This is a genomic window from Glycomyces arizonensis DSM 44726, from assembly GCF_000482705.1.
GTDB lineage: Bacteria > Actinomycetota > Actinomycetes > Mycobacteriales > Micromonosporaceae > Glycomyces > Glycomyces arizonensis.
The window spans coordinates 1-57,671 of sequence record NZ_AXWO01000026.1 but is presented as its reverse complement, the minus strand read 5'-3'; the positions used below and the strand labels follow the sequence as shown (position 1 = coordinate 57,671).

The window sequence follows — 57,671 nt, the reverse complement described above, 5'->3', positions numbered from 1 at the left end:
GCCGCCACGACTTCCACGTCGCCATCGAGAACTGGCGGCATGACTTCAACATCGGCACCGTCGTCCGCAACGCCAACGCCTTCGCGGCCAGGGCGGTCCACATCATCGGCAAGCGCCGCTGGAACCGCCGCGGCGCGATGGTCACCGACCGCTACCAGCACGTCGAACATCACTCCACTGTAGAAGAATTCGTCGAGTGGGCCGCCGACGCGGACCTGGCCGTGGTCGGGATCGACAACCTCCCCGGCTCGGTCCCCATCGAGACGGCCTCACTGCCGCGCCGGGCGGTCCTGGTGTTCGGCCAGGAGGGGCCCGGCCTGTCCGAGCCCGTCCGGCGGGTGTGCTCGACGATCTGCTCGATCACCCAGTTCGGGTCCACGCGCTCGATCAACGCGGGCGTGGCCAGCGGCATCGCCATGCACGCCTGGATCCGCGAGCACGTGTTCGAACAACGCACGCCAGATTGATCTTGGAGCGAGGTCTCCAGCCTGGACCGGGCCGCCAGTGTCGGATACCTGACGCTTTCTTGGCGACCGCCCGCCTATGTGCCTACATTGAGCCAATGGAAGGTGACTTGAGGTAGTCTCGCCGGTGGAATAAGCGAATATGTTGCTCCGCAGCCAGACCGCGGAGTGCTGCGGAAGCGGGGCGAAAACGCTACGCTGATGCGCGAGGCCGCCTCGTCCGGTTCGCACCGAACCGGCCGGTGGAAGCAAAAGGCCGAGACATGTTCGTACGATAAACTGGACGAGCCTGCGCGGGACAAACGTTTGGCCAGGTCCCTTGATGGGAGGGTGAGAATGTTGAAGAAGATTCTAACCTGGGGCGGACTGGCGTTCCTGGTGTTCTTTATAGCCTACAGGCCGGACGAGGCCGGCGGCGTCGTCAGCTCGATCGCCAGTGCGATCGGCGATGTGGGCAACGGCTTCGCGTCATTCATCACCGGTCTGGTGACCTGAGGATGACACAGCGATGACCGAGACCGGTGCAGGCGGCTCGGGGGACAAAAAGGACACCGAGCCGCTCGAACCGCCCACCCCGCGCGCCCCAGCAGACAGTCCCGCCCCCGGCGCAGACGACCCCACCCGCGAATTCGCCGCAGCGGGCGCCCCCGCGGCCGCCACGAGCGACATCGACGGCGTCCGATTCGACGACAGCCCCGCCGGCGGCCTCCTGGCCGGAGTGCGGGCCCCGTCCGTGCCCGACGCCCCCTCGCCGATGGCGGCCCGATACCTCTTCCCCACCGAGAAGTACCGCGGCGAGTGGCGGCGCCACTGGATGCACCTCCTGCCCTGGTACATCGTGGGCACCCTCGCGACGTTCATCATGGGCTTCGTCTCCGGCCTGCTCATGAGGTGGGAGTCCGGCTCCAGCGAGACCGGCCTGACGATCACCGTCATCGTCTGGCTGGCGATCCTCCTCCTCGTCGGCTGGAAGATCATCGACTGGTACATGGACCGGTTCATCCTCACCAACAAGCGGATCATGCTCATCCAGGGCGTCGTCACCCGCTCGGTCGCGATGATGCCGCTCGGCCGCGTCACCGACATGAAGTACGCCCAGACCCCGATGGGCCGCATGCTCAACTACGGCGAGTTCATCATCGAGTCCGCCGGCCAGGACCAGGCGCTGCGGAACGTCCCCCACCTGCCCAACCCCAACTACCTCTACCTCCGGATGTGCGAGGAGATGTACGAGCCCGAGGCCGTCGACGAGCGCGAGGCCGAGGAGGAGGAGGACCTCCCCCTGGAGAACGCCTACGACAAGGACACCCGCCTCGGCGGCGACGCCTGAGCGGACGCCCCACCGGCCGGAGAACGACTACTGGGTATACTCCTGCGAAGTCCCCTCGGTTGCCCCGGGCACCCGTTGTTTGGCAGAATCCCGCACTGCGAAGCAACCTTCCGCCGGGGGTGAGTCGTCTGTTGTTCGATCCCCCCAGGGAGACGCGTGAGCGAGGCCAAATCGTCTCAGGACGAGGAGTTCCGCGAGTACGTGGCGGCGCGCTCGGCCGCGCTGCACCGTGCGGCGTACCTCCTCACGGGGAACTGGGCGACAGCGGAGGACCTGGTGCAGACGACATTGACGAAGACTTACCTGGCATGGGGCAGGATCCGTGCCACCGACTCGGTGGACGCCTACGCCAGGCGCATCCTCTACAACACCAACGCCTCCTGGTGGCGCAAGCGCTCCAACCGCGAGAAGCCCGCCGACCTGTTCGACGACCGCCCCGACACCTCCCGCGACTTCGCCGAGCAGGGCGCCGTGCGCGACGCCATGTGGCGCCACGTCACCGCCCTGCCGAAGCGCCAGCGGGCGGTCCTCGTCCTCCGCTACTACGAGCACCGCACCGACGCCCAGATCGCCGAGATCCTCGGCATCTCGACCGGCACCGTCAAGAGCCAGGCCTCGCGCGCCCTCGCCGGGCTCCGCAAGCGCCTGGGCACCCCCGCCTCCGCACTCGGCCTGAGCCGACATCCCGAGGAGGCGGCGTGAGCGAGGACCTCGAGCACCTCCTGCGCACCGAACTCGCCGGGCGCGCCGAGTCCGCGCCCCCGCTCCACGGCGAGGGCCTGGCCGACGCCGCCATCGCCGGAGCCGGGCGCATCAGGCGCCGCCGCCGCCTCGGCGCCGCCGCGGGCGGCCTAGGCCTGGTCGTCTTCGGCGCCGCCGTCGCCATATGGCTGCCGGGCGCCGGCGGCCTGGAGCAGGCGCCGCCGGTGGCCACCACCGTCGAGGAGGCCCAGAGCGAGCTCGACATCGAGTTCGTCGTCGAACGCGAGGGCGCCTACGGCGTGGTCAACGCCGACGACGAGTACATCCCGCTGCACGCCGAGCAGGCGCCGCAGCGCGCCGAACGGCTCCAGGACACCTACGTGGTGAGCTCGCCCATGTGGGTCGAGGTGACCGACCTCGACGGCGCCGAATCGGTCGGCTACGAGGTCCCCTCCGACGACTTCCACACGGTGGTGCGCAGCGACGCCGAGTCCTTCGCGGTCAACTACCCCGCGGGCGATTCCGGACGCCAGCTGTACCAGCTGTTCCCCGCCGACGCCTCGCCCTCGACCGACCCGCTCTCGCTGGACCTGACCACCGAGATCACCCTCCAGGACTGGAGCGACAGCCTGCTGGTCTTCTCCGGCGACCTCACCGGCGTCACCGGTGGCGCGTCCGGCACCTACTACTTCAACGACCAGTACGACTGGGGCCTGGACACGGTCGCCGCGGCCGGGTACGAGTCCGCGGTCATCACCGACTACAACAACCCCGACTACGTCTGCGTCGCCGACCTCCAACCGGGCGGCTCGGCCGCCGAGTCCGAGGAGTGCGGCTACCTCAGCGAGTACGCCACCGAGACCATGATCGCCGACGCCAGCGCCGACAGCGCCGCGCCCGGACTCGTCACACATGTGAGCACCACCTACTACAGCGAGGGCCTGGAGACCGAGATCGAGGGCGACGATTCGCTCCAGCAGCAGCTGTTCGACTCCGAGCACCAGTTCGTCGACCCGCTGGGACGCTGGCAGATCGCCTTCAGCTCCGAGGACGAGACGTGGGCGCTGCTCGACATGGAGTCCGAGCCCGCCGCCGTCTCCGAACTGCCGCCACCGGAAGGGGCGCTCATGCCGGTGGTGAGCTACAACTAACACCGGCGTGCGAAACCCGCGCTGTGACGCAGTGCGCCTTGGCATACTCGCAGCGTGGGTGAACTCGAGTACGTGCTGACGGTCGGGGTGACGCTGTTCGTCATCATGGACCCGCCGGGGATCGTGCCGATCTACCTCGCCTTGACCGGGGCGATGGATCAGCGCGAACGCAACCGCGCAGCGCTGCAGGCGACCATGCTGTCCCTCGGCGTCATCACCCTGTTCGGGCTGCTCGGGCAGCAGATCATCAACTACCTCCACATCGATCTCGCCGCCCTCCAGGGCGCCGGGGGCCTGTTGCTGCTGCTGGTGAGCCTCCAGCTCCTCACCGGCCAGGCCGACGACCCTTCGAGCCAGGCCACCGCGAACATCGCGCTGGTGCCGCTGGGCACGCCGCTGCTCGCCGGGCCCGGCGCGATCGTCGCCGTCATCCTCTACGTGCAGCAGGCGCCCAGCCCCGTCGACTACCTGTGGGTGGCGATCGCGATCGTCCTCATCCACATCGTGATCTACCTGGTGATGCGCTATTCGGGGGTGCTGGTGCGGATCCTCAGGCGCGGCGGCATCGAGGTCCTCACGCGCATCGCGGGCGTGATGCTGGCCGCGATCGCGGTGCAGCTCATCGCCGACGCGGTCATGGGCTACGTCGAGGTCTTCCAGCAGACGTGAGCCGGGCACCCATCGGTGGTTACTATAAGGTTCAATTAAGTCTTATGACCACGATTCTGGATCTGCCCGTACACCCCTTGGCCGTGCACGCCCCCGTCGTGTTCGTGCCGCTGCTGGTCCTGTTCGGACTGGCGTACCTGTTCGTGCCGCCGCTGCGCAGGCGCGTCGGCTGGGCCTGCGCGGCGCTGACGCTCATCGCGCCCGCCGCCGCCTTCGGCGCCATCTGGAGCGGGCAGCAGCTCGCCGACCACCTCTACCCCGGCGGCTGGCCCGAGGCCGTCCAGGAGCACCACGATCTCGGCTACCGCCTGCTGTGGATCCTCGTCGGACTCGCCCCGGTCTGGTGGCTGTTCGCCGCGCTCGACCGCGGCCGCAGGGCCGCCGCCGCCCGAGACGGCGACGCCCCGGCAGGCGCCGACGAGGACGGATCGGCCCCCGTCTCGACCGACGCGGCGGCCTCGGGCCGCAAGGTCGTCATGCTCATCCTCGGCATCGTCGCGCTGGCGCTGCTCGCCCTGGCCGCCTGGACGGTCTTCCAGTCCGGCGACACGGGCGCGTCGATGGTGTGGGGGGACACCGCCGGCTCCTGAGGGGGCGGAGCCGGACAGCCGTGAGGCGGCGGTCGCCCGAGTGGGCGACCGGCGCCGTCAGCCTTGCAGGACGCCGATGATGACCACGGTGAACATCAGGGCCACCGCCAGCAGCGCGGTCCAGTGGGTGACCAGCTTGGCCCGCTGCTCGGCGACGTCGATCGCGCCGTGGTCCTGCCGCGGCATCCGCCTCGGCTCACTCGGGACGGCGACCGACTCGACCCGCCACCCCGGGGGCGGCGGAACGCTCGCCGGCGGGCCGTCGTAGTGAGCCGTGGATCCGTCCGGCGTCTCGCTCATACCGGCGAGCTTAGTCGCCGAAAGCGGCCTCGGAGCCGCCGGAGCGGCGACGCCGACGGCGCCTGCGGGCCGGCGCGTCCGCGCCGCCCTCGGCCTTCGCCTGCGGGGCCCGCTCGGTCTCCGGCTTCGGCGCGCGCTCGGCCTCGCCCGCCCGGTCCGAAGGCCGGTCCGAGCCGCCGCGGGTGCGCCGGCGCCTGCGACCGGAGCCTTCGCTCTCGCGCTTGGGGCCGCTCTCGGACGGACGGCGCTGTCCGCCGCCGTTGCCGCCCCGACGCCGGCCGCGGCCGCCGCCCTTCGAGCGGCGCCCGCCCTCGACGTCGTCCTCGCGCTCGGCGCTCAGCCCGTCCCGCTTGCGCTGCTCGCTCGGCAGGGCCGGCGGGGCGCCCTCGGGGATGTCGAGGTCGGTGTAGAGGTGGTCGGAGGTGTGGTACGTCTCGACCGGGTCGCCCAGGTCGAGGCCGTTGGCCTTGACGATGATCTTCCAGCGCGGCAGGTCCTCCCACGTCAGGAAGGTGACCGCGGTGCCGGTGGCCCCGGCGCGGCCGGTGCGGCCGATCCGGTGGACGTACGTCTCGGCCTCTTCGGGCGAGTCGTAGTTGACGACGTGCGTGATGTCGGGGACGTCGATGCCGCGCGCGGCGACGTCGGTGGCGACCAGCACGTCGATCTTGCCCGAGCGGAAGGCCCGCAGGGCCCGCTCGCGGGCGTTCTGCCCCAGGTCGCCGTGGACGGAGCCGACCGCGAAGCCGCGGAAGTCGAGCTCGTCGGCGAGCTTCTGGGCGGCCCGCTTGGTGCGGCAGAACATGATCGTCAGACCCCGGCCCTCGGCCTGGAGGATCCGGGCGGCGACCTCGACCTTGTTCATCGAGTGCGTCAGGTACACCAGCTGCCGGGTGTTGGACACGGCCTCGTCGTCGGGGCCGGTGACGTCCGCGTGGACCGTGACGGGCCGGTACATGTGCCGCCGCGACAGCGCCATGATCGTGTCCGGCATGGTGGCGCTGAACAGCATCGTCTGGCGCTGCTCGGGCAGGAGCTTGAGGATCCGCTCGACGTCCTCGGAGAAGCCGAGGTCGAGCATCCTGTCGGCCTCGTCCAGGACGCAGTGGGCGATCTGGTCGAGCTTGAGGTGCTTGGACTTGTACAGGTCGAGCAGGCGGCCGGGGGTGCCGACGATGATGTCGACGCCCGAGCGCAGCGACTCGATCTGGGGCTCGTAGGCGCGGCCGCCGTAGATCGGCAGGACCCGGATCGAGCGGGTCTTCCCGGCGTCCTCGAGGTCCCGCGCGACCTGGAGGCCCAGCTCGCGGGTGGGGACGAGGATCAGCGCCTGGGGGCGGCCGTCGGCGCCCTCGTCGACGGACGCGATCTTGTCGATGATGGGCAGTCCGAACCCGAAGGTCTTGCCGGTCCCGGTGGGGGCGCGCCCGATGATGTCGGAGCCGCGCAGGCCGATCGGGATCGCGTATTCCTGGATGGCGAAGGCCCGTTCGATGCCGAGCGCCGCGAGCGCTTCTACGGACTCTTCGCGAACTCCCAGTTCGGAGAAGGTCGGCCCGTTGTTCTCGAGCCGTTCGATGTTCACTTCGTTCACTCTGTTCACCTCGTGGCGGAGGACTGCTCAGGAGATCCGGGGAACTCGGCGCCACATGCTTTCTTGTCTACACAGCGGCGACGGCCGCCGGATCCGGTTAGGTCGCCGCTTCACAAACGCGCCGCGACGATCGCGTCGTCGGCGCTTCGAGGACTGCGCTGTCAGGGAAAAGCCGCTTGAGGGCCGCAGTCGCTCCTCACCATCCTACGCGGCTTCGGCCCGTCCGTCTTGGCGTGCCGTTCGCGCGCCTCGCCCGGAGTGGGCCGATTCACCGCGAATGCGGCGATCCGCTCCGCGCGAAGGCGAACGGTGCTCGCTTTCGGCCGGATTCGCCCACGGCGCGCCGGTGCGTCTGGTGGTAACCTGCCGTCGTGTCCGAACCAACTGTTCCCGCGGCCGAGGCGGCCGAGCACGGCGGCGACTGGCGCCCCAGCCGCGAGGCGGTCATCGATCTCCTTGGGCTTCTTGCGCTCGGCGAGCTGCTGGCGTTCGAGCGGATGGCCGTCGACGCCCGATTGACCCCCGACCTGGCACGACGCGCCAGGATGTCCGAGGCGGCCGTGGGTGAGATTCGCAACTACCGGCTGCTGGCCGACCGCCTGGAGGCCCTGGGCGCCGACCCGGCCGAGGCGATGGCCCCGTTTATGGACGCCTTCGGGGCCTACGACTCCTCGACCGCGCCGCGGGACTTCCTGGAGGCGCTCGTGAAGGTCTACGTCGGCGACGCGGTCGCCGACGACTTCTTCCGCGCCGTGGCCGCCAAGCTCACCGGCGACGACCGCACGCTGATCGAGCGGGTCCTGGAGACCGGCTCGGCCGCCGAGTTCGCGGCCGAGGAGATCCGCGCCGCCGTCGGGGCCGACCCCTCGGCCGCCGGGCGGCTGTCGCTGTGGGGGCGGCGACTGGTCGGCGAGGCCATCAACCGCGCCCAAGGCGTGGCCGCCGCGCACGAGCGGCTCACCGACCTCATCGGCGCGGGCGGCGACGGCTCGGTCGACGAACTCCTGCGCGGGCTCACGCGAGCCCACCAGGAGCGGATGAAGGCGGTCGGCCTCAACAACTGAGCCCCAACGACTGAGCCCTCAACGACTGAGCGCCGCCTCCCGGGTCACCGGAGGCGCCGCTCGATCGTTAGGCCCGGCGTGAGACTCGTCGAGGCCCTGTGCGAACTGTTCCTGCCCGCCGCGTGCGCCTCCTGCCGGGAAGTGCCCGCCTCGGGCGGCGGCCTGTGCGCCGCGTGCGCCGCGGGCCTGCCTGCGGCGGCCGCTCTGGCCGTCCCCAGGGCGCCGGGGACGCCGCCGGTCGTCGTCGCGGGCGCCTACGAGGGTCCCCTGGCCGAGGCCCTCAACGAGTACAAGGAGCGCGGGCGCCGCGAGCTCGCCGCCGTGCTCGGGGGCCTGCTCGGCCGGGCGGTCGCCGTCGTCGCCGCGGAGGTGCCCGACGCGGCCCTGGTGCCGATCCCGCCGACGCGTGCGGCCAGGCGCGAGCGCGGCTTCGACCACGTCGCGGCGCTGTGCGCGCCGATCGGCCGCCCGCACCGGTGCCTGCGCGCCGGTCCGCGTGCCGACTCGGTGGGGCTGACGGCGGCCCAGCGGCGGCACGCGGCCGACGCGAGCCTGGCGGTGGTCCCGGGGCGGGCCGCCGCGCTGGCGGCGTCGGGGCGGCCGGTGATCCTCCTCGACGACATCGTGACCACTGGGGCGACGCTGAGCGCCGCCGCGGCGGCGCTGCGCCGGGCCGGTGTGAAAGTGGCTGCGGCGGCCGCGGTGGCCGCCGTCGAATAGCACTGCCGAGGAGTGCTGCCGAGGAGCACCGCCCTGACCCCCCATTGCGGCCCCCGGCCGCGCGTGTGACAGGTGTGGCTGCCATCGAAAGTCACGGGGACGATTGCGCTCGGTTCGCACACTATTGCGAATAGTTATGGGCAGTCCTCTGAAATTCATGCGCGGAGCCCCTCGTAGACGGGAGAATTCCCATATGCAGGGGGTCGACTTTCGCTGTTTCAGGGGATAGTCTCAAAATCTCAGATCGGTAACGAGACGACCGGGAACAGGTGGATTTCCACTTGACGAAAGGTGAACGCCCGCAACACGAGAGCGTCACCGGCCCGTGCCGTCCCCCCGTGAGAGGAGGTCCCTCCATCCGCCGTACCGGGCAGCCGGCTCCGGACCCAGCATGAGCAACTTCGTCCGCACTCCCGCGAAGAGGCGGGGTGCACCTGGGAGGTTCCGAGGTGGAAATCGTCGTCAAGGGCCGTAACGTGGAGGTCCCCGACCACTACCGCGAGCTCGTCGAGGAGAAGATCGAGTCCAAGATCGCCAAGTACCTGGCCAGGTACGACGGCGACGCGATCGACATCGACGTCGAGCTGTACCACGAGCCCAATCCCCGTCAGAACGATCACGCCCAGCGCGTCGAGATCACGTGCCGCCCCAAGGGGGCGGTCATGAGAGCCGAGGCCTGCGCCGGCGACTTCCGCTCGGCGTTCGAGCTGGCGGTCGCGAAGCTCGACCGCCAGCTGCGGAAGAGCTCGGAGCGCAAGCGGGTGCACCGCAACGGGAAGTTGCGCCCGATGTCGGTCGCCGAGGCCACGGCGGTGCGGGAGGAAGGAGCCAGACTGCCCGAGTCGCTGGTCGAGGCGCCGGGTGAGGCCCACGGCCTCGCGCACTTCGTCTCGGAGGACGTCGACCACTTCGACGGCCTCGTCGAGGACCACCTGCCGGGCCGGATCGTCCGCGAGAAGCTCCACCCGGGCGAGCCGATGACCGTCGACGACGCCCTCCAGAACATGGAGCTCGTCGGGCACGACTTCTACCTGTTCCACGACAAGGAGACCGGCAAGCCCTCGGTCGTGTACCGCCGCAGGGCGTACGACTACGGCCTGCTCCGCCTCGACATGTAGTCGCGGCGAATACCAAGGGGGAACCGGCCGCCCGCGAGAAGGGCGGCACCCAGACGCACCGGCGGCCCCGAGCGAACGCTCGGGGCCGCCGTCATGCTCTCGCGAGTCTATAACTTATACCCTATAAACTCCGCAGGCGTACCTGAATCTTATATTTTATAAGCTATAGGGAGACATTGTCTTATAGTCTATAAGATTATATTCTCATATAGCCTATAAGCTCTGCTGGCAATGGTCAGAGGGCCGAGCCCTCCTTCCACTCGTCGAACGACAGGATCCAGTAGCCCCAGCCGTTGTCCCACGGCATCTCGCGCGGGGAGCCGACCACTTCGACCGGGTCGCCGCGCTGGGCGATCTCGTAGAACCACTTGGCGTTCTCCTCACTGGCGTTGAGGCAGCCGTGGGAGACGTTCGCGTGGCCCTGCGAGCCCACCGACCACGGCGCGCCGTGGACGAACTCGCCGGAGGAGTTGATGCGGGTGGCCCAGTTGACCGGGGTCTCGTAATAGCCTTCGTCGCCCTCCTCCTTGCCCGGGGAGACCATCACCTTGGTCTCGAACTTCTCCATCACCAGGTGGACGCCCGTGGCCGTGTAGTACTCCCACTCCGCGCCCGAACCGCCGCTGATCGGGATCTCCTTGGCGACCTCGCCGTCGATCTCGACGGTCATGTAATGGGTGTCCAGGTCGGCATAGGAGATGTTGGCGGCCCCGATCTCCATCTGGGCGGTGTAGTCCTCCTCGCCCCACACGTCGCCGCCGAGATAGACGCCGTCGAAGGCGGCCGTGAACGTCACCGTCTGGTGGGCCTCCCAGTACTCCTTCGTCCGGTAGATGACCTGCGTGTCGCTCACCCAGCGCCACGCGCCCTCGCTGGGCTTCTCGGACTCGACCTTGAGGTTCTGCTCCACCGTCTTCCGGTCGGGCGCCGGCTCGCTGAAGGTGACGATGAGCGGCGCTCCCACGCCGACGGTCTCGCCCTCGACCACCGGCGTCACGTCGATGACGGTGAAGCCCGAGCCCTCCCGGCCCTCGGTGGTGAACTGGCTCTCGAACTCGGTGACCGTCCCGTCGGAGCTGACGGCCATGGCCGTGACGGTGTGGGTCGAGCCCGCGTCCATCACGCCCTCGGAAGTCCAGGTGGTGAGGTCCTCGCTGAAGGTGCCTTCGACGGTCTTGGCGCGGTCGGAGGTGACGGTGACCGCTTCGAGGATGCCGTCGACCGCCGTGACGGTGAACGGCTCGGTGGGGTCCTGGGCCTCGGCCACATCGAGCGAGATCTCCGGGACGATCGGGGCGGGGGTGAACGCTCCCTGCTGGGGAGCGCCACAGGCGCCCGCGAGCAGCAGCGACGCCACCGCGAGCACACGGACGGGCAAGAACTTCAAGGGGGGATCCTCCACGTTGCAAAGCGACTGGTTCACTATATATTCGACGCTCAGCAAGGACGCGAAGGTTGCACTCCTAATCACAGGAAAGTCTGGCCCACAGCAGCGTGTCGCGCCTGGTGCCGTCCACCGACGGCAGACCGCCCCGCTCGATCCCCTCCAGCCGGAACCCGGCCCGCCGCAGCACCGCCTGCGAAGCGGCGTTGTGCACGTCGGTCCCCGCCCACACCCGGTCGACGCCGACCTCGTCGAACGCCCACCGGCACACCAGGACGACCGCGCGGGTCGCGTAGCCCTTGCCGCGCGCGTCGGCGCTCAGGTCGTAGCCGACCATCGCCGTCCCCACCAGCCGGGACACGTCGTAGAGGCCGATCGTGCCGCGGTAGCCGCTGCCATCGTCGATGACCATGAACGCCGAGCGGCCCCGCAGCCAGTCGACCGCGGCCCGCCACTCGCACACCTCGGCCACCTCGCCGACGCTCGGCGGCAGTTGCAGAGCGGCGCCCTGGTAGACGTCGGGGGCGGTGCGGTGGCGCAGGTGCGCCTCGGCGTCGTCCGGGCGCAGCGGCCGCAGCGAGACCGTCCCGTCGGTGAGCTCCCCGCCCGGCAGGTCCGGCAGCGCCCGCGGGGCCGGGCCGTGCCCGTCGCCGGGCAGCAGCCCCAGCGAGAGCGCGTCGGTCCCGTCCGGCGAGCCCGACCGCAGGACGCCGTCGGGCCGGAACCCCGCCCGCATCGCCGCGCGGATCGAGGCCAGGTCCCGCACCGGCGGCCGCGCCTCCAGTCGCCTCGCGCCGGAGGCGAACATCGGTTCGGCGACGGCCCTGAGCATCGCCGAGGCGAGCTTGCGGCCGCGGCGCTCGGGCGCCACCCAGTACCGGATCGACACGACGCCGTCGGCCTCGCTCCAGCCGATCGCGCCCCACACGTCGTCCACGTCCGGCCCGACCGCGACCATGTCGGGGTCGAAGCCGCACTCGAGCTTCAGGTCCTCGGGCGCCGCGCGCAGCGCGAACGCCGCGGTGGTGACAGGCTCGATGAGATACACGCCATCAGCCAAGCAGGGACCCCGTCCATGAGTCAAGCCTTTCGCCCGGACCATGAAGAAACTGGCGTTTTGTGCCCTCTACGACGAAGCCGACCTTCTCGGCCACCCGCCGCGACGCCTCGTTGCCGACCACCGCGCGCCAGTCGACGCGCTCCAGCGCCAGCTCCTCGAAGCCCAGGCGGCACAGGCGCCGCGCCGCGGCGGTCGTCCAGCCGCGGCCCCGCGCCCACGGCGCGCAGAAGTAGCCCAGTTCGGCCTCGCCGGGCACGCCGAGCGTGAGCTCGACCGAGCCGCAGTACCGGTCGTCGTCATCGGCCAGGGCGTACAGGACCGTCTCGCCGCGGTCCCACGTGCCCCTCGTGCGCTTCACCCAGGCGGCGGCGTGCTCGCGCGTGTACGGGCTCGGCAGGCTCACCCACCGCTGCGTCTCGGCATCGGCGCAGGTCGCGGCCAGGTCGTCGACGTCGCCCTCCCGCAGCGGCCGCAGGCGCAGTCCCGCCACGTCGGTCCCCAGGACCGGCTGCTCGGCCAGGAAGAACCCCGCCTGGCGCTTGAGGATCGCATAGTCCGGCGGCGGGTCGTCGGCCTCGCGCACCTCCCCGGGCAGGATCGCGCCCACCCAGCAGTCGCGGGAGACGCCCCGCTGGTTGACGCCGTTGCGGGCGACCCCCTCGACGGTGAAGCCGGTGCGGATCGCGGCCAGCCGCGAGGCGTGGTTGCCGACGATCGCGTCCCAGGCGATCCGCCGCATCGCCATCTCGTCGAACGCGAACCGCACCGCCGCGCGGATCGACCGCTGCGCCACGCCGCCGCCCCGCGCCCACGGCGCGGTCAGGTAGGTGATCGCGACCTCCCTGGAGAACGAGTGCGTCAGCGCCATCGACCCCTGGAGGGCCCCGGCGGCGTCGACCACCGCCCAGCGCGGGTTGTCGGCCCGCCAGTGCCGCTCGCACAGGTCCAGGAAACGCTCCCGGTACTGGCGCGACCACGGCAGCGGCATCACCATGAACCGCTCGATGAGCGGGTCGTCGTAGATGCGCTGGAGATCGGGCAGGTGGTCCTCTTCCCAGGGGACCAGCCGCAGGCCTTCGGCTTCGAGGGTGACGGGTTCCATAAGTTCCGATTGTGCCGCAGCCGCCGCCGGAAGGGGGACCAGGTTGCGACGCGTACTATTGGACGCGATATCCACCCGTGTATCCGTGGCCGACCTTGCTGGGAGCTGACTTTCCGTGTCGCTGTTCGAGAGGGTGCTGCGCGCCGGCGAGGGCCGCGCACTCAAGCGCCTCAACGCCATCGCCGACGCCGTCGACTCGCTGGAGGACGAGTACGAGTCGATGACCGACGCCGAGCTGCGCGCCCTGACCGACGAGTACAAGAAGCGCCTCGCCGACGACGAGACCCTCGACGACCTGCTGCCCGAGGCGTTCGCCACGGTCCGCGAGGCGGCCAAGCGGGTCCGCGGCATGCGGCACTACCACGTGCAGATCATGGGCGGCGCCGCGCTCCACCAGGGCAACATCGCCGAGATGAAGACCGGCGAGGGCAAGACGCTCGTCTCCACGCTCCCGGTCTACCTCAACGCCCTCGAAGGCAAGGGCGTCCACCAGGTCACCGTCAACGACTACCTGGCCAGGCGCGACGCGGAGTGGATGGGGGAGATCCACCGCTTCCTCGGCCTGACCGTCGGCACGGTCCTGCCCGGCGAGGGCTCCGAGAAGCACCGCGAGGCCTACGCCGCCGACGTCACCTACGCCACGAACAACGAGCTCGCGTTCGACTACCTGCGCGACAACATGACCGCCTCGATCGACAACCTCGTCCAGCGCGGCCACCACTTCGCGCTCGTCGACGAGGTCGACTCGATCCTCGTCGACGAGGCCCGCACGCCGATCATCATCTCCGGCCCCGCCGAGCACCAGAAGCGCTGGTACACCGAGTTCGCCAAGATCGTGAACTCCATGCGGCGCGACGAGCACTACGAGGTCGACGAGGGCAAGCGCACCATCGCCATCACGGAGGCCGGCGTCGCCCGCGTCGAGGACCGGCTCGGCATCGAGAACCTCTACGACTCGGTCAACACGCCGCTGGTCGGCTACCTCAACAACGCGATCAAGGCCCGCGAGCTGTTCGAGCGCAACCGCGAGTACATCGTCTCGGAGGCCGGCGAGGTCCTCATCGTCGATGAGTTCACCGGCCGCGTCCTGGCCGGCCGCCGCTTCAACGAGGGCATCCACCAGGCCATCGAGGCGAAGGAGGGGGTGGAGATCAAGCAGGAGAACCAGACGTTCGCCACCACCACCCTCCAGAACTACTTCCGCATGTACGACAAGCTCTCCGGCATCACCGGCACCGCCCAGACCGAGGCCGCCGAGTTCAACCGCGTCTACGACGTCGGCGTCATCCCGGTGCCCACGAACAAGCCGATGATCCGCAACGACCGATCCGACGTCATCTACAAGACCGAAGAGGCCAAGTTCGACGCCGTCGTCGACGACATCGTCGAGCGCCACGAGACCGGCCAGCCGGTCCTGGTCGGCACCGTCTCGGTCGAGAAGTCCGAGTTCTTGTCCCAGGCGTTGAAGAAGCGCGGCGTCAAGCACAACGTCCTCAACGCGAAGAACCACGCCAAGGAGGCCGACGTCATCGCCCAGGCCGGGCAGAAGGGCGCGGTCACCGTCGCCACCAACATGGCCGGGCGCGGCACCGACATCATGCTCGGCGGCAACCCCGAGTACCTGGCCGCCGCCGAGCTGCGCTCCCGCGGCGTCGACGAGGCCGACGAGGAGACCTACGCGGCCGAGTGGGAGACGACCCTCAAGAAGTTCGAGGAGATGTGCGCCGCCGAGGCCGAGGAGGTCAAGGACGCGGGCGGGCTCTACGTCCTGGGCACCGAGCGGCACGAGTCGCGGCGCATCGACAACCAGCTGCGCGGCCGCTCCGGACGCCAGGGCGACCCCGGCGAGTCCCGCTTCTACCTCTCGCTCTCCGACGACCTGATGAAGCGGTTCAACGCCGACGCCGTGCGCGCCATGATGAACCGCCTGCGCGTGCCCGACGACGTCCCGATCGAGTCGAAGCTCGTCACCCGCCAGATCGAGTCCGCGCAGTCCCAGATCGAGGGCCACAACGCCGAGATCCGCAAGAACGTCCTCAAGTACGACGAGGTCATGAACCGCCAGCGGACCGTCATCTACGACGAGCGGCGCGCGGTCCTGCGCGGCGAGGACGTCCACGACCAGATCGAGCACATGATCGACGACGTCGTCGAGGCCTACGTCGCCGGCGCCACCGCCGACGGCTACGCCGAGGACTGGGACCTCGACGAGCTGTGGAGCGCCTTCAAGCAGCTCTACCCGATCCAGCTCACCCAGAAGGAGCTGCTCGAGCGCGTCGGCGGCGTCGACGAGCTCGAACCGGACAACCTGCTCGAGGCCGTCCGCGAGGACGCCCACGACTACTACGCCTCCCGCGAGGCCGAGTTTGGCGAGGAGACGATGCGCAAGCTCGAGCGCCGCGTCATGCTCCAGACCATCGACCGCAAGTGGCGCGAGCACCTCTACGAGGTCGACTACCTCAAGCAGGGCATCAGCCTGCGCGCCTACGCGCAGAAGGACCCGGTCATCGAGTACCAGCGCGAGGCGTACGAGATGTTCCAGACGATGCTCGACGGCATCAAGGAGGACACCGTCCGGTTCCTCATGAACGCCGAGCTCAAGCCCCGCCCGAAGGAGGGCGAGGGCACCGAGAAGACCGGCGAGCCCGAGGCCGAGATCCGCGGCCTGGAGCCGCTCAAGCAGCCCGACCGGCTGCTGCAGAGCGCCCCGTCCATCGACGGCGCCTCCGGGACCGGCACCGCGGCCGTGCGCGAGACCGACGCCGCCGGCGAGACGGTCGTGCGCCCGCCCAAGGCCCTCCAGGGCAAGAAGCGCGACGTCAAGCGCACGGCGGGCGCCGGCAGCAAGGGCAGCGCGAAGGTCGCCTCGAAGGCCACCAGGTCGTCCGGGCCGCGCAGCGTCGCCACCGCGCCGCCCGCCAAGCAGGCCAACCCGAACCAGCGGCAGTCCTCGAACGAGCCGAGCCGCAACGCCCCGTGCTACTGCGGCTCGGGCAAGAAGTACAAGCGGTGCCACGGCGCCCCCGGCGGTGCGAGCCAGGACTGACCGGGCCGCCGATAGAGAATGACAGGCATGCCGAGGATCTACGTACCCGCCAACGCCGCGATGCTGCGCGCGCTCGCTGACACCGGTGAACTCACGCCCGCCGGGCCGGTCCACATGGTGACGCGGGCGCTGCGCCTCGCGCACCCGGACGCCGACGTCGAGGACCTGGAGTACACCGCGTTCGACGACGCGGCGCTGACGTCGGTCGGGCTCCTCGCCGGGCAGGTGCCCAGGCGCGTCGTGGTCTCGGCGGACGTGCCGGGCGACCGGATCGACGAGCACGGCGACACCGCCGCCGACTTCCGCGGCACCGTCAGACTCAAGAAGGTCGCCGCCGTCCACATCGACGACGCCGACGCCGCCGCGCTGCTCGCCTCCGAGGAGCCGGACCTGGCGGTCCTCGAAACCCACCTGCTGGACTGGTACGCGCCCTCGGAGCTTCAGGACCTGTTGAGCGTGGTGACCGGACCGGCCCAATGAGGACGCCGTTCGACACGGCGCTATTTACCTTGTAAAACTAATATCGAATGTTAGATTTACAAGGTGAAATCGATGGGGATCGTGGCACGAGCCGATGCCGAGACACAGTTGCGGGAAGCACTGGGACGTGCTCCGATCGTGTTGGTGACCGGTCCGCGCCAAGCCGGGAAATCGACGCTCGCCAGGCAGGTCGTGAATCCTCCGAGGTCGAACTTCTTCGATCTGGAGGATCCGAGGGACGCTGCCCGTCTCGGAGCGCCCACGCTCAGCCTGCCGATGCTGCAAGGTACCGTCGTCATCGATGAGGCGCAGCGAAACCAGGACCTGTTCCCGGTGCTCAGGGTGCTCGCCGACGAAGACCGCCGTCCCGGACGATTCCTGATCCTGGGAAGCGCATCGCCCGATCTCGTCGGTCTGGCCTCCGAATCCCTCGCCGGACGGGTGACCCTCATGGAACTCGGCGGATTCGAGCTGCGGGACCTCGGGCCGGACGCATTGGACGCGCTATGGCTCCGGGGCGGCCTGCCTCGGTCCTATCTGGCAGAGGACGCGAAGTCGTCCAGTGCATGGCGTGAGGATTACATCCAGACCTTTCTCGAACGCGACCTTGCCAACCTCGGCATTCGGATACCGGCGAGCACCATGCGGCGGTTCTGGACGATGCTCGCCCACTACCACGGGCAGACATGGAACGGAGCGGAGCTGGCACGCGCACTCGGCGTCTCCCAGCCGACGGTGCGCCGCTACCTCGACGCGCTGAGCGATGCTTTGGTGGTGCGGCAGCTGCAGCCGTGGTTCACCAATATCGGCAAGCGCCAAGTCCGCTCGCCGAAGATATACGTGCGCGACAGCGGCCTGCTGCACAGTCTGCTCGGCATCCGCGACTACGACGACCTGCTGGCCCATCCGAAGATCGGTGCGAGCTGGGAGGGCTTCGTCATCGAGCAGTTGCTCGCCCGAGGCGCCGCGGACCCGTGGTTCTGGGGCACGCAGGCGGGCGCCGAAATCGATCTGCTGGTGTCAATCGCCGACGAGCGCATCGGCATCGAGATCAAGCGCACGGACCGTCCGAAGATGACCAGGTCCATGAGCGTCGCCCTCGCCGACCTGTCGATCGACCGGGTCGTCGTCGCGCATGCCGGAGGCGACCGTTTCCCCCTCGCGGAGCGCGTGGAGGCGGTGCCCGTCCGGGACCTCCTCATCAGCGGGCTGCCGATCCCGCAGACAAGCTGATCAAGCCGTCTTGGCGGGCCTCGGCAGCAGCATGCCGTAGGCCAGCACCGAGCACAGTGCCCCGGCGAACAGGACGGTCATGGCGCCGTTGTACTGCCACTGGAACGTCAGCGTCAGGTACGCCTCGTCGAGCACGGCGACCTCGTCGACGCCGATCGCCAGGACCGTCTCGACGCCGACCTGGGCGATGATCGTCGACACCAGCCAGATCGCGCCGGGGATCGCCCCGGCGAACAGGAAGCCGTACAGCCGCGTCCCGGCCTTGGCCGAGCGCAGGTACAGGAACGCGGCGAACCCGCACGCCAGCCCGGCGGCGAACGGCGCGATGGTGCCGAGCGCCCCGTACTCGTCGAGCGGGTCGCTGAAGAGGCTCTGCTGCGACGTCTCCAGGACGCCGCGCAGGAACATGAGCGCGAGCAGCAGCAGCGTGCCGATGAGCCCGGCGACGACCGGGAGGCGGTGTCGCGGCAGCGAGAACAGGCCGCCGACCACGGCCGAGCCGAGCAGGACGAGCCCGAGCGCGAGCGCGATCGCGGCGTCGACGCTGAACAGCGCGTAGGCCGCGCCCGCGGTGGCGAGCCCCACGACGGCGAACCCGGCGGCGGCCAGCGCCCGGCGCGGGCCCTTGACGCGGGAGGCGACGACGCCGCCGACGGCACCGGCGAATATCGCGATGATGATGGGGCTGAACAGGCTCAGCGCCAGCGTCATCACGCCGGTCTCGTCGAGGCCGTCGGCCATGCCGGTCAGGGCGTACAGCGAGACGAGCACGCCGACCAGCGCCGCGAGCGCGCCTATGCCGAGCACGACGGTGACGGCGCGGCCCTCGCGCTTCGGCTGGGGAACGGTCTCGGCGGCCGCCTCGTCGGTCACGGCCGGTGAATCCTGTGTATCGGTCACCCGCCCAGAGTACGGACGCGTCCATCGGCGGCTGCATCACACCGGTCCCGCGGCAGGCCTGAAGCACGCCGGGGCGCCTTTGTTCCCTTCGCGGCGGGCCACCGGGCCGCGACTGTGCGAAGATGGCGAGAGCGGAGGCCGTACGGTAGCCTCGGAATCATAGATCTTTTCTTTCAGTTGCCATCGAATCTATGGGAGAGTGCGATGGATGCCTTGTTTAACGTCCCGACTCCGGAGAACGAACCGGTCAAAACCTATGCACCGGGCACGGCAGAGCGCGAGAGCCTCCAAAAGAAGCTCGCCGAACTCGCGAGCACCCCGCTCGACCTGGACATGAACATCGCCGGCGAATGGCGCCGCGGCACCGGCGCCGAGATCGAGGTCGTCCAGCCCCACAACCGGGCCCACGTCCTCGGCACCGCCCGCGAGGCCACCGACGGCGAAGTCGCCGACGCCGTCGCCGCCGCCAAGGCCGCCCGGCGCGAGTGGCAGCGCATGCCCTTCGCCGACCGCGCCGCCGTCTTCCTGCGCGCCGCCGAACTCATCTCCGGGCCCTACCGCGACACCCTCAACGGCGCGACCATGCTCGGCCAGTCCAAGACCGCCGCGCAGGCCGAGATCGACTCCGCGTGCGAACTCATCGACTTCCTGCGCTTCAACGTCGGCTTCGCCGAGGGCATCTACCGGCAGCAGCCGAAGTCCTCGCCCGGCGTGTGGAACCGCATGGACCACCGGCCCCTCGACGGCTTCGTCCTGGCCATCACGCCGTTCAACTTCACCGCGATCTCCGGCAACCTGCCCACGGCCCCGGCGATCATGGGCAACACCGTGGTCTGGAAGCCCTCGCCGACCCAGCAGTTCGCCGCGCACTTCCTGATGCGCGTCCTCCTCGAAGCCGGACTGCCGCCCGGCGTCATCAACATGGTCACCGGCTACGGCGAAGCCGTCTCCAACGTGGCGCTCGTCGACCCCGACCTGGCCGGGATCCACTTCACCGGCTCCACCAAGACCTTCCAGCACCTGTGGAAGACGGTGGGGGACCACATCACCGGCTACCGGGCCTACCCGCGCATCGTCGGCGAGACCGGCGGCAAGGACTTCATCATCGCCCACCCGAGCGCCGAACCGCAGCAGCTGGCGGTGGCGATGGTGCGCGGCGCCTACGAGTACCAGGGCCAGAAGTGCTCGGCGCTGTCGCGCACGTACATGCCCGCGTCGCTGTGGCGCGGCGGCCTCAGGAACATCGTGCTCGGCATGACCGAGGAGCTCACCTACGGCGACGTCACCGACTTCTCCAACTTCGGCGGCGCGGTGATCGACGACCGGGCGTTCGCGAAGCACGTGGCGCTGTTCGAGCGGCTCCGAGGCGACGACAAGGCCACCGTCCTGACCGGCGGCTCGGCCGACGACTCGGTGGGCTACTTCGTCGAGCCGACCCTGATCGAGGCGACCGACCCGGCGCACGAGCTGTTCACCGACGAGTTCTTCGGGCCGATCCACGCCGTGTACGTCTACGAGGACGACGACTTCGAGACCGTCGTCAAGCAGGCGAGCGACATCGCGCCGTACGCGCTGACCGGCGCGCTGTTCGCCACCGACCGCCGCGCGATCGCCTGGGCCACCGAGGAACTGCGGTATGCGGCGGGCAACTACTACATCAACGACAAGCCGACCGGCGCGGTGGTGAACCAGCAGCCGTTCGGCGGCTCGAAGAGCTCGGGCACGAACGACAAGGCGGGTTCGTGGCAGAACCTCGTCCGGTGGGTGAGCCCGCGCTCGATCAAGGAGAACTTCGTCCCGCCGACGGACTACCGCTACCCGCATCAGGGCTGAACTCACCTCTCGCAGGCCCTCGGCACTCGCTCACGGCTCTTCACCGCGAAGGAACCGTGAACGAGTGCCGCCGCGGGGCCGACATCACCGATACGGGGGCTCGGACCGGACGGTCCGAGCCCTTTATGCTTGGGCGATGACGAAGCGTGAGCATCCCCTCAAAGGCGAGTTCGACACGGCGGCGGCCCGCTGGGAGCGCACGATGCGCGAGGACGGCACCCCTGCGGCCCTGGAGATCGGCTACGCCGACAACGGCCTGGTGGCCCTCCGCATGGCCGAGAACCCCGAAGGCGACCTCCTCATCTACACGCCCGCGGAATGGGAGGCCTTCGTCGAGGGCGTCAAGGACGGCGAGTTCGACATCGAGACGTGGGAAGACGAACCGATGGTCGAGATCGCCGAGGACAAGGGCGAGTAAGACAACCGAGACCCCGGCCCGCGCCACGAGACGCGAGCCGAAGCAGCGCCGTGCCGAAATACGGGGACCGGGCGCCCCACACTCCAGAAACGCAGGCAAGAACGCCGTAGACCCCGAAACGCGAGCCGGAACGCCGCCGACTCCTGAAGGCGGGCCCGAACGCCGCCGATGTCTGAAACACCGGTCGAGCGCTTGCAATCCCGAGAAATTCCCGCCTGCCGTGTATCTGACCCTGAGACGAGTGCTCTTATACGTTGAACGCGGAAGAAACCCGTCCAGCCCGTGACGACAGCCGCGTTCCGGGCTTGAGTGCCTCCCGACAAAACGAATAGCACCGGGACCCATGACCCGGCAGAAGTTGAGGAGAATCGACCGCGAGGAAGATTCTCCTCAACAGGAACAACCGCATAACACCCCTGAAATGAGAGGAGCTCCCATGCGTCTGATCTTCGCCGACGAAGAACCCCACTTGGAACCGAACCCGAGGCGTGACCGAATGAGCGGCGTGCCGGCAATCTCGGCGACCACTCTGGATCGGCACAGTGGACGTGTGCTGCGCCCTGGCCAGGTGGTGCGGGCCCCCGGCGAGCCGATGCCCGTCGGCACGATCTACCGCTACGACCATCTCCTGATCGACGAGTCGATCATTCTCGACGACGCGGTGCGCAGGCGACTCGAAAGCACCGTGAAACCGATCGGACTGCGGCTCGACTGTCAGTCCTCCACTGCGATCGTGCCCGGTCAAGGATCCCACCGGGTACCTGTTTTGCTTGGCGGCCAGGGAGATCCGACTGCTGTCGACGCATGGGCGCTGATCCAGCGGTTCAGGACCGCTATGGGTGAGGGCCGTCTCCCCGCCGAAGTGGCAGACAAGGTGCGATTGGAACACTTGATGGTCTGCTCGAAAGGCACGCCAGGCATCAGTGGTGCCGAACCTCCCGCCGCAGCCTCGCATCTTCGCCCGTTGGGGCGGATCCCAGTCGACATGGTGAACCCCATGCCGTTGCGGAGGAGCATGGACAGGCGTATTCGGGTAGCAATACTCGACACCGGTGTTCCGAAGTCGCACGCGGCATTCGACGTCTCCGACCGCTCCGAGGGCGAGGACACGTTCGTAGTGGTCGACGAGGAGTTCCAGCGTCGTCTGGGAAGCCAGGCCGACTCTCCGGCGCTGCCGCTCGACACGCCCTGGGACGGTCCGGTCCACGAGCCCACGCTGCTGGGCGAAGTGGCGAGTCATTTCGGGCACGGCACCTTCATGACGGGTTTGATCCGCCAGATTTCCCCCGACGCTCAGGTGTACTCGCTCCGAGTGGTCCACAACGACGGCCTGGCTTACGAACATGAGGTGGTCGGTGCTCTCAACCATGTCGCCGATCAGGTCGAAGCCGCTCGAGGCGGCGACTCCGAGGCGATCGGAGTCGATGTGGTCGTGCTGGCGATGGGGTATGTCGATGAGAACCCCGACGACCCGCCCGGTGGCTGGATCGGCTCCTCCATCGAACGACTGACCAATCTCGGCGTCACGGTGGTCGCCGCGGCCGGGAACCAGTCGTCGGACCGTCCGTTCTACCCGGCGGCCTTCGCCGCGTATCCCCGGCCCGAGACATCGGCGCCGGTGTTGAGCGTCGGTGCGCTGAATCCCAACCAGAACGTCGCGATGTTCTCGAACGACGGCCCTTGGGTCTCGTGCTTCGCGACCGGCGCCGGGCTGGTCAGCACGTTCCCGGGCGAAGCCAAGGGATCACTGATGCCTGACCGACGTGCGCGGGCGTCGTTCGCCGATCGCCACCGGGAGAGCCACGATCCCGATGACTTCTCCGCCGGTTACGCCGTCTGGGGTGGTACCTCATTCGCCGCGCCGCTCGCCGCCGCGTTCCTGATGAACGAGATGACCGAAAGCGGTATGCCCGAAGTGGATGATTCGGTGCAGGTTGCAGCGTGGGCGCACGGGGCCCTCAAACGGTTGAAGAACCGCTAGCCTGAAGTAATGAACGCGACTTCAGCTCAATCTGTGGCAGCTGTGGATTACGACCGGCGCGGGCGGTTGTACATCGCCGCGCGCGCCGGCGACAAGAAAGCCCAACGCATTCTTGTCGAGGAACTCAACGTGCTGCTCTGGAGGGCCGCGCGCCGGGCGGGTCTCGATCGCGAGAGCGCGGCCGACGCCGTCCAGACCGCGTGGCTTCGCCTGTGGCGCCCGGGAACCGAGCTGGAACAACCGCGCGCGTTGACGAAGTGGTTGCTCACCACGATCAGGCGTGAAGCCTGGAAGCTGATCAGCGGCTCCCATCGCGAGATCGCCGCCGACCCCATCGATCTCCAAGAGCCGGTCATTGAAGGCATTGAGGACGGTCTCGTCCGCGATACCGAACACGAGGCCGTGCGGCGCGCATTCCTTGCCCAACCTGAGCGGTGCCGGCGACTGCTCGCCTATGTGGCGGCGGTCGACCGGCCCGACTACGACGACATCTCCGAAGCGCTGGGGATGAAGAGGGGAAGCATTGGCCCTACACGAGGTCGATGCCTGGACAAACTGAGGAAGACACTCCTGGCCGACCCCGGCTGGAGCAGAGGTGAGGAGCGGGACGATGACGCAGCCTGAACGGGAAAACCAGGGTGAGAATGAGTCGTTGGACTCCTGCGATCGACGGATTCTGGCGGTGATCGACCAGCTGCATGATCGCGACGATCCGATTCCGGACGATCTCAACGAACGTGTGCTCTTCGCCCTTGAACTCGAGGCGGAACTCGACGCCCGTGTGGCCGGCATATCCCGGCCCACCGAGTTCACTCTCGTGAGGGGAGATACCGAACTCGCCGTGGGGCAAGGGGATCCCGCATCGATCACATTCGACTGCGAGGCCATCACCGTTATGGTGACGCCCAGGCCTTCCACGCTGCAGGAGTTGCGACTCGACGGCTGGATCGGTCCTGAGGGAACATATGTCGTCGAACTCAGAAATCCTGAGGGCACGCGTAAGGCTACGACCGATGAGAGCGGGCGCTTCGTGCTGGAGGGACTTCCGCACGGAGAAATGTTCCAGCTGGTGATTCGCCCTGATGAGACCCTCCAGCGAGAGGGGCTGCCAGCGGTCGTCGTGACGCCCGCAGTGCGGCTGTAGCATATGAAGAATGCTCTCCCGCGTATGGCGCCTGTTCTCGCGCGGCCAGCGTCTGCACCGGCGTGGTCGCATGGTGGAAGCAGCCGAAACCCTTGAAGAGGCACTTGCGCTCGTTGAATGGAATCCCGGACACCCACCACCGCCCGGTACCGCACGAGCGCGGCTCATCGCTCGGATCCTCACTGTCCGCTCGGTGAACCTGGCACATCTCGGCGACTCGGCCATGGGCCTGCGCCTTCTTGATCATGCTGAAGAATTCATCGCTCCCGAGGAACGAGGCATGCTCCTGCATCAGCGTGCGTTCATCCTCTGGCAGAACGGTCGCCTGAATGATGCGCTCAAGTGGTTCGCGGCCGCTGAGCCCTTCTTGGAGTCCAACGGGCCGGATTGGATGTATGCGGCACTGTTCCACAACCGAGCCGCGGTATGGAGAGACCTGGGCGAGCTGCACAACGGCCTGGAGAGCATTCAGCGCGCGATAAGTCTGTACGCGAACCTCGATATTCCGGTCCACCAGGCGAAGGCCCAGCATGCCGAGGCGTTGCTGTGGCTCGACCTCGGTGATGTGACCAGGGCACTTCGCGCGTTCGATGAGGTCCGCGTCCAGTACCGGCGGCACGCACCCGAACTCGAGGCGTTCGTCCTCGGCTCGTATGCGGATGCGTTGCTCTATGTCGGAATGTACCGGCAGGCCGCCGAGCATTGGGCGGAAGCCATTGCGGGACTGCGACTGTCAGGAGACCAGCGCACAGCGGCGATTCTTGAGTTCTGGCGCGCGGTGGCCGGTTTCGAATACCATCAGTTCGAAACGGCCAGCGAATGGGCGAAGCAGGCCATGAATTCGTTGTACCGCCAAGGCAACGAACCGATGGCGTTCCTCGCGCAGCTCTTGATACTCCAGGGGCAATTCGATTCGCATAACGAAGGCGTGAATTTCGCCGACAAGGTAGCCAGGCTGTGCGAGGCGTTGGAAAACCGCGGATGGACACTTCGGCTGAACCAGGCGAAAATCCTCGAGGCGAGAGCGCGTATCAGAATCGGCAAGTTCGACGGCGTTCACGAGCTGTTGGACGAGTCCCAGGAAGGCGCCGGTTACGAGGCGCTGGCCGAAAGCCTTGCGCGGTATCTCGCCAAAGCCGAATTGGCGACCGCGCAAGGGCGCGATCCCATGCCGGAACTGCACGCCGGGCTGAACCTGCTCGACAGGTACCGTGTCGAGTTCGGTTCAATCGAGTTCCAGGCAGGAGTCTCCGCTCTCGGAGTGCAGCTCGCGAACAGAGGGCTCGTGCACACGACCGAGCACGGTGAACCGGGGGAGATGCTGTGGTGGGCCGAACGCTCTCGCGCTCAGGCTCTTCGCATTCCGCCCGTGAAGTCGAGCGCTGATCCGGATGCGCGAGAAGCGCTTGGGCGTCTTCGGCAGGCACGCCAGCGTCTCTGGGACCTCCAGGTCGAGGGCAAGGACGCGACCGAGGCCCTTGAGCGCGTCCGCGAGCTCGAGGAAGAGATCCGGGCGTACGACCGGGCCAAACCCGGCCCCGGACAGCAGACCGAGCGCATAGCCGCTGAAAGCATTCACAACCTGGCCGAAGACCGTGATTCCGTGGTGATCAGCCTCTTCGATGCCGGAGGACATCTGCGCGCGGTGTTGTCAGGAGCAGGAGGCCTGCGGCACGTCGAGTTGATCGAACTCGAACCGGCTGTCGAAGCCGGACGGCGGCTGGGGGCCGACCTGGATGCGCTCGGCGCTCCGTACCGCCTTCCCGAGCGTCTCCGCCAGAGCGTCGAGGGCTCAGTACGCCGCAATGCGGAGACGCTCGCGGAAGGCATTTGGAAGCCGATCAGCCGCTTCGTCGGCGATCATTCCGCCGTCATAGTGCCCCATAGCAAGCTCGCTTGGGTGCCTTGGCCATTGCTCCCGCCGCTTCGCGGGCGGCCGGTCACCGTCGTTCCCTCTGCTGAGGCCTGGTATCGCGCTGTCAACCGCACCCGCGCGACCGGAGCCGCTCTCGTCGCGGCCGGGCAGGCACTGAACACGGCGGACACTGAGATCGATGCGATCGCCGCGCTCTACCCTGGAGCGCACCTCATGCGTGCCGAGGACTCCGATCCCGAACTGGTCCTCAAGGCACTCGACGGTGCCTCCGTCGCCCACCTCGCGGCCCACGGGCACCACGAGCCCGACAACGTCCTGTTCTCCCGGCTCGACTTCGGTCAAGGTCCCCTCAACGCCTACGAGCTGCTCGGCCTCGACCAGCCCCCCGGACACGTCGTGCTGTCCTCTTGCGACCTCGGGCGCTCCACCGTCGCCGTCGGCAACGAGACGCTCGGGTTCACCGCCGCGCTCCTGCACGCGGGAACCTCCACGGTCGTCTCCAGTCTCGGGCGCGTCCCCGACGAGCTCGCCGCCGAGATGATGATCGACTACCACCGCCGCTGCGCCGCCGGAGCGACCCCCGCCGAAGCCCTCGCCGCCGTGGGGGAGAACCGTCCCTGGCATCCCTTCGTCTGCTTCGGGGCCTGATCACCCCTCATTCGCTCCGACCGCGCGACCGAGTTCGCCCATCGGCGAAAGCGGCCGGCCCCGTCAGGACCGGCCGCTTTCGTGAAGAAGTCGGTCAGTCGAACAGCTCTTCGACGCGCTCGATCTCCAGCGCCCGATCGCCCCAGCGTTCGAGCTGGTCGATCTCGGTGCAGGAGGCGATCCGGTCCCGAGCCGCGGCGTCGACCGCGATACCGCGCCGGTCGAGGATGCGCAGCAGCATGTTCGCCTCGCCGCGAGCTTCGCCTTCGGCTTCGAAGCGGTGGAAGATCGAGTTGCCGGAGTTGCGGCGATAGACAGTGTCGGTCATGATGGCCTCCAGTCGCCCCAGAGCGGTGTCCGTGAGCGTGTTGCTTGCGATTCGAGTGTACTTGACCTGCAGGTGCTTGGGGAGGTTCGCGATGGCGCCCCCGAACGCCGCCATGACGTCGTGGCCCTTCTCGCCGTCGCCGTGCGTCATGGCACTGAGGAGCGCCATCTGCTCGCAGCCGCGGACCTCGTCGGGATCGGTGACGACCGGGATCAGGTCAGGGCCGATCACGAACGGGACGAGCGTGAAGCCCATGTGCCCGGTCTCGATCGGCAGGCCCGCCCACTTGGTGGTGGCCGCGTCCGGGCAGATCACCACCAGCGCGACCGGGCAGCGCAGGCGGCTGCGCACCGCGATGAGGTAGTCGGGCCATGAGTAGTGCTTCTCGTCGCTGGGCCGTAGCTGCACCTCCACGATCAGCGCGAATACCGCCTTCTCGTCCTGGTAGTAGACCTCCAGGTTGTCGCAGTCGCGCTTGTCGGGCTTGTCGTTCCGAGTCATGGCCTCGGAGCCCTCTTTGACCGAGGTGTAGTCCGGGAGGCGCCGGCCGAGCAGCCCGCAGTACAGCTCGGTCGCGAGTTTCGGATTGTCTTGAAGCAGCCGCAATGGCGCTTCGTGTCCATGTGTCACCACGCGTCAGACATTAGGAATCGAACGCGCTCCGCCATGGGACCGACACTGTCGGATACGAGACAGTCGCGTCTTCGTTCGAGTGGTGGGAGGAGGTTGGGCGGTCGCGGTGTTCTGGCGTTATGGTGGGCGTCACGCAACATGAGTCCACGTCACCCCATGAGGTCCCCCATGACGCACGCCGCAGCGCCGGGCACGACGCGACCGGGCGCATGCTGATGCGCCGCCGCTGGCTGCCCGTCATCGTGGCCGTCGCCGCGCTCGTCGTGGTCGGACTCGCCGCCCAGGGCACCGGGATGCAGTGGCGCGAAGGCGAGGTGCTGCTCGACTCGGAGGGCACCGCGGCGCCGCCGGCCCTCGAGACCGAAGCGCAGGTCGAGATCACCACCGAGCCGATGTTCGAGGACACCGGCGACTCCTCGCTGCCGCCGTGGGTCTCCTGGCTCATCCTCGGCGTCCTCGTCGGCATCCCGGTCGCGCTGCTGCTGGCGGTGCTGGCGCGCCAGCTCGTCCGCTGGCTGATCGACGCGCAGGCCACCGACCGGCGCCAAGAGGTCGAACCGCAGCACCTCCACCGCGACGTCGCCCTCGTCGAAGCGGCCGTCGCCGCCGGGCTCGCCGAGATCGACCTCGGCACCGACCCGCGCAGCGCCATCATCGCCTGCTGGGTGCACTTCGAGGACGCCGGCGAGCGGGTCGGCATCCCCAGGGAACCGTCCGACACGCCCTCGGACCTGGTCCGCAAGCTCCTCGAACGCCATGAGCTCGACGGCCGCTCGCTCGCCCGCCTCTCCGAGGCCTACCTGCGGGCCCGCTACTCGCCGCACGAGGTCGGCGAGGACGACCGCGACCGGGCGCGCTCGGCACTGGTCGAGCTGCAAGGCCAGCTCGGCGTCAGGGAGGCGCGGTGAGTGACTTCCTCGCCCCGTTCGGGCGGCTGCGCTTCTGGCCCGCCGTCGGCATCGTCGCCTGCGCCGCCGCGGTGTGGGGCATCGCGCGCGTCTCCGGCGTCGAACTGCTGCTGTGGCAGGTGGCCCTCCTCGCTCTCGCCGGACTCGCGCTCAACGCGATGGTCGCCGCCCTGCGCCCCGACACCGAGCCGGGCCCCGAGCTCACCACCCGCAGCGTCAACACCTCCACGTGGCGGCCGTTCGTCGAGGTCAACCGCTGGGAGGACCAGCTGATCTTCGCCGAGACCAGGCCCGGCACCTTCGACGGCAGCAACGCCAAGCGGCGGATCGTCGAGCTCGCCGAGGAGCGGCTGCGGCTGCGCCGCGGCCTCTCACTGCGCGGCGACGCCGACCAGTGCCGCGGCATACTCGGCGAGCGCACCTACGCCTTCCTCACCGCGCCCGTCCCCGACTGCCCCACCGAATGGCAGCTCCACGAACACCTCACCAGGATCGAGGCCATCTGATGAACGACCACGCCGCACCGCCGATCGGCCTCGACGAGGTCGCCCGGCACTCCCAGGCGGTCCTCAAGTCCGTCCAGTCCGTCATCGTCGGCAAGGACGAGTCGCTGAAGCTGGTGCTGGCCGGGATCCTTGCCGGAGGGCACATCCTCCTCGAAGACCTCCCCGGCCTCGGGAAGACGCTCACCGCCCGGTGCTTCGCGCAGAGCCTCGGCCTCGACTTCCGGCGCCTCCAGTTCACCCCCGACCTGCTCCCGGCCGACGTCACCGGCTCCTTCCTGTACAACCAGAAGTCCGGCGAGTTCGTCTACCGCAAGGGCCCGGTCCACACCAACCTGCTGTTGGCCGACGAGATCAACCGGACGCCGCCGAAGACGCAGTCGGCGCTGCTGGAGGCCATGCAGGAGCGGCAGGTCTCGGTCGAAGGGGAGACCTACCGCCTGCCGCGGCCCTTCACCGTGCTGGCCACCTCCAACCCCGTCGAGTTCGAGGGCACCTACCAGCTGCCCGAAGCGCAGTTGGACCGGTTCCTGCTGCGGGTCTCGTTCGGCTACCCCACCCAGGACGAGGAGTGGGAGGTCCTCCAGCGGCGCCTCGGGCGCCGCACCGAGGACGTCGAGCTCGACCCGGTCATCGACGCCGAGACCCTCGTCGCCATGCAGGCCGCCCTCGAACACGTCACCGTCGAGGACTCCGTGGGCCGCTACATGGTCGCCATCGTGGCCGCCTCCCGCACGCACTCGCAGTTGCAGGTCGGCGCCTCCCCGCGCGGCTCGCTCGCGCTGCTGCTCGCCTCGCGGGCGCTCGCGGTCCTGTCCGGGCGCGACTTCGTCACCCCCGACGACGTCAAGGGCGTCGCCGGCGCCGCGCTCGCGCACCGCATCACGCTGCGCCCCGAGCTGTGGATGCGCCGCATCGACCCCGCCACCGTCGTCGCCGACATCTGCCACGGCGTCGAGGCGCCGCAGACGGCGCAGGCGCCGACCTACGGCCGGATCCCGAACCAAAGATGAGCCTGGCAGCCGACCCGGTGCTCAGTCTGCGCACCGACAACGCGCGGACGCGGGCCGAGCGCCCCCGCGAGCGGCCCGTCGAGTGGCGGCGCACCGCCGCCCTCACCCGCGCGGTCGCCATCGCCGCGTGCTGCCTCATCGTGTCCGTCGCCTTCGGACGCGTGGACCTCGCGCTCATCGCCGCCCCGTTCGTCGTCGGCACCGTCCTGCTGCTGCGCGAGCGGCCCGAGCGGACTCCCGAGGCCCGCCTCGACGTCGGCGAGGCAGTCTGCGCCGAAGGCGACACCGCCTCAGCCGTCCTCCACGTCGCCAACCCCGAGCCCGTCCGCGTCACGACCGTCGTCACCGCCGCCGCCGACCACTGGATCGACCTGCACACCGGCCGCGGCGACTTCGCCGAGCGGCTCTACCCGAACTCGGCCCGCGAGCTGCTCGTCGCCGGGCGCGCCAAGCGCTGGGGCGGCCACCACCTCGGCCCCGTCCACGTCCAGTCGTACGCGTGCGGCGGGCTGCTGGAGACGACCGTCCAGCGCCTGCCCGGCCAGAAGGTGTGGGTCCTGCCGGTCCCCGGCTGGTTCGACTCCGCCGAGTCCCTGCCGTTCGCCGACGGCGTCGCGGGCGTCCACCGCTCCCGCCGCATCGGCGACTCCGGCGAACTCGCCGAGGTCCGGCTCTACCAGCCCGGCGACCGGCTCCGCCGCATCGACTGGCGCACCTCCGCCCGGTCCCAGGAGCTGTACGTCAACGCCACGCTGTCCGAGCGGGACACCGACGTCACCTTGATCCTCGACCTCCAGATCGAGGCCGGTGAATCCGGCGGCGTGGACGGGCCCGCCTCGGTCGCCGACCTCACCGTCCGGGCCGCGGGGGCCGTCGCCGCCCACTACGCGCTGCAAGGCGACCGCGTCGGCTGCATCGAGTTCGGGGCCCGCGCCCGCCGCCTGCGAGCCGGGACGGGGCGGCGCCACAACCTGGCGCTGCTGCGCTGGCTCGCCTCGGTCGAGATCCCCGCCGACTCGCTCCCGCCGTCGGTCGAGATGCTCCGCCGCCGGCTCGACAGCCACCGCAGCATGCACGTGGTCTTCACCCCCCTGCTCACGGAGCGCTCCATCGGGCTGGTCGCCGCCCTCGCCCGCGCCGGGCGGCCCGTGCTGTGCGTCGACACGCTGCCGGGCCACGTCGCGCCGCCGGCCCGCTCGCACTGGACGCCGTACGCCGAGCGGCTGTGGCGCCTGGCCCGCACCAACACGGTCATGGAGCTGCGCGACCTCGGCGTCGCCGTCGAGCCGTGGACCGGATCGGCCTCCCTCGACGACGTCATCGCCCAGCTGGTCAGGAGGCGGTACCGGTGAGCGACGCCCAGCGGGGACTGTTCGAGGCGATGGGTGACGGCCTGCGCCTGCGCACGCGGAGCGGCCGCCGCCGCGCCGCCTCGTGGCTGCGGCGCCTGGCCCCGGCGGCCGTGCTGCTGCGATCGACGGTCGGCCTGTCCTACTTCATCGCCGCCGAAGTGGCGGTCCCGCCGCAGTGGTCGTCCTCGGCCGCCTACCTCATCGTCGCCGCGGCCCTGTCGCTCACCGCCGCGCTCGCGCCCGCCGGGATCGCCCCGCTCGCGGCCTCGGCCACCGTCATCGCGGCCTGGCTGATCACCTCGAGCGTGTACGAGGACCACGGCGGGCTGTGGATCCCCGCCGCCGCGGCCGTCCTGCTCTACGCCGGGCACTCGGCCGCCGCCGTCGCCCAGCGCTTCCGAACGACTACGACGGTGGACAGTGAGATCGTCCACACCTGGGCCCGCCACCTGGGGATCGTCGCGGCGTCGACAGTGGCCTTCGCGGGACTTCTGGCCCTGTTCACCGCCTATTTCGCCGCTATATCCCCGGCCGTAGCGGTGGGTGTCGGTCTCGTGGCGGCTGTCACGGTGATCTACGTCCTGGCGCGTTCCCTACACAAGAGGAGCCCGCGCTAGTCAGAATTGAACATGTGAAACGTATAGTCGTGATAGGTGCCGGTCACGTCGGTTTTTACGTTGCCGAACGCTTGAGCAAGAAGCTGAAGAGCGACATCAAGCGCGGTCAAGTGGAACTGATGGTCATCGACCCCAACCAGCACATGACCTACCAGCCGTTCCTGCCCGAGGCGGCTGCAGGCAACATCTCCCCGCGCCACGGCGTGGTGCCGCTGCGCCGCGCGCTCAAGCACTGCACCATCCTCACCGGCGGCGTCACCGACATCGACCACGCCGCCCGCAGGCTCACCATGCAGCCGGTCGAAGGCCCCACCCGCGAGATCGAGTACGACGAGATCGTCGTCGCCCCCGGGTCGGTCTCCCGCCCCCTGCCCATTCCCGGCCTGGCCGACGCCGCCATCGGCATCAAGACGATGGGCGAGGCGATCTGGCTGCGCAACCACGTCCTCCAGCGCTTCGCCGCGGCCGTGAGCACCACCGACCCGGACATCCGCCGCAAGGCCCTCACGTTCGTCACCGTCGGCGGCGGCTTCGCCGGTGCCGAGACGCTCGGCGAGCTCGAGGACCTGACGGCCACGGTCGTCCACGACTACCCGGAGATCGACCCCGACGAGATCAAGTGGTACCTCGTCGAGTACGCCGACAAGATCATGCCCGAGGTCGGCCCGCAGATGGGCGCCTACGCCGCCCGCGAGCTCACCAAGCGCGGCGTCGACATCCGCCTGAACACCACCCTGAAGTCCTGCGAGGGCGGCCACGTCGTCCTCACCGACGGCGAGGAGTTCGACACCGACACCATCATCTGGACCGCCGGCGTCATGCCCAGCCCGCTGCTGAAGAAGACCGACCTGCCGATCGGCCCCAAGGGCCACCTGGAGTGCAACACGCGCCTCCAGGTCGCCACGGGCGTCGAGGCCGGCACCGCCGAGATCGGCGAGGTCGTCGACGGCGCGTGGGGCGCGGGCGACTCCGCCCAGGTGCCCGACACCTCGGACTTCCCGATGAAGTACTGCGCGCCCAGCGCCCAGCACGCCGTCCGCCAGGCCCAGGTCCTGGCCGACAACATCTACGCCAAGCACGTGGGTGCCGCCCTCAAGCCGTACGAGCACAAGTACATCGGTTCGGTGGCCGGGCTCGGCCTGTACAAGGGCGTCGCCAACACCTACGGGTTCAAGGCCAAGGGCCTGCTCGCCTGGTTCATGCACCGCGGCTACCACCTGACGCGCGTGCCCGGCGTCGGCCGCAAGGGCCGCATCCTCGCCGACTGGATCGTCGGGTTCTTCACCAAGCGCGAGATGGTCCAGCTCGGCGAGATCAGCCTCGGCCGCGAGCCGTTCGAGGCCATCGCCGCCGGGTCCGACCCCGCGCGGGCCGGGGAACCGGGCTGACAGCGATACAGTGGGAGCACCACGGGTGACCACCCGTGGTGCTCTCGTCTTTTGCGAGGTGGAAAACTGGTGTCCATGAGAGCACGTGTACTCGTCGTCGACGACGACCCGGCGTTGGCGGAGATGCTCGGCATCATCCTGCGGACCGAGGGCTTCACCCCCACCTTCGTCACCGACGGCGAGAAAGCCCTTGCCGCGTTCAAGGAGCACCGCCCCGACATCGTCCTGCTCGACCTCATGCTGCCCGGCATGAGCGGCATCGACGTCGCCAAGGCCATCCGCGGCGAGTCCGGCGTCCCGATCGTCATGCTCACCGCCAAGTCCGACACCGTCGACGTCGTCCTCGGCCTCGAATCGGGCGCCGACGACTACATCGTCAAACCGTTCAAGCCCAAGGAGCTCGTCGCCCGCATCCGCGCCCGCCTGCGGCGCGGCGACGACGTCACGCCCGAACGCCTGGAGATCGGCAAGCCCGGCCTCCAGGTCCAGATCGACGTGCCCGCCCACCAGGTGACCCTCAACGGCGCCGAGGTGAAGCTGACCCCGCTCGAATTCGACCTCTTGGTGGCGCTCGCCCGCAAGCCCCGCCAGGTCTTCACGCGGCAGGTGCTCCTGGAGCAGGTCTGGGGCTACCGGCACTCGGCCGACACGCGGCTGGTCAACGTCCACGTCCAGCGCCTGCGGGCCAAGATCGAGCCCGACCCCGAGCGCCCCCAGCTCATCCAGACCGTCCGCGGCGTCGGGTACAAAGCCGGATTGGGATAGTGGGCCGCACCTCCACCTGGTTGCGGGGCATCGGCGGGCGGCTGCGGCACCTGGCCGTGCGGGCGGCGAACCCGATCGTCGGCCGCTTCCGCGCCTCCCTCCAGCTGCGGGTCGTCGCCTCCACCCTCATCGCCTCCACCGTCCTGGTCCTCACCTTCAGCTTCGTCGTCGCCGGGTCGGTGACCTCCGGCCTGCTCGCCAACCAGCAGGACACCGCCGTCGACGAGACCGTCAACGCCGTCGAGCGCGCCGCCGACCAGCTGGGCACCTTCACCTCCTCGGACGACAACACCCTCGGCCCCACCATGCAGCGGATCGCCAACGAGATCGCCGAGGACCCCGTCTTCGCGCCCTACCTCCTGCTGACCACCGCCGACGGCGACGTCGTCAAGTCCAACCCCGTCGGCGGCATCGACCTGCCCTCGGACGAGCTGCGCGAGCTGGTGCGCGGCGGCAACGTCGCCAGCCAGTACGGCACCTTCGACTTCGAGGACCGCGAGACGACCCAGTACCTCATCGTCGGCGCGCCGATCGAGCTGGCCGTCGAGTACGAGCTGTACGCGTTCTACCCGCTCGACTCCGAGCAGAAGGCCATCAGCCTCCTGCGCACCAACCTCGCGCTCGCCGGCATCGCCCTGGTGCTCCTCCTCGGCGTCATCGCCGCCCTCGTGACGCGCCTGGTCGTCACCCCCGTCCGCGAGGCCGCCCGCACCTCCCAGCGGCTCGCCGCCGGACTCCTCCACGAGCGCATGGAGGTCCGCGGCGCCGACGACCTCGCCCGCCTGGCCGGCTCGTTCAACCTCATGGCCGAGAACCTCCAGAGCCAGATCCGGCGCCTCGAAGAGATGTCCATGATGCAGCGCCGCTTCACCTCCGACGTCTCCCACGAGCTGCGCACCCCGCTGGCGACGATCCGCATGGCCGCCGACCTGCTCTACGACACCCGCGAGGACTTCGACGCCGTCACCAAGCGCTCCACCGAGCTGCTCCAGCACGAGATCGACCGCTTCGAGGACCTCCTCCAGGAACTGTTGGAGATCTCCCGCTTCGACTCCGGCTTCGCGTCCCTCGAAGTCGACGCGGTCGACGTCAACCCCATCGTCGAGGACGTCGTCGCCCAGCAGTCGGCCCTCGCCGACGACTGGGGCGTCACCGTCACCGTCCACCGCCCCGCCCGGCGCGTCGTCGCCGAGGTCGACTCGCGGCGCGTCCAGCGCATCGTGCGCAACCTCGTCTCCAACGCCATCGAGCACGCCGAGGGCCGCCCCGTCGAGGTCACCGTCGCCGAATCCGAGACCGCCGTCGCCGTCGCCGTCCGCGACCACGGCGTCGGCCTCAAGCCCGGGCACGCCGACCGCGTCTTCGACCGGTTCTGGCGCGCCGACCCCTCCCGCACGCGCAAGACCGGCGGCACCGGCCTCGGCCTGGCCATCAGCCTCGAAGACGCCAAGCTCCACTCCGGCACCCTCCAGGCCGTCGGCGAGGTCGGCCGCGGCACCCTGTTCGTGCTCACGCTGCCCCTCCAGGCCGGCAACCGCGTCATCACGTCCCCGATCCCGCTCCGACTCGACGAGGAGGCCCCCGATGCGCACTAGAATCCTCGCCTGCGCCGCCGTCTCCTGCCTGGCCGCACCCATGCTCGCCTCCTGCGGCGTCCCCGAGTCCTCCTCGCCCGAGGTCGTCCAGGCCGCCCCCACCGACTTCGGCCAGTCCTCCTCGGTGGAGGCCGAGTCGTTCCTGCCGACCGAGGACGCGATCACCACCGTCGAGCACTTCCTGCGGGCCGCCTCGGGCGACCCGGTCGGCCGCGACGACCGCCTCCACGAGTTCACCGACGACGAGCGCGAGTTCTCCGCCCCCGCCGACGGCATCGGCCTGCTCGACGTCGACATCGACCTCGGCGACGACACCGCCGACCTCAACACCACGACCGTCGTCGTCACCGGCACGGTCGTCGGCACCTACCTGCCCGACGGGCAGGTCCGCATGAACGACACGCCCCGCGAGTACGAGGAGGAGTTCGTCCTCGAACGCGGGGGATTCCAGGAGAACTGGAGCATCAGCGAGCTGCCCTCCCAGGTCATGATGCTCCGCGACCAGTTCGAGCGGTCCTACGAGCAGGCCCCGCTGTACTTCCAGGCCACCGGCCAGAACGACCTGCTCGTGCCCGACCTGCGGTGGGTCTACCGCAACCTCGACGAGGCCACCGACCACGACATCCGCCTCAACTGGCTCATCCAGGGCACCTCCGAGTGGGTCCGCCAGTCCGCCCGCTCGGTCATCCCGGTGGGCACCGTCTCCGAGCCGATCACCGAAGAGGACGGCGTCGTCCAGATCGACCTGACCCTCGGCGAGGGCGCCGACCCCGACGCCGCCACCACCGACGCGATCGCCGCCCAGATCGCCTGGAGCCTCGGCCTGACCGGCCGCTTCGAGCTGCTCTTCAACGGCGAGCAGCGCGCCGAGGGCACCCTGGAGAAATGGCGCGACTGGAACGCCATCCCCTCCGGCGGCGACGAGATCGGCTACTTCATCGCCGAGGACACCGTCTGGCAGTTCACCAGCGAGGCGATCACCGACGCCTCGGCCGACCACCCGTGGGTCGGGTTCAGCGAGCCCGGCCTCCGGCAGGTCGCCGTCGCCGACGACGACCAGATCGCCGCCGTCGTCGCCGCCGAGACCGGCCTCGAACTCCAGACCGGGGCGGGCGAAGGGGCCATGTCGACCGTCGAGGGCCTGGCCGGAGACCTGCGCGACCCGCAGTGGCTCACCGACGGCACCGTCATGCTCGTCGACGACGGCGTCCTCACCACGGTCGACACCGGCAGCGGCGCCGTCCAGACCCTCGCCGGGGAAGCGGTGGAAGCCTTGGCGGTGGCCCCCGACGACCACCGCATCGTCTACGTCGAGGACGGCCGCGCCTGGGCCGCGCCGCTGAGCCACGACGCCGACGGCAACCTCCAGATCGGCAAGCCCGAGCGCATCGGGCTCGCCATCACCGGCGTCACCGACGTCGCGTGGGGCTCGGAGGACTTCATCTGGGTGGCGGGCGAGCGCGCCGGCCACGACGACAAGCTGTTCCTGGTGTCCATCGACAACGTCGAGGTCGAGGACCAGAGCGGCACCTCCGGGCTGCCGCTCGCCGAGGCGATCGCGGCCAGGCCCGCCGACCCCCTCGCGGCCGGGCAGAACCGCGGCGAGCCGAACATCGCCGTGATCGGCGACGACCTGTACCGGGTCCACAGCAGCGGCCCCCAGCCGATCGAGAACGCCGACGGCCAGATCGTCCAGGGCTCGGCCCCGTTCACCGTCCTCGAATAGCGAAACGGCCCGGAGGGGCACTCCGGGCCGGGCGAAGCGGCGTCTAAGAGTCGACCGTGAACCCGACCGCCCGCTGCGACGGCGAGGCGATCTCGACGTAGGCGATCTTCTCGGTCGGGACGATCACCTGGCGGCCCTTCTCGTCCTCCAGCCGCAGCATGCCGCCCTCGCTGACGGCCTGCTCGACCGCCTCGGTCAGGTCCTTCGACGACAGCTTGCTCTCGAGCACCAGCTCGCGCGGGGCGTACTGGACACCGATCTTGACCTCCACGGGCCCTCCTCAAACGACTACTTCCGACGTCTACAGACGATGCAAGACTACTCGCGCGGGACGCTCCGCAGCGCCGACGCCAGTGCGCCGACAGCGAACGGGACCGGTCAGTCCCGGTCGCCCTCACCGTCCTCGCCTTCGAGCGGAAAATGCGAGATGCCGCGCCAGGCGAGGGTGCTCATGAGCGCCACGGCCTCGTCCTTGGGCACCACGCGGCCGGTGGCGATCCACTTGCGGGCGGCGACCTCGGCGGCCCCGACCAGGCCGGTGGCCAGCAGCTCGGCGCGGGACTTGTCCACCTGCGTGTCGGCCATGATCGTGTCGGCCAGCGCCGTCACGCACTCGTCCTCCATGCGCGCCACCCGCTCGGCGACGGCCGGGTCGTTGCGCTGGTCGGACTCGAACACCAGCCGGAACGCCTCGCCCTGGGCGTCGACGAAGTCGAAGTAGGCCCGCATGGCCTCGTCGACGCGCTCCTTGTTGTCCTCGGAGCGGTCCATGGCCTCCCGGATGCGCTCGACCAGCTCGGTGGCGCGCCCGTCGAGCAGCGCCAGGTACAGCTCCAGCTTCGAGGTGAAATGCTGGTAGAGCACGGGTTTGGAGACGCCGGCGCGGTCGGCGATGTCGTCCATCGAGGTGGCGTGGTATCCGCGGGAGACGAACACTTCCTGCGCCGCCTGCAGCAGCTGCGCCCGGCGTTCGCTCCTGGGCAGTCGGACCCTGCCTTCTCCAGCGCTGTTCACCTGGCACCTCTTCCCGGTCGTGTCGCCCATCCGTCAGTCGCCGGATCTTGCGGTCACAACGAAGTTTACGGAAGGTGGAATCCAGCTTCCCAGCGTACGGGGCGGGCAAACGCGGCTTCACCGCGCTGGTCGCGTCACGGTACCTTCGAGGCGGGAAGACGAAGGAGATTTTCAGTGGTGTATGACCAGAACCGACCGGAAGAGCCGCAGCGTCCGCAGCCAGACGACACACCGGCTCGCCGACGCATAGGCCGGTCCTGGGGACCCGCGGAGGAGCCCGCGGCCGAGGCCGACGACGGCACGCCGCAGGGGACGGCGCAGCAGGAGCAGTACCGCTTCGACCCCGACCGCGGCAGGCGCCACCGCTACTCGGAGGAGCCCACCGGGCAGGTCCCGGGCGTGCCGGTGGAGATCGCCGAGACCGGCCCGATGGTGCCCGCGACGCGGCGCCCCTCGCCGGGGGAGCAGTTCGAGCCGATCCCGCCCGCGCCGCAGCACCCGCAGACACCGCAGCCCGAGTCGCCGTTCGCACCGCCAGGTGCGAACCAGGAGTACAGCGCACCGCCAGAGGCGAACCAAGGGCTCAGCGCCCCGCCGGGGGCGAACCAGGAGTACGGCACGCCTCCCGGCACGAACCACGACTACAACGCCACGCCCGGCCCAGGCCGCAACCAGGACTACAGCGCCCCGCAGCCCGGCGCGAACCACGACTACGGCCCCGCCCAAGGCCAGCAGTTCAGCGCGCCGCCCAGCCCGCACGCCCCGAGCGCGCCTCCCGCGGCGCCGAGCGCTCCCCGCAGTCCCGCCCCGCCCGTCCCTCCCACCCCCGCGAACCACCCGGCGCCGCCGCCAGAAGGCACCGAGCAGGCGCCCGCCGCCCGGCCGATGCCCGAGACGGCCCCGCGGCAGGCCCCCACCCCCAGCGCGCCCGTCCTGCCGTCCCCGGTGCACGGGCCGGTCACCGAGCCGCCGCCGCGCACCCCGCCGACCTCCCGCCAGCCGCTGCCCGAGCCGACCCCGCCGGTCACCACCGAGGACGAGGCCCCCGACGCCGAGTCCGAGCAGCTGCTCGCCTGGGTGCGGCAGGTCCCCGGCGTCCGCGACGCCTTCCACGTGACCGCGCCCGACGGCAGCCCGAGCCTGCGGCTCGAACTCGAAGAGGGCGTCGACCCCGACGAGGTCCAGGCGGCCGTCTCGGCCGTCGTCGCCGAGCAGCGCGCCTCGACGCCCGGTCCGCAGACGCCCGACGAGCCCGGCGAGGAGGCCCAGGCCGAACTCGAGCCCGCCGCCCCCGCCGCGGCCGAGCTCCCGCTCGTCGGCGCCGTGCAGCTGCGCCGTGTTGAGATCGACTCGGCCGGGCTCGACGCCGAAGTGAGCGTGACGCTCGCCGTCGGCGACTACGAGTCGACCGGCGCGGTCACCGTCCCGCCGGTCGACTGGCACGTCCAGCACGCCGCGGCCGCGGCCGCCGTGGAGGCCCTGCGCCCGTACTTCGGGCCCGGGGAGGCCCGGATCGAAGTGGAGCACGCCTCGATCGTCACCACCGGACCGGTCAAGACCGCCGTCGTCGTGGTGCTGTGGCTCGACGGCCGGTCGGTGCGCCGACTCGCCGGCGCCGCCGTCGTCACGGCCGAGCGCTTCAGGGCGGTGGTTTCGGCGACTTTGTCCGCACTCGCGGCCGAAGTGGCACAATAGGAGACATGAGGCGGGCACGGCTGGTCGGGGTGGACAGGATCCGCGTCCCATCCCGCCCGCATCCGCCGTGGCCGGGCATCGAGCACCGGGTGAGCCGTCGGCGCCTGTTCATCCGCCACACCCCCGGGACGACGCCCGAAGCCGAGCCCGCCGTGTTCGTGCACGGGCTCGGCGGCTCCGCCCAGAACTGGACGGACCTGGCCGACGCCCTCTCCGACTACCTCGCCGCCGACGCGATCGACCTGCCCGGCTTCGGGCACTCGGCCCCGGCCCGGCGGCGCGTCACCATCCCGTCCCTCGCCCAGGACGTCGCCGCCTGGATCGTCGAATCGGGGCGCGGGCCGGTCCACCTCGCCGGGCACTCGCTCGGCGGGGCGGTGTCGGTGTACCTCGCCGCCACCCGCCCGCACCTCGTCCGCACCCTCACGCTCGTCTCCCCGGCCATGCCGTTCGGCAACCCGCGCCGATCCCACCAGTCGCGGTTCCTGCCGATGCTCATGGTCCCCCAGATGGCCCGCATCGCCGACCGGGCGCTGCGCTCGCGCACCCCGCAGCAGGTCGTCGACGACATCTTCCTCGGCACCTGGGCCGACCCGACCCGGATCCATCCGCAGCGGCGCCGCGAGGCCATCGCCGAGGCCCGACGCCGCCTGGCCGTGCCGTGGCACTCCAGCGCCTACATCCGGACCTACCGCGGCCTGATGGCCTCGTTCTTCCAGTCGTTCGTGCCCGGCACGCACTCGCTGTGGCGCCTGGCCCGCCAGATAGAGGCCCCGACACTGGTGGTGTGGGGCAAGCAGGACCGCGTCATCGACGTCAGGCAGGCGCCCGGCACCGGCGCGGCCATCCCCGACTCGCGGCTGCTCATCCTCAACCGCGTCGGCCACGTCGCGATGATGGAGCAGCCCTGGGCCGTCGCCCGCGCGATGGTGGCGATGCTCGACGAGGCACACCAAGGCGAGGCACACCAAGGCGACGGGCCTCGCACGCGCGAGGCCGAAGCTGACCTAGACTCCACTGTGTGACCGAGGGACGATTGGCTCGCCGTCGCCGCCATCGAAGGCGCCGCCGAGCCGCACTGCTGGCGGTCCTCATCCTCATGGCGGGCTTGGGAATGTACTTCGTCGCCGGCGCCGTGGGGGATGAGTCGCCGCAGGCGATGGACACCGAGCCGCCCTTGACCGACACGAACCGGGCCCCGTCTTCCGACGTCCCCACCACTCCGGCCGCGACCGAGACGCCGCCCCCGCCGCTGTACTACTCGGGCACCGGCACGTGGACCTACGCCCAGCCGAGCGCGGCCGCGGCGGCGGCGTTCGGGCGCTCGGGCACGCTCTTGAAGTACAACGTCGCCGTCGAAGACGGCCTCGAACTCGACGTCCAGGAGTTCAGCGACGCCGTCGCCGCCACCCTGTCCGACCCTCGCTCGTGGACCGCCGGCGGCGGCTGGCGCTTCCAGCAGGTCGGCGAGTCCGGCGCCGACTTCACGATCTACCTGGCCAGCCCCGAGCAGCGCTCGATCCTGTGCAGCCAGCCGGGCACCAGCGTCTCGTGCCGCAACGGCGACAACGTCGTGATCAACTCCGCCCGCTGGCTCACCGCCGTCGACCACTGGGACGGCACGCTCCAGACCTACCGCCAATACGTCGTCAACCACGAGGTGGGCCACCGCCTCGGCCACGCCCACGAGGTCTGCCCCGCCGAAGGCGAGCTGTCGCCGGTGATGGCCCAGCAGACGTTCCAGCTGGCGGGATGCGTCGGCAACGCCTGGCCCTACCCCGACGGCGAGACCTACCTCGAAGGCCCGCTGGGCTCCTACGACGGCCCGGCGCTGCCGCCCGACGACTACGCCGACGACTGAACGGGTGAGACCAAGCACACTGGTCTTCCCGCCGGAATATCCACAGAGTGGATATGCATTACTGGTTATATGAGTTTGCCGCCGCTAGTCGAGCCAGCCGCCGACCTGTCGATCGACGAGGTGAGGCGCTATTCCCGCCACCTCATCATCCCAGATGTCGGGATGGATGGCCAGAAACGTCTCAAGAACGCCCGCGTGCTCTGCGTCGGCGCGGGCGGACTCGGGTCCCCCGCGCTCCTGTACCTCGCCGCCGCCGGCGTCGGCACCCTGGGGATCATCGACTTCGACACCGTCGACGAGTCGAACCTCCAGCGCCAGATCATCCACGGCCAGTCCGACATCGGCCGCCCCAAGGCCGAGTCCGCCGCCGCCTCCATCCGCGAGGTCAACCCGAACGTCGACGTCGTCATCCACAACACCGTGCTGGACAACGACAACGTCATGGACATCTTCTCGGGGTACGACCTCATCGTCGACGGCACCGACAACTTCGCCACCCGCTACATGGTCAACGACGCGGCCGTGCTGCTGGGCAAGCCCTACGTGTGGGGCTCGATCTACCGCTTCGACGGCCAGGCCTCGGTCTTCTGGGCCGAGCAGGGCCCGTGCTACCGGTGCCTGTACCCCGAGCCGCCGCCGCCCGGCATGGTGCCCAGCTGCGCCGAGGGCGGCGTCCTCGGCGTGCTGTGCTCCTCGATCGGCTCGATCCAGGTCAACGAGGCCATCAAGCTCATCGCCGGGATCGGCGACCCGCTGGTCGGCTCGCTCATGGTCTACGACGCGCTGGAGATGACGTACCGCAAGATCAAGGTCCGCAAGGACCCGAACTGCGCAGTCTGCGGCGACAACCCGACCGTCACCGAGCTGATCGACTACGACGACTTCTGCGGCGCGGTCACCGACGAGGCCGCCGAGGCCGTCGTCGGCTCCACGATCACCGCCAAGGAGCTCGAGACGTGGCTCAAGGAGGGCCGCGACATCGACCTCATCGACGTCCGCGAGCCCGCCGAGTACGCGATCGTCCGGATCCCCGGCTCGCGCCTGATCCCCAAGGGCGACATCGTCTCCGGTGCCGCCCTGGCGGACCTGCCGACCGAGAGGCAGGCGGTGTTCTACTGCAAGTCAGGAGTCCGCTCGGCCGAGGCGCTGGCCGCGGCGAAGGCCGCCGGGCTGAGCAACGCCGTCCACGTGCAAGGCGGCGTCCTCGGCTGGATCAACCAGGTCGACCCGAGCCTGCCCGCCTACTGAGGCGCACCGTGCTCCCCACGCGTGTGGGGGGTGAGCCGAGTTCGGCAGGCGGTTCGGCCAGTCGTTCCCCGCGCCGGCGGGGTCTTGCGGAAGGGCGCGCGGCTCCGGCCGCGCGCCCTTCCTCACACTCTGCGTCACTTCATGGCGACATGACATGTTCGGCACCGTTGCTGAGAGGATTCTCAGCTCTGCGGCATTGACTCCGACTTGCCCGATTCCATAGCCTGTGCAGCATGATTCGGAAACCGAGCGGCGCCGAGGAGCTCTCGCGCCTCAACCGCCGAACCGTACTGCGATCCGCCGTCCCGGCCGCCGTGGCCGTGGCGGCCGGCGCGTTCCTCGCGGACGCGGGCGCGAACGCCGCCGAGAACGTCCTCGACGGGATCTTCGGCCGCTCCGGCGACGAACTGCAGGACGAGCTGGCCGCCGCCATCGAGGACTACCTCGCCTCGACCGGCACCCTCGTCGAGGCCTCCGTCGCCGTCGAGCGCGGCGGGACGCACCTGGAGCACAACGGCGCGCAGACCCACATCACCGCCTCCATCGTCAAGATGGAGATCCTCGCGATGGTCCAGCAGCACTGGGAATCGGTGGACGCGGTCCCCGATGACCACCGGGAACTGCTGCACCGCATGATCACCGAGTCCCACAACGACTCCACGACCGCGCTGTTCGACTTCCTCGGCGGCAAGGAGGCGCTCGACGCCGCGCACGAGCGCTACGGCCTGGTGAACACGGTCTCCGACGCCGACGGGCGGTGGGGCCTGACCGAGACCGTCGCCGCCGACCAGCTCGTCATCGCGGACCTCGACCTCTTCGAGGGCGTCCTCGACGCCGAGCAGGTCGACTACGGCCGCGAACTCATGGGCGCGGTGATCGACGCCCAGGACTGGGGCGTCTCGGCGGCCGCCCGGGAAGGCGAGTCGGTCTGGCTCAAGAACGGCTGGGACGTCGAGTCGCAGCTGGGCGGCCTGTGGGTGGTCAACTCGGTCGGCGTCCTCGGCGGCGACGGCGCCGACCCGGTCAAGATGGCGATCCTGACCAGCGGTGCCGTCGACGACGCCGAAGGCATCCCGATCGTGGAGGAGATCGCGAGGATCACTCGCGACGTGATCGACCAGGCATAACAGCGAAAGCAAGCAGAAAGGCCCGGCCAGCCGGCCGGGCCGTTCTCGTGCTCACGAACACTGCGATCCTTATGTCATATAATCTATAACCTATAAGGTCTCACTGGGTGCGGTACAGCAGCCACCGCTCACCGCTGCGCGCAGTACGGCCGGGGCCTTCGCTTCGCTGAATAGCGACCGAGCTCTCGCTGCGGGTCCCGCTCCGCTCAGTACCGGCTGTGCCTTTGCTACCGTCCCTTCGCTTCGCTCAGTACCGGCTGTGCCCCCCGCTACCGTCCCCTCGCTTCGCTCAGTACCGGCTGTGCCCCCCGCTACCGTCCCCTCGCTCCGCTCAGTACCGGCTGTGCCCCCCGCTACCGTCCCCTCGCTCCGCTCAGTACCGGTAGTGATCCGCCTTGTAAGGACCCTCCACGTCGACGCCGATGTAGTCGGCCTGCGCCTTGGTCAGCTTCGTCAGCTTGACGCCGAGGGCGTCGAGGTGCAGGCGGGCGACCTCCTCGTCGAGGTGCTTCGGCAGCGTGTACACGCCGATCGGGTACTGGTCCCGTTTCGTGTGCAGCTCGATCTGCGCCAGCACCTGGTTGGTGAAGCTGTTGCTCATCACGAAGCTCGGGTGCCCCGTCGCGTTGCCGAGGTTGAGCAGCCGGCCCTCGCTCAGCACGATGACCGAATGCCCATCCGGGCTGTGCCCTTCGGTTCCCTCCGCACGCTCCGGGAACTGCCACTCATGGACCTGCGGCTTCACCTCGAGCTTCTTGACGCCCGGCTCGGCGGCGAGCCCGGCCATGTCGATCTCGTTGTCGAAGTGGCCGATGTTGCCCACGATCGCCTGGTGCTTCATCCGCCGCATGTGGTCGACCGAGATGATGTCGCGGTTGCCGGTGGTCGTGACGAAGATGTCGGCGGTCTCCACGACGTCGTCGAGCGTGAGCACCTGGAAGCCGTCCATCGCCGCCTGGAGCGCGCAGATCGGGTCGATCTCGGTGACGATGACGCGCGCGCCCTGGCCGCGCAGCGCCTCGGCCGAGCCCTTGCCGACGTCGCCGTAGCCGCAGACCACGGCGACCTTGCCGCCGATGAGCACGTCGGTGGCCCGGTTGATCCCGTCGGGCAGCGAGTGCCGCACGCCGTACTTGTTGTCGAACTTCGACTTGGTCACCGAGTCGTTGACGTTGATCGCCGGGAACGGCAGGCGGCCCTCGCGCTCCATCTCGTAGAGGCGGTGCACGCCGGTGGTGGTCTCCTCGGTGACGCCCTGGATGGACTGCGCCTTGCGGGTGAAGCGCGTCGCGTCCTCCTCGAGGGACTTCGCCAGGAGCGCGAGGATCACGCCCTCCTCCTCGCTGGCGGCGCTCGAGGCGTCGGGGACGGTCCCGGCGGCCTCGAACTTCGCGCCCTGCACGACCAGGAGGGTGGCGTCGCCGCCGTCGTCGAGGATCATGTTCGGCTCCTCGTCGCCCCAGTCGAAGGCGCGATCGGTGCACCACCAGTACTCCTCGAGCGTCTCGCCCTTCCATGCGAAGACCGGGACGCCCTGCGGCTCGTCGGCGGTGCCCTGGCCGACCGCGATCGCGGCGGCGGCGTGATCCTGCGTCGAGTAGATGTTGCACGAGGCCCAGCGGACGCGCGCGCCGAGCGCGGTGAGCGTCTCGATGAGCACGGCGGTCTGGATGGTCATGTGGAGCGAACCGGTGATGCGGGCGCCCGCGAGGGGTTTGGCGTCGCTGTAGCGTTCGCGCAGCGCCATGAGCCCGGGCATCTCGTGCTCGGCGAGGCGGATTTCGTGGCGGCCGAAGTCGGCCAGCTTGAGGTCGGCGACCTTGTAGTCGCTGTCTCGCAGCGTGTTCGTCATGGGAGGAATGGTACGCGCCGGGGGTGTGCGGGCCGCCGAACGGCGTGGTGGCGGGAGACACGCAAAAAATATCTGTGTCAACCCACGTTTCTGCTTGACACTCGTGAGGCTCTGGGTAATATTGCAGATACGCAGCGTCACAGCGGCGGGACGGCCCACAGGGTCGTGAAACGCCGCCAGTGACGCGCGGGGGAACCAAACCGGGGGGAGTGCCGGGCGGTCTGGGGTGGCCGCCCGGCACATTTTTGTGTCCGGCACCTTTTTCTTCACGCATCGGCGTTCCGCCGAGAAGCCCCGATCACCAGCGCGGGGCTCCTCCGAGCCGCGTGCCCATGTCGTTGATGCTCGTCTCCGGGCGCCGAGCCAGGCCTCCCGCGCCCACCGCACCGCATGCGCCGAACGTAAGGCCCCAACGCTCCGCGCCCCGGCGCTCCGAGGACATCCCTTCACCGAAGGCCGGGCAGCCCGACTCCCCAGCGCTCCGCCGCGAGCAACGCGTGCTCGCGCCCCCGGGTTCCGTCCTGTTCCGCCTCCCGAACCGCCGCCCACACTTTTTGTCGTACCCCGCAGGTATCCTTTCGCCTTGCAAATTTACGGCTCGCAAGCGTCGCCGAGAGTGGGGTCCCCCTTGGACTACCTGCTTCGGCGTGCGCTGCGCTTTTCCTAAATCGATTGCACCCCGCCCCGGTATGCGCGATGGTCCTGATGTGAGTAACCCTGACATCGACATCGTCCCGATCGAGGTCACCGACGACGCGCTCGTCCGGTCCTGGATCGACATGCAGACCGCCGTCCGCCGGCACGACCTGCCCGACACGGACCTGCCGCTCCCCGGCCTCCAGCGCCTGCGGCTCCTGCTCCACCCCGCGTCCATCAAGGTCGAGCGCTGGGCCGCCCGCATCGGCGACACCGTGGTCGGCTTCACCGGGCTGGTCATGCCGACGCAGGACAACCAGCACCTGGTCGAGTTCGAACTCGAAGTCCATCCCGAGCACCGCCGCCGCGGCATCGGCACGCGCCTGGCCGAGTTCGCCGAGCGCCGCGCCGCCGCGAACGGCCGCGACACGCTCCTGACCGGCGTCGTCGACTCCCTCGAAGGCGCGCCGCGCTTCGACCACTCCGGGCGCCACTTCGCAGGGGCCCGCGGCTACGCCGAAGTCGACAACGAGATCCACCGCCGCAACGACCTCACGCTCGTCGACGACGACGAGCTGTCCCGCCTCTACGCCGACGCCTGGAACCGCGCCGCCGGTTACGAACTCGTGCAGTGGGCCTCCGCGGCGCCCGACGACCTCCTCGACGGCCTGGCCCACCTCAACGAGCGCATGTACACCGACCCGCCGCAAGGCGCGGACCTCGACATCCGGCCCGCCGAATGGGACGCCGCGCGCCTCCGCGACATCGAGCGCACGCTCGCCGAGCGCGCCCAGCTGCGCCTCAACTCGGCCGTCCGCCACGTCGAGACCGGCGCGGTCGCCGGGTTCACCGCCATCGTGGTCAACCCCGGCGACGAGGAGCACGCCTGGCAGGACGACACCATCGTCGACGCCGCCCACCGCGGCAAGCGGCTCGGCACGATCCTCAAGATCGCCAACCAACGGCTGCTGCGCGAGTACCGGCCGAGGATGCGCTACGTCCACACCTGGAACGCCGAGGTCAACGACCACATGATCAGCATCAACGAGGCGGTCGGCTACCGGGCCCTGTGCCGCGACATCGACGTGCAGAAGAAGCTCGTCTGAGTGACCTCAGGCGGAGGCGATGAACAGCTCGCCTTCGCCTGAGACTCGGAGCGGTCCGGCCGCGGCCGCCGAGAACGCGGCGCGGCCGGGGTCGAGCGCGACCTCGCCGTCGTCGTCGGCCGCCGTCACGGTCCCGCCGGTGCACAGGCAGATCCTGGGGCCGTCGATGTCGAAGGACTGCGCCTCGGCGCCGACCTCGACGCGGCGCAGCGCGAAGTCGTCGATGGGCACTGGCCAGGCCCGCACCGGGCCCTCGTCGCGCGCGGCCGCGCGCGGCTCGTCCATGGCCCGGAAGTCCAAGACGCGCAGCAGTTCCGGCACGTCGACGCGCTTGCTGGTGAGCCCGCCGCGCAGCACGTTGTCGCTGGCGGCCATGATCTCCACGCCGAAGCCCTTGAGGTAGGCGTGCAGATTGCCCGCGGGCATGTACACGGCCTCCCCGGGACGCAGCGTGACGTGGTTGAGCAGCATGCCCACCAGGACGCCGGGGTCGTCGGGGTAGTGGCGGGCCAGTTCGACGAGGACGGCCGCGCCCTCGCCCACCGGCTCCCCGGCCTCGTCGAGCGCCGTCTTCGCGGCCAGGCCGATGATCTCGCGGCATTCGTCGCGGCCGAGCCCGAGCAGATCGGTGACGGCCCGCTGCAGGCCGGCCCGCTCGTCGCGCAGTGTGCGCACGAGCCCTTCGAGCGCGGGGACGCCGAGCGCCTCGATGATGTCGGCGGACGCCAGCGGATCGCGGAAGCCGCACAGCGCCCGGAAGTCGGTGAGCGCCACCAGCAGCTCCGGCTTGTGGTTGCCGTCGACGTAGTTGCGGAAGGCCGCGTCGATGCCGATGCGCCGTTCCCGCTGGTACCCCGAGTGGGCCTGGCGCGAGTTCGGGTGCGCCTGCAGGGAGAGCGGCTTGTCGGCGGCGAGGAGCTTCAGCAGGAACGGCAGGCGCGGGCCGAACCGGCCGAGCGCGCGCCGGCCCAGCAGCGGCGCCGGCTGCGAGGCGACCGCGTCGTCCAGCGGGTGCCCGTCGTCGAGGATCGAGGGCGCCGTCGGGTGGGCGCCGAACCACTCCTCGGCCTCGGGCAGCTCGGCTGGGCTCTCACGGCCCTGGAGCCTGGCGATGTCGACCTGCGAGCCCCATGCGTAGTTGCGGATGACACCGTCGAGCCCCTGCACGGCCGCTCCTCATTTCCGTTCGTGTTCGAAGAACAACTGTATCGGTTCGCCACGGGCGTCTACTCGCCGCCGACGGCCTCGTCCTTCATCTCGGAGACGGCCGGGACCCGCATCGGGTCGAGGCCGTGGGCGAGCGCGAGGTAGACCGACGCGAAGTCGGCGACCGCGATGAGGGAGGCGAGGCGCTCCAGTGCGCAGCCGCCCTCGGCGGGGATGACGTCGCAGCGCACGCCGCGCCGCTCGGCGAGCTTGGCCACCGCGTCGGCGCGCCTGGTGTCGGGCTTGGGCGCGGTGTCGTCGCCGTCGAGGCCGTCGTCGCGCATCAGGACGATCCGCAGCCGGGTCAGCTCGTCGTCGTCCTCGTCCGCGAAGATGTCGCGCTTGCCTTCGGCGAGCGAGCCGAAGACGCCGTCGAGGAGGCCGACGCGCCCGCGCCCGACCTCGCCGAGCTCGCCGGAGACGACGGGGTAGCGGGCGTTCGCGGCGAGCATGTCGCCGAAGCGGCGGGCGGCCACGCCCGCGAGCGGGCTGGAGCCCCACACGACCGGGATCGACCCGGCGATGTTGAGCGCGAGCTCCTTGGCGGGGTTGACGTAGGAGTCGGCGCTGGCGCGGCAGCGCTCGGCGTCCTCGTCGAGGCGCTTGGCGGTCTCGGCGATGTCGGCCTCGGCGAGCGGGACGAGCCCGAGTTCGCGCCCGGCCAGGAGCACCGGGATCGTCAGCGCCCACAGGCTCAATCGCGCGGGCGCGCGCCTGGGGACGGCGACGTACGGCGCTCGGGCGCGCTCGGCGACTGCCTGGAGCTCGGAGTCGGGGGCGCCGATGGCGACCAGGCGGGCGCCGCGGCGGGCGGCGGCCTCGGCCGCGGCGAGCGCCTCGGGGCTGCGCCCGGAGGCGGAGACGGCGAGGACGACGTCGGCGGCGCCGACCCAGCCGGGGACGCCCGCGGAGCGGTGGCCCAGGACGGGGACGGGGCAGCGCGGCCCCGCCACGGTGGCGAGGACGTCGCCGGTGCGGGCGGCGGTGCCGACGCCCGCGACGACGAGCGCCCTGGGGCGCCCCTCGTCGGCGAGGACGCCGAGCCCGGCGTCGGCGGCGAGCGCCGCCGACTCGCGCAGCTGCGGGCCCGCCGAGGACAGCGCCCACAGCGCCCCGCCGGGATTGGTGGACTCGGTCAGTTCGCCTTCGATGCGCCGTTCGTCGGGCAGCCGGTCGCCGGTGATGCCCGCCACGCCGTCGTCGTCTGGACCCATCGCTATTCCTCCTTGACGGAGTCGAGCAGCATCACCGGGATGCCGTCCTCGACTCGGAACACCTTGTCGCACTGAGAGCAGGTGAGGCAGTTGGCCTCGCGGTCGTAGGCGAGGGGGGCGTGGTGCGGGTCCGGGCAGCGCAGCAGTTCCAGCAGGACGGGGGCGGGATAGGCGGGCATGGGTGTCAGTTCCTAACGATGTGGAGGATCTCGTCGCGGAGCCGCTCCATCGAGGCCTGGTCGGGGCCTTCGACGTTGAGTCGCAGCAGCGGTTCGGTGTTCGACGGGCGCAGGTTCGCCCAGGAGCCGTCGTCGAGCTCGACGGTGAGGCCGTCGAGCCGGTCTGTCTGCGCGCGGGACGCGTAGTGGGCGGCGACCTCGTCGATCTTGGCGTGGGCGTCGGCGACCTTCGAGTTGATCTCGCCGGAGGGGACGTAGCGGACGAACTCGCCGGCCAGTTCGGACAGGGACCTGCCGGATGCGCCGACCGCGGCCAAGACGTGCATCGCCGCGAGCATCCCGGTGTCGGCGAACCAGAAGTCCCTGAAGTAGTAGTGGCCGGAGTGCTCGCCGCCGAAGACGGCCTGCTCCTCGGCCATGACGGCCTTGATGTAGGAGTGGCCGACGCGGGTGCGGACGGGCCGGCCGCCGTGCTCGGCGACGATCTCGGGGACCGCCTTGGAGCAGATGAGGTTGTAGCAGATGACGCTGCCGGGGTGCTTCTCGAGCTCGCGGGTGGCGATGAGCGCGGTGATCGCCGACGGCGTGACCGGCTCGCCGTCCGCGTCGACGACGAAGCAGCGGTCGGCGTCGCCGTCGAAGGCGAGGCCGAGGTCGGCGTCGGTGGACTTGACGCGGGCCTGGAGGTCGACGAGGTTCGCGGGCTCCAGCGGGTTGGCCTCGTGGTTGGGGAAGGTCCCGTCGAGCTCGAAGTACAGCGGGTCGATCTCCAGCGGCAGCGCGTCGAGCAGCTGGTCGCCGAGGACGGCCGGGACGGTGTGGCCGCCCATGCCGTTGCCGGCGTCGACGACGATCTTCAGCGGCCGGATCCCCGAGAGGTCCACCAGCCCGCGCATGTAGGCGGCGTAGCCGCCGAGGAAGTCCTCGGTGGTGACGGTGCCGGGCTTCTCCGCAGCCGGGAGCGGCTCGCCGTCGAGGATCTCCTGTGCCTTGTCGCGGATGTCGGCCAGGCCGGTGTCGAGGCCGATGGGCCGGGCGGCCGGCAGGCACATCTTGAGCCCGTTGTACTCGGCCGGGTTGTGGCTGGCGGTGAACATCGCCCCGGCCACGTCGCGCGCGCCGGCGATGTAGTACAGCATGTCGGTCGAGCACAGCCCGGCCTCGATGACGTCGGCTCCGGCGGCGGTGGCGCCGCGTGCGAACGCGGCGGCGAAGTCCGGGCCCGAGTCGCGCATGTCGTGTCCGACGGCCCAGGTGCGCTCGCCGGTCACGGCGACGGCGGCCGCGCCGATCGCCTCCATGACCTCTGGCGTCAACTGGGAGCCGACGAGTCCTCGGACGTCGTAGGCCTTCACGAATTCGCTGAGCTGTGGAGCCACGGGTGTGTGTCCGCCTTTCGGAAGGTGGTGCGCGGGGCCGGTTGTACCCCGAGACTAACGGCTTGCGTCCTCGTCTCCCGACACCACCCGGAGGTGACGCCGGGCACCCACGGCCGGTCCGCCCGGTCTGATGCCTTGGCGCGGCGCGGGTTCGGGCTGCGGGGGCTCGGGCTCGGGGCGCTCGGTCGTGGCGGCTTCGCGGACGGCGTTGGCCAGGGCGACCAGGTCGTCGTCGGTGGGCATGGGCGCGGTGTAGTCGCCCTGGTGGCGGACCAGTTCCCAGCCGTGGGGCACGGTGAGACGACGTGCGTGGGCATCGCACAGGTCATAGCTGTGGGGCTCGCGTGTCGTCGCGAGCGGGCCTACCACCGCAGTGGAATCAGAGTAGATATATGTCAATGTGGCCACCGCTGGTTGGCGGCAGCCGTTCCGGGAGCAACGCCGATCCGACCTCACCCCACGAAACTACCACCCGCGAAGGTGAACTCGGTGGCGCTGAGCAGTGGTGCAGAACCGATTTATGGGGCAGAGGGACGCGCGGGCCCCGCTCCGTTCCGCCATGGAGGGTTTCGGTCCCATCGGACGCTAAGGTGGGGCGCATGCGGAGAGATCGTCACGGGCGGGGGATGAGGGGGCCCCTCGCGCCGAGCGGACTGCCGATGCGGCGCACGCCTGTAGAGGAGTTCAACGCGCTGGTCCTGCAGGCGGTGAACGCCATCGAGCGGCACATGACCGAGACGATGGGACGCCATTCGCCGCTGGGGCACGTCGAGTTCGCCGTGGAGGACGTCCCGCCGCAGATGCGGGCCTACGAGGCGGACATCGTGGAGTCGCACGGGGTGGCGCTCTCCAAGCTCTACCCGGCGCAGCCGGGGACCGCGGCGGCCGCGCCGCGGATCGTGCTGTACCGGCGCCCGATCGAGCTGCGGTCCGATAGCGACGCGGAATTGGGAATGCTGGTGAGCAGCGTCTTGGTCGAGCAGCTGGCCTCGCTGCTGAACCTGCCCCCGGAGAGCCTGGAACCTTGAGCAGGCGCCTCAGACGCGGGCAAGACGTCTTCTATGGCCGGCCCGACGCGCAGGTGCGGCCGGGCGAGGCGTAGCGCGGCGGGCAGTGCGCCGGTCGACAATGCGCTCTATGCGAGGCCGGACGATCCTACGGCGTGGGCGTGGTGCCGAAGACGGCTTCGCCGTGCTCTGTGCGCGGGTGGACGGCCCGAGGTTCCCAGCCCTCGGCTACGGGTCACCTCTGCGTTCCGCGCTCGGGCGGTGCATTCCGAGTGCGAGCACGGGACCGGGCATACTGTCGAGATTATAGATTATAGATTATAGATTATAGATTATAGATTATAGATTATAGATTATAGGGCCATTGTCTATCTGCCCGCAGAGACAGCGCGGGGGTGGGACGATGCCGTCCCACCCCTCACGTGCCGAGTCGGCTGGTTCGCCGGGGCTTCCTCAGGCGGCGACCGGAACGCGTTCGCGTTCGGGTTCCGCCCGCTGCTCGACCAGGACCGAGCCCACGGGTATCGGTTCGGCGACGAGCGTGTCGGAGTCGATCGCCGGATCGCATGCTTCTACGAGGACCGGTTCCAACTCGGGGTTGATCATCGGGGTCGGCATGCACACCACCACCGGCATGGCGCGTTCGGCGCGTCGCCGGGCGGCCTCGCGGGCCTGCCGCTTGATCTTGCGGCGCTCCCGCTCCGACAATCCGCCCCAGATGCCGAAGCGCTCATCGTGTTCGAGTGCGTATTGTAGACAGTTCTCTTTGACCTCACATCGTGCGCAGATGCGTTTCGCATCGCGCGTCGAGCCCCCTTTTTCGGGGAAGAACGCCTCCGGGTCGGTCTGCGCGCACAGTGCGCGAGCCTGCCACTCCGGAACGTTGCCCAATAGGTCGGCCAGGTAGTCACGGCCGTCCATATACGTCCGCCTCCTTGTATGCGCACCGGTCGAGCCGGTGCTCCCCCCTTGCAATTCCTTGCACGGCACCGGATGCCAGACCCGAGGATCGACGCGCTCCCTCCCCTGTCGCGCGTACGACCCTGTGAATGCGGCGCCGCCGGCCGGCCGCATGCGATCGAGGTCCTGGTGCCCGCGGGCGACCTGTAACCGGGGTCGCGCCGCTAACTCATCTCGATGGACGACGAGTGCTCATCGCTATTTCGATAACGGTTTGACGTCAGACGATAGCGCACAGTGATCTCGGTGATGGAAGGACCCCTCAGACTCACTCCTTCGGGGACTCCTCATCTTCCATGAGCAACATGGAGAACTGCTCGCGTACCCGACTCCACTGCACGAACACCACGCCGACGCCGGCCAGGACCAGCCACACTCCATCGAGGAGCAGCCGTTCCGTCGCGGCGCGGGTGTCGATCCAGACCTCGCCTTGGGAGGCGAGCTGGGTCGCATCGTCGTATCCGTACATCGCCGCCGACAATGCCAGCAGCACACCCGTAACGAGGTAGCATCCGTAAACGATCTGGGCGCAGCGCCGAATCACCCGTCCGGGGCGCAGCCAGGCCGCCAGGGCCGGAGCCGCCACCGGCACGACCGAGAACAGCGTCTGACGCGCGGTGTCGGCGAATCCGATCCCGGCCGCGCGCGAACCGTAGTCGTCGCGGGGATCGAGACCGGCGCCGACGATCCACTGCGAGAGCGCGACGGCGATGAACACTGCGGCGCAGGCGATCAGGATCGCGGCGACGATGGTGCGGGTGCGGTGCGTTGACGGCATGGCGGGTATTAGACCAGATCGGTCCGGGACGCCTGCTTCAGTTCCTCCACCACGCCCTTGACCTCCTGGGCGCGGTCCCTGGGGCAGACCAGGACCGCGTCGGGCGTGTCGACGATGATGAGGTCGTTGACGCCGACGGTGGCCACCAGGCGCCCGCCGCCGGGTACGACGACGTTGCGCTTCGACTCGGTCAGCAGCACCTCGCCGGGCTCCGACGGCTGGACGATGACGTTGCCGACGCGGTCGGCGGCCTTGAGGACCTGTCCGAGGGTGTTGTAGTCGCCGACGTCGTGCCAGTCGAAGTCGCCGGGGACGACGCCCACCTTGCCGGAGGCGGCCGCCGGCTCCATGACCGCGTAGTCGACCGAGATCTTCTCCAAGGTGGGCCACAGCTTCGCGAACAGGGCGTCGCGGCCGGTGGAGTCCCAGGCCGCGGCGAGGGTGCGGACGGCGTCGTGGAGGTCGGGGCGGTGGCGGGCGAGCTCGTCGAGGAACACGTCCACGCGCCAGACGAACATGCCCGCGTTCCACAGGTAGTTGCCCGAGGAGACGTACTCGACCGCCGAGACCTGGTCGGGCTTCTCGACGAAGGCGGCGAGCTTGAAGCCGGGGCCGACGGCCGAGCCGAGCCGCAGGTAACCGTAGCCGGTGTCCGGGCCGGTCGGGGTGACGCCGATGGTCATCAGCAGGCCGGTCTCGGCCAGCTCCATGGCGCGTTCGACGGTCGCGGCGAAGGACTTGGCGTCGGGGACGAGGTGGTCGGCGTGGAAGGCGCCCATGATCGCGGTCGGTTCGCGCTCGGCGATGACGGCGGCGGCCAGGCTGATCGCGGCGGCCGAGTCGCGCGGGGAGGGCTCGACCAGGATGTTGTCGCCGGGCACCTCGGGGAGCTGGCGCGCCACGTCGACCGCGTGGGCGGTGCCGGTGACGACGTAGACGTGGTCGGGCCGCGACAGCAGCCGCACCCTCTCGACCGTCGACTGCAGCAGCGACGACTCGGTTCCTGTCAGAGGCAGCAGGAACTTGGGTCGCTGAGCGCGAGACAGGGGCCAGAGCCTGGTGCCGGAACCGCCTGCGGGGACCACCGCGTGAAGCATGCCAATAGTCTTGCATGCCGTCTCCACGTGCCGGTTCACCCGGTGGGACGGGGCCGGAGCCGATAGCGCTTTCGACGATGTCCTGAACCGATTCGTGTTCGCACTGGACGATCACGCCGGGCATCGACGAGGCCGCCCCGAACACGCCCGGCCTGGCCACCGTGGTGGAGGTGAAACCGCCGGACTGGGCGATTTCATAGCCACAGAAGATCAAATAGGACAGTCACGGTTCGTGTCCGCTCCGACCCGCTGCGCTCGCGTGAGGAGGATCTCTCGTCTTGAGGGCATCCAGGCAGCTCAGGGGTTGCGGGGGTGCCCTAGACTCACCCGGGTTCCGCCCAAACGATCAACACGAACTGAGGAGTACCTCCGTGGCTTACCCGCCCGCCCCCGCTGCCCAGCCCGTCCAGAAGCAGGGCAACGGCTTCGGCGTCACCGCTCTCGTGCTCGGCATCATCGGCCTCGTCTTCGCCGTGATCCCGGTCATCAACATCCTCACGGCGATCCCCCTGGGCGTCCTCGCCCTCATCTTCGGCATCATCGCCCTGGCCAAGGCCGGCTCGCGCGGCGGCAAGGGCAAGGGAACCGGCGGCACCGGCCTGGTGCTCGGCATCCTGGCCATCGGCGGCGCCGTCCTGATGAACGCCTGGGTCTTCAACGAGGCCGTGGACCAGGCCTGCTCCGACCTCGGCTACGAGTCTCAGGAAGAGTGCGACCAGTACCTCGACGACCTGAACGAGGAACTCGAGAACATGGAGTAGCCTCCAGCGCAAGCAACAAGGGCCGCAGCTCGGCTGCGGCCCTTTCGCTTTGCCCTAGAACAGCCTCGGCTGCGACTCGTCCACGGCCCCGCGCATGTCGTCGTAGTCCAGGACGACGCAGCGGATGCCCCGGTCCTCGGCGAGGACCCGCGCCTGCGGCTTGATGGCCTGCGCCGCGAACACCCCGTCCACCGGCGCCAGCAGCGGATCCCGGTTGAGCAGCTGCAGATACCGCGTCAACTGCTCCACGCCGTCGATCTCGCCGCGGCGCTTGATCTCGACGGCGACGTGCCTGCCTTCGGAGTCCCGGCACATGAGGTCGACCGGCCCGATCGCGGTCGGGAACTCCCGCCGCACCAGCGACCAGCCCTTGCCGAGCGGGCCCGTGTCGGCCGCCAGCAGCTCCTGCAGGTGCGCCTCGACGCCGTCCTTCTGCAGGCCCGGATCGACCCCCAGTTCGTGCGATGAGTCGTGCAGGATCTCAGCGACGGTGATCTTCAACTGGTCGCCGGACTTCTTCGACGTCACCGTCCACACCGAGTCCGCCTCGGCCACCGTGCACGGCGGCGTCATCCAGTTCAGCGGCTTGTACGACCCCCCGTCGGCATGGATCAGCACGCTCCCGTCCGCCTTCATCATGATCAGGCGCGGAGCCATGGGCAGATGGGCGGAGAGGCGGCCCGTGTAGTCGACCGAGCAGTGAGCGACAACCAAACGCATGCCGACGACCCTACCGGCGGCCCCCGACGGGCCCCGCCCGGAGGGATCGGCTGGTGTCCGAGCGCGAGTTCCCGCTGCGCGCCGCCCGGGTGCGCAGCGGCCTCTAGATGATTGATTCCTAACCCGGTCGGGTCGTGACCAGCAGGAGAGGGTCTCGTTGAGTGAAGTGTGAACAATACTCAGGACATCGAGACCC

At 69.7% G+C, this 57,671-nt stretch carries 54 protein-coding genes and 1 pseudogene (1 of these 55 running past the window's edge); 36 read left to right on the top strand and 19 right to left on the bottom strand.

Annotated features, from left to right (window positions below):
- From H613_RS0116430 to H613_RS29395, 7 genes are all read left to right on the top strand, one after another.
- Positions 1 to 467: the 3' portion of a TrmH family RNA methyltransferase gene (locus H613_RS0116430; RefSeq protein WP_026924659.1), read on the top strand. It extends 178 nt beyond the left edge of the window; 467 of the gene's 645 nt are visible here — the last part of the coding sequence; its start codon lies beyond the left edge, outside the window; it ends in the stop codon at positions 465 to 467.
- A 333-nt stretch (positions 468 to 800) separates the two neighbouring features.
- A complete protein-coding gene (locus H613_RS31485; protein ID WP_169732015.1) occupies positions 801 to 959 on the top strand; it encodes a hypothetical protein in 159 nt (52 codons plus the stop codon).
- A gap of 13 nt (positions 960 to 972) precedes the next feature.
- Positions 973 to 1,794: a PH domain-containing protein gene (locus H613_RS27145; RefSeq protein WP_026924658.1), complete on the top strand. Its 822-nt coding sequence runs from the start codon at positions 973 to 975 to the stop codon at positions 1,792 to 1,794.
- 156 nt (positions 1,795 to 1,950) lie between these two features.
- Complete coding sequence (locus H613_RS27140; RefSeq protein ID WP_051393446.1) at positions 1,951 to 2,496, top strand: SigE family RNA polymerase sigma factor; 546 nt, start codon at positions 1,951 to 1,953, stop codon at positions 2,494 to 2,496.
- A complete protein-coding gene (locus tag H613_RS0116405; RefSeq protein ID WP_051393445.1) occupies positions 2,493 to 3,647 on the top strand; it encodes a hypothetical protein in 1,155 nt (384 codons plus the stop codon). Before H613_RS27140 ends, H613_RS0116405 begins: the two co-directional genes overlap by 4 nt.
- A 54-nt stretch (positions 3,648 to 3,701) precedes the next feature.
- Positions 3,702 to 4,316 carry a MarC family protein gene (locus tag H613_RS0116400; protein ID WP_035738335.1) on the top strand — a complete coding sequence of 205 codons (615 nt, stop codon included), beginning with the start codon at positions 3,702 to 3,704 and terminating at the stop codon, positions 4,314 to 4,316.
- A 44-nt stretch (positions 4,317 to 4,360) separates the two neighbouring features.
- Positions 4,361 to 4,906, top strand: a complete 546-nt coding sequence (locus tag H613_RS29395; protein ID WP_156926080.1) for a DUF2231 domain-containing protein — start codon at positions 4,361 to 4,363, stop codon at positions 4,904 to 4,906.
- Positions 4,907 to 4,963: 57 nt separating this feature from the next.
- Here H613_RS29395 and H613_RS30995 read toward each other — a convergent pair whose 3' ends face one another.
- Entirely contained in the window at positions 4,964 to 5,206 is a 243-nt protein-coding gene (locus H613_RS30995) for a hypothetical protein (protein WP_156926079.1), read from the bottom strand.
- A gap of 10 nt (positions 5,207 to 5,216) precedes the next feature.
- Positions 5,217 to 6,800, bottom strand: coding sequence for a DEAD/DEAH box helicase (locus H613_RS0116385; protein ID WP_245598582.1), 1,584 nt, complete (start codon positions 6,798 to 6,800; stop codon positions 5,217 to 5,219).
- 371 nt (positions 6,801 to 7,171) lie between these two features.
- Here H613_RS0116385 and H613_RS27120 point away from each other — a divergent pair, with 371 nt between their 5' ends.
- The 3 genes from H613_RS27120 (at position 7,172) to hpf (ending at position 9,702) form a co-directional block, all read left to right on the top strand.
- Entirely contained in the window at positions 7,172 to 7,864 is a 693-nt protein-coding gene (locus tag H613_RS27120) for a ferritin-like fold-containing protein (protein ID WP_211234855.1), read from the top strand.
- A 78-nt stretch (positions 7,865 to 7,942) separates the two neighbouring features.
- The gene (locus H613_RS0116375) at positions 7,943 to 8,584 is read left to right on the top strand and encodes a ComF family protein (protein WP_026924653.1); all 642 of its coding nucleotides are present in this window, start codon (positions 7,943 to 7,945) and stop codon (positions 8,582 to 8,584) included.
- A 449-nt stretch (positions 8,585 to 9,033) separates the two neighbouring features.
- Positions 9,034 to 9,702, top strand: a complete 669-nt coding sequence (gene hpf / locus H613_RS0116370) for a ribosome hibernation-promoting factor, HPF/YfiA family (RefSeq protein WP_026924652.1) — start codon at positions 9,034 to 9,036, stop codon at positions 9,700 to 9,702.
- A gap of 235 nt (positions 9,703 to 9,937) precedes the next feature.
- Here the strand turns inward: hpf and H613_RS27115 are convergent, their stop codons facing one another.
- From H613_RS27115 to H613_RS30990, 3 genes are all read right to left on the bottom strand, one after another.
- Positions 9,938 to 11,089, bottom strand: a complete 1,152-nt coding sequence (locus tag H613_RS27115) for a L,D-transpeptidase (protein ID WP_051393443.1) — start codon at positions 11,087 to 11,089, stop codon at positions 9,938 to 9,940.
- 76 nt (positions 11,090 to 11,165) lie between these two features.
- Complete coding sequence (locus tag H613_RS27110; protein WP_051393442.1) at positions 11,166 to 12,134, bottom strand: GNAT family N-acetyltransferase; 969 nt, start codon at positions 12,132 to 12,134, stop codon at positions 11,166 to 11,168.
- A gap of 4 nt (positions 12,135 to 12,138) precedes the next feature.
- On the bottom strand, positions 12,139 to 13,248 hold the full coding sequence (locus H613_RS30990; protein ID WP_026924651.1) for a GNAT family N-acetyltransferase: 1,110 nt from the start codon (positions 13,246 to 13,248) through the stop codon (positions 12,139 to 12,141).
- A gap of 115 nt (positions 13,249 to 13,363) precedes the next feature.
- Between H613_RS30990 and secA the strand changes: the two genes are divergently transcribed.
- The 3 genes from secA (at position 13,364) to H613_RS0116340 (ending at position 18,007) form a co-directional block, all read left to right on the top strand.
- Complete coding sequence (gene secA / locus H613_RS0116350; RefSeq protein ID WP_026924650.1) at positions 13,364 to 16,294, top strand: preprotein translocase subunit SecA; 2,931 nt, start codon at positions 13,364 to 13,366, stop codon at positions 16,292 to 16,294.
- Positions 16,295 to 16,321: 27 nt separating this feature from the next.
- Entirely contained in the window at positions 16,322 to 16,774 is a 453-nt protein-coding gene (locus H613_RS0116345; protein ID WP_026924649.1) for a DUF6912 family protein, read from the top strand.
- A gap of 72 nt (positions 16,775 to 16,846) precedes the next feature.
- A complete protein-coding gene (locus H613_RS0116340; RefSeq protein ID WP_026924648.1) occupies positions 16,847 to 18,007 on the top strand; it encodes an ATP-binding protein in 1,161 nt (386 codons plus the stop codon).
- On the opposite strand, the gene H613_RS0116335 is transcribed toward H613_RS0116340, so the two are convergent.
- Positions 18,008 to 18,907 (bottom strand): hypothetical protein, encoded by a 900-nt coding sequence (locus tag H613_RS0116335; RefSeq protein WP_156926077.1) that lies wholly within the window; start codon positions 18,905 to 18,907, stop codon positions 18,008 to 18,010.
- Between the two features lie 204 nt (positions 18,908 to 19,111).
- Between H613_RS0116335 and pruA the strand changes: the two genes are divergently transcribed.
- The 6 genes from pruA (at position 19,112) to H613_RS0116305 (ending at position 26,807) form a co-directional block, all read left to right on the top strand.
- Positions 19,112 to 20,740 (top strand): L-glutamate gamma-semialdehyde dehydrogenase, encoded by a 1,629-nt coding sequence (gene pruA / locus H613_RS0116330; protein ID WP_026924646.1) that lies wholly within the window; start codon positions 19,112 to 19,114, stop codon positions 20,738 to 20,740.
- A 136-nt stretch (positions 20,741 to 20,876) separates the two neighbouring features.
- Positions 20,877 to 21,158, top strand: coding sequence for a DUF397 domain-containing protein (locus H613_RS27105; protein ID WP_084546692.1), 282 nt, complete (start codon positions 20,877 to 20,879; stop codon positions 21,156 to 21,158).
- Positions 21,159 to 21,594: 436 nt separating this feature from the next.
- Positions 21,595 to 23,139 (top strand): S8 family peptidase, encoded by a 1,545-nt coding sequence (locus H613_RS29390; protein WP_051393441.1) that lies wholly within the window; start codon positions 21,595 to 21,597, stop codon positions 23,137 to 23,139.
- Between the two features lie 9 nt (positions 23,140 to 23,148).
- Complete coding sequence (locus tag H613_RS27095; RefSeq protein ID WP_084546690.1) at positions 23,149 to 23,763, top strand: RNA polymerase sigma factor; 615 nt, start codon at positions 23,149 to 23,151, stop codon at positions 23,761 to 23,763.
- Positions 23,750 to 24,283: a hypothetical protein gene (locus H613_RS0116310; RefSeq protein ID WP_051393439.1), complete on the top strand. Its 534-nt coding sequence runs from the start codon at positions 23,750 to 23,752 to the stop codon at positions 24,281 to 24,283. The genes H613_RS27095 and H613_RS0116310 overlap by 14 nt, the downstream gene beginning before the upstream one ends.
- Before the next feature lie 10 nt (positions 24,284 to 24,293).
- The gene (locus H613_RS0116305; RefSeq protein WP_084546689.1) at positions 24,294 to 26,807 is read left to right on the top strand and encodes a CHAT domain-containing protein; all 2,514 of its coding nucleotides are present in this window, start codon (positions 24,294 to 24,296) and stop codon (positions 26,805 to 26,807) included.
- Between the two features lie 94 nt (positions 26,808 to 26,901).
- On the opposite strand, the gene H613_RS0116300 is transcribed toward H613_RS0116305, so the two are convergent.
- Positions 26,902 to 27,741 carry a hypothetical protein gene (locus H613_RS0116300; protein WP_026924643.1) on the bottom strand — a complete coding sequence of 280 codons (840 nt, stop codon included), beginning with the start codon at positions 27,739 to 27,741 and terminating at the stop codon, positions 26,902 to 26,904.
- A 236-nt stretch (positions 27,742 to 27,977) separates the two neighbouring features.
- Between H613_RS0116300 and H613_RS29385 the strand changes: the two genes are divergently transcribed.
- From H613_RS29385 to H613_RS0116255, 9 genes are all read left to right on the top strand, one after another.
- Positions 27,978 to 28,676, top strand: a complete 699-nt coding sequence (locus tag H613_RS29385; RefSeq protein ID WP_051393438.1) for a DUF4129 domain-containing protein — start codon at positions 27,978 to 27,980, stop codon at positions 28,674 to 28,676.
- Positions 28,673 to 29,182, top strand: a complete 510-nt coding sequence (locus tag H613_RS29380; RefSeq protein WP_026924642.1) for a hypothetical protein — start codon at positions 28,673 to 28,675, stop codon at positions 29,180 to 29,182. Before H613_RS29385 ends, H613_RS29380 begins: the two co-directional genes overlap by 4 nt.
- A complete protein-coding gene (locus H613_RS0116285) occupies positions 29,182 to 30,192 on the top strand; it encodes an AAA family ATPase (RefSeq protein ID WP_026924641.1) in 1,011 nt (336 codons plus the stop codon). The genes H613_RS29380 and H613_RS0116285 overlap by 1 nt, the downstream gene beginning before the upstream one ends.
- On the top strand, positions 30,189 to 31,544 hold the full coding sequence (locus H613_RS0116280; protein WP_051393437.1) for a DUF58 domain-containing protein: 1,356 nt from the start codon (positions 30,189 to 30,191) through the stop codon (positions 31,542 to 31,544). Before H613_RS0116285 ends, H613_RS0116280 begins: the two co-directional genes overlap by 4 nt.
- Positions 31,541 to 32,161, top strand: coding sequence for a hypothetical protein (locus H613_RS0116275; protein WP_026924639.1), 621 nt, complete (start codon positions 31,541 to 31,543; stop codon positions 32,159 to 32,161). The genes H613_RS0116280 and H613_RS0116275 overlap by 4 nt, the downstream gene beginning before the upstream one ends.
- 14 nt (positions 32,162 to 32,175) lie before the next feature.
- Entirely contained in the window at positions 32,176 to 33,549 is a 1,374-nt protein-coding gene (locus H613_RS0116270; RefSeq protein WP_026924638.1) for an NAD(P)/FAD-dependent oxidoreductase, read from the top strand.
- A gap of 75 nt (positions 33,550 to 33,624) precedes the next feature.
- On the top strand, positions 33,625 to 34,314 hold the full coding sequence (mtrA, locus tag H613_RS0116265) for an MtrAB system response regulator MtrA (RefSeq protein WP_026924637.1): 690 nt from the start codon (positions 33,625 to 33,627) through the stop codon (positions 34,312 to 34,314).
- Positions 34,314 to 35,909, top strand: coding sequence for an MtrAB system histidine kinase MtrB (gene mtrB, locus H613_RS27080; protein ID WP_211234854.1), 1,596 nt, complete (start codon positions 34,314 to 34,316; stop codon positions 35,907 to 35,909). Before mtrA ends, mtrB begins: the two co-directional genes overlap by 1 nt.
- Positions 35,899 to 37,635, top strand: coding sequence for an LpqB family beta-propeller domain-containing protein (locus H613_RS0116255; protein ID WP_051393436.1), 1,737 nt, complete (start codon positions 35,899 to 35,901; stop codon positions 37,633 to 37,635). The genes mtrB and H613_RS0116255 overlap by 11 nt, the downstream gene beginning before the upstream one ends.
- Positions 37,636 to 37,678: 43 nt before the next feature.
- Here the strand turns inward: H613_RS0116255 and H613_RS0116250 are convergent, their stop codons facing one another.
- On the bottom strand, positions 37,679 to 37,906 hold the full coding sequence (locus H613_RS0116250) for a DUF3107 domain-containing protein (RefSeq protein WP_026924635.1): 228 nt from the start codon (positions 37,904 to 37,906) through the stop codon (positions 37,679 to 37,681).
- Positions 37,907 to 38,013: 107 nt separating this feature from the next.
- The gene (locus tag H613_RS0116245) at positions 38,014 to 38,649 is read right to left on the bottom strand and encodes a TetR/AcrR family transcriptional regulator (RefSeq protein ID WP_035738350.1); all 636 of its coding nucleotides are present in this window, start codon (positions 38,647 to 38,649) and stop codon (positions 38,014 to 38,016) included.
- Positions 38,650 to 38,826: 177 nt separating this feature from the next.
- Here H613_RS0116245 and H613_RS0116240 point away from each other — a divergent pair, with 177 nt between their 5' ends.
- The 5 genes from H613_RS0116240 to H613_RS27070 all read left to right on the top strand — a co-directional run bounded on the left by H613_RS0116240 (position 38,827) and on the right by H613_RS27070 (position 44,580).
- Positions 38,827 to 40,344 carry a hypothetical protein gene (locus H613_RS0116240; RefSeq protein WP_156926076.1) on the top strand — a complete coding sequence of 506 codons (1,518 nt, stop codon included), beginning with the start codon at positions 38,827 to 38,829 and terminating at the stop codon, positions 40,342 to 40,344.
- A gap of 5 nt (positions 40,345 to 40,349) precedes the next feature.
- Positions 40,350 to 41,369: an alpha/beta fold hydrolase gene (locus H613_RS27075; protein WP_084546687.1), complete on the top strand. Its 1,020-nt coding sequence runs from the start codon at positions 40,350 to 40,352 to the stop codon at positions 41,367 to 41,369.
- Complete coding sequence (locus H613_RS0116230) at positions 41,366 to 42,205, top strand: DUF3152 domain-containing protein (RefSeq protein WP_156926075.1); 840 nt, start codon at positions 41,366 to 41,368, stop codon at positions 42,203 to 42,205. The genes H613_RS27075 and H613_RS0116230 overlap by 4 nt, the downstream gene beginning before the upstream one ends.
- Positions 42,206 to 42,274: 69 nt before the next feature.
- Positions 42,275 to 43,453, top strand: a complete 1,179-nt coding sequence (gene moeZ, locus H613_RS0116225) for an adenylyltransferase/sulfurtransferase MoeZ (protein WP_035738331.1) — start codon at positions 42,275 to 42,277, stop codon at positions 43,451 to 43,453.
- Positions 43,454 to 43,686: 233 nt separating this feature from the next.
- A complete protein-coding gene (locus tag H613_RS27070; protein ID WP_051393434.1) occupies positions 43,687 to 44,580 on the top strand; it encodes a serine hydrolase in 894 nt (297 codons plus the stop codon).
- Between the two features lie 373 nt (positions 44,581 to 44,953).
- On the opposite strand, the gene ahcY is transcribed toward H613_RS27070, so the two are convergent.
- Complete coding sequence (ahcY, locus tag H613_RS0116215; protein WP_026924630.1) at positions 44,954 to 46,432, bottom strand: adenosylhomocysteinase; 1,479 nt, start codon at positions 46,430 to 46,432, stop codon at positions 44,954 to 44,956.
- 707 nt (positions 46,433 to 47,139) lie between these two features.
- Between ahcY and H613_RS29375 the strand changes: the two genes are divergently transcribed.
- Positions 47,140 to 48,174 (top strand): GNAT family N-acetyltransferase, encoded by a 1,035-nt coding sequence (locus tag H613_RS29375; RefSeq protein WP_051393433.1) that lies wholly within the window; start codon positions 47,140 to 47,142, stop codon positions 48,172 to 48,174.
- A 6-nt stretch (positions 48,175 to 48,180) separates the two neighbouring features.
- On the opposite strand, the gene manA is transcribed toward H613_RS29375, so the two are convergent.
- Genes manA through H613_RS0116185 form a run of 5 tightly spaced genes read right to left on the bottom strand, consistent with a single transcriptional unit; the run spans position 48,181 to position 52,608 of the window.
- On the bottom strand, positions 48,181 to 49,341 hold the full coding sequence (gene manA, locus H613_RS0116205) for a mannose-6-phosphate isomerase, class I (protein ID WP_026924629.1): 1,161 nt from the start codon (positions 49,339 to 49,341) through the stop codon (positions 48,181 to 48,183).
- A gap of 59 nt (positions 49,342 to 49,400) precedes the next feature.
- Positions 49,401 to 50,594: an SIS domain-containing protein gene (locus H613_RS0116200; RefSeq protein WP_035738329.1), complete on the bottom strand. Its 1,194-nt coding sequence runs from the start codon at positions 50,592 to 50,594 to the stop codon at positions 49,401 to 49,403.
- 2 nt (positions 50,595 to 50,596) lie between these two features.
- Positions 50,597 to 50,773, bottom strand: a complete 177-nt coding sequence (locus tag H613_RS0116195; RefSeq protein ID WP_026924627.1) for a Trm112 family protein — start codon at positions 50,771 to 50,773, stop codon at positions 50,597 to 50,599.
- Positions 50,774 to 50,778: 5 nt separating this feature from the next.
- Entirely contained in the window at positions 50,779 to 52,152 is a 1,374-nt protein-coding gene (locus tag H613_RS0116190) for a phosphomannomutase/phosphoglucomutase (protein ID WP_026924626.1), read from the bottom strand.
- A 54-nt stretch (positions 52,153 to 52,206) separates the two neighbouring features.
- A complete protein-coding gene (locus tag H613_RS0116185; RefSeq protein WP_026924625.1) occupies positions 52,207 to 52,608 on the bottom strand; it encodes a DUF3499 domain-containing protein in 402 nt (133 codons plus the stop codon).
- Positions 52,609 to 52,751: 143 nt separating this feature from the next.
- Here H613_RS0116185 and H613_RS30210 point away from each other — a divergent pair, with 143 nt between their 5' ends.
- Entirely contained in the window at positions 52,752 to 53,180 is a 429-nt protein-coding gene (locus H613_RS30210; protein ID WP_156926074.1) for a metallopeptidase family protein, read from the top strand.
- A 648-nt stretch (positions 53,181 to 53,828) separates the two neighbouring features.
- On the opposite strand, the pseudogene H613_RS32660 reads toward H613_RS30210, so the two are convergent.
- The 3 genes and pseudogenes from H613_RS32660 to H613_RS0116165 all read right to left on the bottom strand — a co-directional run.
- Positions 53,829 to 54,080 (bottom strand): annotated as a pseudogene (locus H613_RS32660) (WhiB family transcriptional regulator); the annotation flags it as partial.
- A 307-nt stretch (positions 54,081 to 54,387) separates the two neighbouring features.
- The gene (locus tag H613_RS0116170; protein ID WP_026924623.1) at positions 54,388 to 54,897 is read right to left on the bottom strand and encodes a hypothetical protein; all 510 of its coding nucleotides are present in this window, start codon (positions 54,895 to 54,897) and stop codon (positions 54,388 to 54,390) included.
- An 8-nt stretch (positions 54,898 to 54,905) separates the two neighbouring features.
- Positions 54,906 to 55,994 (bottom strand): mannose-1-phosphate guanylyltransferase, encoded by a 1,089-nt coding sequence (locus H613_RS0116165; protein WP_026924622.1) that lies wholly within the window; start codon positions 55,992 to 55,994, stop codon positions 54,906 to 54,908.
- 371 nt (positions 55,995 to 56,365) lie between these two features.
- Here H613_RS0116165 and H613_RS27055 point away from each other — a divergent pair, with 371 nt between their 5' ends.
- On the top strand, positions 56,366 to 56,755 hold the full coding sequence (locus H613_RS27055; RefSeq protein ID WP_051393430.1) for a hypothetical protein: 390 nt from the start codon (positions 56,366 to 56,368) through the stop codon (positions 56,753 to 56,755).
- Between the two features lie 54 nt (positions 56,756 to 56,809).
- Here H613_RS27055 and nucS read toward each other — a convergent pair whose 3' ends face one another.
- Positions 56,810 to 57,475 carry an endonuclease NucS gene (nucS, locus tag H613_RS0116155; RefSeq protein WP_026924621.1) on the bottom strand — a complete coding sequence of 222 codons (666 nt, stop codon included), beginning with the start codon at positions 57,473 to 57,475 and terminating at the stop codon, positions 56,810 to 56,812.
- Positions 57,476 to 57,671 lie beyond the last annotated feature (196 nt).

Excerpts from the sequence above, each read along its gene's own strand:
- H613_RS31485 (WP_169732015.1), top strand. The coding sequence starts at position 801 with ATGTTGAAGAAGATTCTAACCTGGGGCGGACTGGCGTTCCTGGTGTTC.
- H613_RS27145 (WP_026924658.1), top strand. The coding sequence starts at position 973 with ATGACCGAGACCGGTGCAGGCGGCTCGGGGGACAAAAAGGACACCGAG.
- H613_RS29395 (WP_156926080.1), top strand. The coding sequence starts at position 4,361 with ATGACCACGATTCTGGATCTGCCCGTACACCCCTTGGCCGTGCACGCC.
- H613_RS30995 (WP_156926079.1), bottom strand. The coding sequence starts at position 5,206 with ATGAGCGAGACGCCGGACGGATCCACGGCTCACTACGACGGCCCGCCG.
- H613_RS30990 (WP_026924651.1), bottom strand. The coding sequence starts at position 13,248 with ATGGAACCCGTCACCCTCGAAGCCGAAGGCCTGCGGCTGGTCCCCTGG.
- H613_RS0116345 (WP_026924649.1), top strand. The coding sequence starts at position 16,322 with ATGCCGAGGATCTACGTACCCGCCAACGCCGCGATGCTGCGCGCGCTC.
- H613_RS0116340 (WP_026924648.1), top strand. The coding sequence starts at position 16,847 with ATGGGGATCGTGGCACGAGCCGATGCCGAGACACAGTTGCGGGAAGCA.
- pruA (WP_026924646.1), top strand. The coding sequence starts at position 19,112 with ATGGATGCCTTGTTTAACGTCCCGACTCCGGAGAACGAACCGGTCAAA.
- H613_RS27105 (WP_084546692.1), top strand. The coding sequence starts at position 20,877 with ATGACGAAGCGTGAGCATCCCCTCAAAGGCGAGTTCGACACGGCGGCG.
- H613_RS29390 (WP_051393441.1), top strand. The coding sequence starts at position 21,595 with ATGCGTCTGATCTTCGCCGACGAAGAACCCCACTTGGAACCGAACCCG.
- H613_RS27095 (WP_084546690.1), top strand. The coding sequence starts at position 23,149 with ATGAACGCGACTTCAGCTCAATCTGTGGCAGCTGTGGATTACGACCGG.
- H613_RS0116310 (WP_051393439.1), top strand. The coding sequence starts at position 23,750 with ATGACGCAGCCTGAACGGGAAAACCAGGGTGAGAATGAGTCGTTGGAC.
- H613_RS0116305 (WP_084546689.1), top strand. The coding sequence starts at position 24,294 with ATGCTCTCCCGCGTATGGCGCCTGTTCTCGCGCGGCCAGCGTCTGCAC.
- H613_RS29385 (WP_051393438.1), top strand. The coding sequence starts at position 27,978 with ATGCTGATGCGCCGCCGCTGGCTGCCCGTCATCGTGGCCGTCGCCGCG.
- H613_RS0116285 (WP_026924641.1), top strand. The coding sequence starts at position 29,182 with ATGAACGACCACGCCGCACCGCCGATCGGCCTCGACGAGGTCGCCCGG.
- H613_RS0116280 (WP_051393437.1), top strand. The coding sequence starts at position 30,189 with ATGAGCCTGGCAGCCGACCCGGTGCTCAGTCTGCGCACCGACAACGCG.
- mtrA (WP_026924637.1), top strand. The coding sequence starts at position 33,625 with ATGAGAGCACGTGTACTCGTCGTCGACGACGACCCGGCGTTGGCGGAG.
- H613_RS0116255 (WP_051393436.1), top strand. The coding sequence starts at position 35,899 with ATGCGCACTAGAATCCTCGCCTGCGCCGCCGTCTCCTGCCTGGCCGCA.
- H613_RS27075 (WP_084546687.1), top strand. The coding sequence starts at position 40,350 with ATGAGGCGGGCACGGCTGGTCGGGGTGGACAGGATCCGCGTCCCATCC.
- moeZ (WP_035738331.1), top strand. The coding sequence starts at position 42,275 with ATGAGTTTGCCGCCGCTAGTCGAGCCAGCCGCCGACCTGTCGATCGAC.
- H613_RS27070 (WP_051393434.1), top strand. The coding sequence starts at position 43,687 with ATGATTCGGAAACCGAGCGGCGCCGAGGAGCTCTCGCGCCTCAACCGC.
- ahcY (WP_026924630.1), bottom strand. The coding sequence starts at position 46,432 with ATGACGAACACGCTGCGAGACAGCGACTACAAGGTCGCCGACCTCAAG.
- H613_RS0116200 (WP_035738329.1), bottom strand. The coding sequence starts at position 50,594 with ATGGGTCCAGACGACGACGGCGTGGCGGGCATCACCGGCGACCGGCTG.
- H613_RS0116195 (WP_026924627.1), bottom strand. The coding sequence starts at position 50,773 with ATGCCCGCCTATCCCGCCCCCGTCCTGCTGGAACTGCTGCGCTGCCCG.
- H613_RS30210 (WP_156926074.1), top strand. The coding sequence starts at position 52,752 with ATGCGGAGAGATCGTCACGGGCGGGGGATGAGGGGGCCCCTCGCGCCG.
- H613_RS0116170 (WP_026924623.1), bottom strand. The coding sequence starts at position 54,897 with ATGCCGTCAACGCACCGCACCCGCACCATCGTCGCCGCGATCCTGATC.
- H613_RS0116165 (WP_026924622.1), bottom strand. The coding sequence starts at position 55,994 with ATGCTTCACGCGGTGGTCCCCGCAGGCGGTTCCGGCACCAGGCTCTGG.
- nucS (WP_026924621.1), bottom strand. The coding sequence starts at position 57,475 with ATGCGTTTGGTTGTCGCTCACTGCTCGGTCGACTACACGGGCCGCCTC.